The organism is Kitasatospora sp. NPDC048286 (genome assembly GCF_043201735.1).
Classification (GTDB): domain Bacteria; phylum Actinomycetota; class Actinomycetes; order Streptomycetales; family Streptomycetaceae; genus Kitasatospora.
Window position 1 is genome coordinate 1 of the sequence record NZ_JBICZE010000006.1, and the last position, 57,141, is coordinate 57,141.

General features: G+C 72.9%; 53 protein-coding genes and 1 tRNA gene (1 of these 54 only partly in view). 44 read left to right on the forward strand and 10 right to left on the reverse strand.

Annotated elements, in window-relative coordinates; translation table 11 throughout:
• The 4 genes from ACGF13_RS15450 to ACGF13_RS15465 form a co-directional block, all read left to right on the forward strand.
• Positions 1-270, forward strand: a 270-nt coding sequence (locus tag ACGF13_RS15450) for an acyl-CoA dehydrogenase family protein (protein ID WP_392874302.1), incomplete at its 5' end; no start/stop codon positions are given.
• Positions 271-358: 88 nt separating this feature from the next.
• On the forward strand, positions 359-1,099 hold the full coding sequence (locus ACGF13_RS15455; protein ID WP_392874305.1) for a TetR family transcriptional regulator: 741 nt from the start codon (positions 359-361) through the stop codon (positions 1,097-1,099).
• Between the two features lie 192 nt (positions 1,100-1,291).
• On the forward strand, positions 1,292-2,653 hold the full coding sequence (locus tag ACGF13_RS15460; RefSeq protein WP_392874308.1) for a chloride channel protein: 1,362 nt from the start codon (positions 1,292-1,294) through the stop codon (positions 2,651-2,653).
• 271 nt (positions 2,654-2,924) lie between these two features.
• On the forward strand, positions 2,925-3,194 hold the full coding sequence (locus ACGF13_RS15465; RefSeq protein ID WP_392874311.1) for a hypothetical protein: 270 nt from the start codon (positions 2,925-2,927) through the stop codon (positions 3,192-3,194).
• Between the two features lie 157 nt (positions 3,195-3,351).
• Here the strand turns inward: ACGF13_RS15465 and ACGF13_RS15470 are convergent.
• Positions 3,352-3,439: transfer RNA gene (locus ACGF13_RS15470), tRNA-Leu, on the reverse strand.
• A gap of 291 nt (positions 3,440-3,730) precedes the next feature.
• On the opposite strand from ACGF13_RS15470, the gene ACGF13_RS15475 reads away from it, so the two are divergent.
• The 3 genes from ACGF13_RS15475 (at position 3,731) to ACGF13_RS15485 (ending at position 6,801) form a co-directional block, all read left to right on the forward strand.
• Complete coding sequence (locus ACGF13_RS15475; RefSeq protein ID WP_392874314.1) at positions 3,731-5,062, forward strand: M20/M25/M40 family metallo-hydrolase; 1,332 nt, start codon at positions 3,731-3,733, stop codon at positions 5,060-5,062.
• Positions 5,063-5,352: 290 nt separating this feature from the next.
• The gene (locus ACGF13_RS15480; protein WP_392874317.1) at positions 5,353-5,592 is read left to right on the forward strand and encodes a chaplin; all 240 of its coding nucleotides are present in this window, start codon (positions 5,353-5,355) and stop codon (positions 5,590-5,592) included.
• A 282-nt stretch (positions 5,593-5,874) separates the two neighbouring features.
• Positions 5,875-6,801, forward strand: a complete 927-nt coding sequence (locus ACGF13_RS15485) for a chaplin family protein (protein WP_392874320.1) — start codon at positions 5,875-5,877, stop codon at positions 6,799-6,801.
• Between the two features lie 200 nt (positions 6,802-7,001).
• Here the strand turns inward: ACGF13_RS15485 and ACGF13_RS15490 are convergent, their stop codons facing one another.
• Complete coding sequence (locus tag ACGF13_RS15490; protein ID WP_360261758.1) at positions 7,002-7,208, reverse strand: DUF5703 family protein; 207 nt, start codon at positions 7,206-7,208, stop codon at positions 7,002-7,004.
• 359 nt (positions 7,209-7,567) lie between these two features.
• Here ACGF13_RS15490 and ACGF13_RS15495 point away from each other — a divergent pair, with 359 nt between their 5' ends.
• The gene (locus ACGF13_RS15495; protein WP_392874322.1) at positions 7,568-8,173 is read left to right on the forward strand and encodes a hypothetical protein; all 606 of its coding nucleotides are present in this window, start codon (positions 7,568-7,570) and stop codon (positions 8,171-8,173) included.
• Positions 8,174-8,241: 68 nt separating this feature from the next.
• On the opposite strand, the gene ACGF13_RS15500 is transcribed toward ACGF13_RS15495, so the two are convergent.
• Positions 8,242-10,407 (reverse strand): helix-hairpin-helix domain-containing protein, encoded by a 2,166-nt coding sequence (locus ACGF13_RS15500; RefSeq protein ID WP_392874325.1) that lies wholly within the window; start codon positions 10,405-10,407, stop codon positions 8,242-8,244.
• 59 nt (positions 10,408-10,466) lie between these two features.
• A complete protein-coding gene (locus ACGF13_RS15505) occupies positions 10,467-11,447 on the reverse strand; it encodes an aldo/keto reductase (protein ID WP_392874328.1) in 981 nt (326 codons plus the stop codon).
• Positions 11,448-11,698: 251 nt separating this feature from the next.
• Between ACGF13_RS15505 and ACGF13_RS15510 the strand changes: the two genes are divergently transcribed.
• Entirely contained in the window at positions 11,699-12,745 is a 1,047-nt protein-coding gene (locus tag ACGF13_RS15510) for an LLM class F420-dependent oxidoreductase (RefSeq protein WP_392874331.1), read from the forward strand.
• Positions 12,746-12,778: 33 nt separating this feature from the next.
• Here ACGF13_RS15510 and ACGF13_RS15515 read toward each other — a convergent pair whose 3' ends face one another.
• Positions 12,779-13,759 carry a magnesium and cobalt transport protein CorA gene (locus tag ACGF13_RS15515; protein WP_392874334.1) on the reverse strand — a complete coding sequence of 327 codons (981 nt, stop codon included), beginning with the start codon at positions 13,757-13,759 and terminating at the stop codon, positions 12,779-12,781.
• 179 nt (positions 13,760-13,938) lie between these two features.
• Here ACGF13_RS15515 and ACGF13_RS15520 point away from each other — a divergent pair, with 179 nt between their 5' ends.
• The 6 genes from ACGF13_RS15520 (at position 13,939) to mshC (ending at position 19,803) form a co-directional block, all read left to right on the forward strand.
• Positions 13,939-14,631: an MSMEG_4193 family putative phosphomutase gene (locus ACGF13_RS15520; RefSeq protein WP_392874337.1), complete on the forward strand. Its 693-nt coding sequence runs from the start codon at positions 13,939-13,941 to the stop codon at positions 14,629-14,631.
• 196 nt (positions 14,632-14,827) lie between these two features.
• Positions 14,828-15,394 (forward strand): DUF3090 domain-containing protein, encoded by a 567-nt coding sequence (locus ACGF13_RS15525; protein WP_392874340.1) that lies wholly within the window; start codon positions 14,828-14,830, stop codon positions 15,392-15,394.
• A gap of 44 nt (positions 15,395-15,438) precedes the next feature.
• Positions 15,439-16,236: an SCO1664 family protein gene (locus ACGF13_RS15530; RefSeq protein ID WP_392875751.1), complete on the forward strand. Its 798-nt coding sequence runs from the start codon at positions 15,439-15,441 to the stop codon at positions 16,234-16,236.
• Between the two features lie 212 nt (positions 16,237-16,448).
• Positions 16,449-17,378: an AraC family transcriptional regulator gene (locus tag ACGF13_RS15535; protein WP_392874343.1), complete on the forward strand. Its 930-nt coding sequence runs from the start codon at positions 16,449-16,451 to the stop codon at positions 17,376-17,378.
• 125 nt (positions 17,379-17,503) lie between these two features.
• A complete protein-coding gene (locus ACGF13_RS15540; RefSeq protein WP_392874346.1) occupies positions 17,504-18,331 on the forward strand; it encodes a carbohydrate-binding protein in 828 nt (275 codons plus the stop codon).
• A 242-nt stretch (positions 18,332-18,573) separates the two neighbouring features.
• Positions 18,574-19,803: a cysteine--1-D-myo-inosityl 2-amino-2-deoxy-alpha-D-glucopyranoside ligase gene (mshC, locus tag ACGF13_RS15545; RefSeq protein ID WP_392874349.1), complete on the forward strand. Its 1,230-nt coding sequence runs from the start codon at positions 18,574-18,576 to the stop codon at positions 19,801-19,803.
• Between the two features lie 71 nt (positions 19,804-19,874).
• Here mshC and ACGF13_RS15550 read toward each other — a convergent pair whose 3' ends face one another.
• Positions 19,875-20,831 (reverse strand): PAC2 family protein, encoded by a 957-nt coding sequence (locus ACGF13_RS15550; protein ID WP_392874352.1) that lies wholly within the window; start codon positions 20,829-20,831, stop codon positions 19,875-19,877.
• A gap of 321 nt (positions 20,832-21,152) precedes the next feature.
• Positions 21,153-22,256 carry a hypothetical protein gene (locus ACGF13_RS15555; RefSeq protein ID WP_392874355.1) on the reverse strand — a complete coding sequence of 368 codons (1,104 nt, stop codon included), beginning with the start codon at positions 22,254-22,256 and terminating at the stop codon, positions 21,153-21,155.
• A 142-nt stretch (positions 22,257-22,398) separates the two neighbouring features.
• On the opposite strand from ACGF13_RS15555, the gene metH reads away from it, so the two are divergent.
• The 3 genes from metH to ACGF13_RS15570 all read left to right on the forward strand — a co-directional run bounded on the left by metH (position 22,399) and on the right by ACGF13_RS15570 (position 28,581).
• Positions 22,399-25,911, forward strand: a complete 3,513-nt coding sequence (metH, locus tag ACGF13_RS15560; protein ID WP_392874358.1) for a methionine synthase — start codon at positions 22,399-22,401, stop codon at positions 25,909-25,911.
• 139 nt (positions 25,912-26,050) lie between these two features.
• Positions 26,051-26,755 (forward strand): HAD family hydrolase, encoded by a 705-nt coding sequence (locus tag ACGF13_RS15565; protein WP_392874361.1) that lies wholly within the window; start codon positions 26,051-26,053, stop codon positions 26,753-26,755.
• A gap of 221 nt (positions 26,756-26,976) precedes the next feature.
• Entirely contained in the window at positions 26,977-28,581 is a 1,605-nt protein-coding gene (locus tag ACGF13_RS15570; protein WP_392874364.1) for an ABC transporter substrate-binding protein, read from the forward strand.
• Positions 28,582-28,689: 108 nt separating this feature from the next.
• On the opposite strand, the gene ACGF13_RS15575 is transcribed toward ACGF13_RS15570, so the two are convergent.
• Positions 28,690-29,361, reverse strand: coding sequence for a response regulator transcription factor (locus ACGF13_RS15575; RefSeq protein ID WP_049650980.1), 672 nt, complete (start codon positions 29,359-29,361; stop codon positions 28,690-28,692).
• Complete coding sequence (locus ACGF13_RS15580) at positions 29,362-30,261, reverse strand: RecB family exonuclease (protein WP_392874367.1); 900 nt, start codon at positions 30,259-30,261, stop codon at positions 29,362-29,364. It abuts the gene before it with no gap.
• 165 nt (positions 30,262-30,426) lie between these two features.
• Between ACGF13_RS15580 and ACGF13_RS15585 the strand changes: the two genes are divergently transcribed.
• The 3 genes from ACGF13_RS15585 to ACGF13_RS15595 all read left to right on the forward strand — a co-directional run bounded on the left by ACGF13_RS15585 (position 30,427) and on the right by ACGF13_RS15595 (position 33,404).
• Positions 30,427-31,638 carry a site-2 protease family protein gene (locus ACGF13_RS15585; RefSeq protein WP_392874370.1) on the forward strand — a complete coding sequence of 404 codons (1,212 nt, stop codon included), beginning with the start codon at positions 30,427-30,429 and terminating at the stop codon, positions 31,636-31,638.
• Between the two features lie 61 nt (positions 31,639-31,699).
• The gene (locus ACGF13_RS15590) at positions 31,700-32,659 is read left to right on the forward strand and encodes a tRNA (adenine-N1)-methyltransferase (protein ID WP_392874373.1); all 960 of its coding nucleotides are present in this window, start codon (positions 31,700-31,702) and stop codon (positions 32,657-32,659) included.
• A gap of 82 nt (positions 32,660-32,741) precedes the next feature.
• Positions 32,742-33,404, forward strand: coding sequence for a hypothetical protein (locus ACGF13_RS15595; protein ID WP_392874375.1), 663 nt, complete (start codon positions 32,742-32,744; stop codon positions 33,402-33,404).
• Between the two features lie 20 nt (positions 33,405-33,424).
• Here the strand turns inward: ACGF13_RS15595 and ACGF13_RS15600 are convergent, their stop codons facing one another.
• Positions 33,425-33,730, reverse strand: a complete 306-nt coding sequence (locus ACGF13_RS15600) for a ferredoxin (protein WP_392874377.1) — start codon at positions 33,728-33,730, stop codon at positions 33,425-33,427.
• Between the two features lie 286 nt (positions 33,731-34,016).
• Between ACGF13_RS15600 and arc the strand changes: the two genes are divergently transcribed.
• From arc to ACGF13_RS15715, 23 genes are all read left to right on the forward strand, one after another.
• A complete protein-coding gene (arc, locus tag ACGF13_RS15605; RefSeq protein ID WP_392874380.1) occupies positions 34,017-35,783 on the forward strand; it encodes a proteasome ATPase in 1,767 nt (588 codons plus the stop codon).
• A 229-nt stretch (positions 35,784-36,012) separates the two neighbouring features.
• Positions 36,013-37,524 carry a depupylase/deamidase Dop gene (gene dop / locus ACGF13_RS15610; RefSeq protein WP_392874382.1) on the forward strand — a complete coding sequence of 504 codons (1,512 nt, stop codon included), beginning with the start codon at positions 36,013-36,015 and terminating at the stop codon, positions 37,522-37,524.
• A 174-nt stretch (positions 37,525-37,698) separates the two neighbouring features.
• Positions 37,699-37,917, forward strand: a complete 219-nt coding sequence (locus ACGF13_RS15615; protein WP_188299085.1) for a ubiquitin-like protein Pup — start codon at positions 37,699-37,701, stop codon at positions 37,915-37,917.
• Positions 37,918-38,079: 162 nt separating this feature from the next.
• Positions 38,080-38,922 carry a proteasome subunit beta gene (gene prcB, locus ACGF13_RS15620; RefSeq protein WP_392874385.1) on the forward strand — a complete coding sequence of 281 codons (843 nt, stop codon included), beginning with the start codon at positions 38,080-38,082 and terminating at the stop codon, positions 38,920-38,922.
• 31 nt (positions 38,923-38,953) lie between these two features.
• Entirely contained in the window at positions 38,954-39,709 is a 756-nt protein-coding gene (gene prcA, locus ACGF13_RS15625) for a proteasome subunit alpha (RefSeq protein ID WP_392874388.1), read from the forward strand.
• 119 nt (positions 39,710-39,828) lie between these two features.
• Positions 39,829-41,190: a Pup--protein ligase gene (pafA, locus tag ACGF13_RS15630; protein ID WP_392874391.1), complete on the forward strand. Its 1,362-nt coding sequence runs from the start codon at positions 39,829-39,831 to the stop codon at positions 41,188-41,190.
• Between the two features lie 153 nt (positions 41,191-41,343).
• Entirely contained in the window at positions 41,344-42,333 is a 990-nt protein-coding gene (locus tag ACGF13_RS15635; RefSeq protein WP_392874394.1) for an FKBP-type peptidyl-prolyl cis-trans isomerase, read from the forward strand.
• Positions 42,334-42,583: 250 nt separating this feature from the next.
• Positions 42,584-43,897, forward strand: coding sequence for an FKBP-type peptidyl-prolyl cis-trans isomerase (locus tag ACGF13_RS15640; protein ID WP_392874397.1), 1,314 nt, complete (start codon positions 42,584-42,586; stop codon positions 43,895-43,897).
• A 146-nt stretch (positions 43,898-44,043) separates the two neighbouring features.
• Positions 44,044-44,454, forward strand: a complete 411-nt coding sequence (locus ACGF13_RS15645; protein WP_392874400.1) for an FKBP-type peptidyl-prolyl cis-trans isomerase — start codon at positions 44,044-44,046, stop codon at positions 44,452-44,454.
• Positions 44,455-44,631: 177 nt separating this feature from the next.
• Complete coding sequence (locus tag ACGF13_RS15650; RefSeq protein ID WP_392874403.1) at positions 44,632-45,606, forward strand: helix-turn-helix transcriptional regulator; 975 nt, start codon at positions 44,632-44,634, stop codon at positions 45,604-45,606.
• A 26-nt stretch (positions 45,607-45,632) separates the two neighbouring features.
• On the forward strand, positions 45,633-46,559 hold the full coding sequence (locus tag ACGF13_RS15655; protein WP_359901265.1) for a WYL domain-containing protein: 927 nt from the start codon (positions 45,633-45,635) through the stop codon (positions 46,557-46,559).
• Between the two features lie 3 nt (positions 46,560-46,562).
• Positions 46,563-46,793, forward strand: coding sequence for a hypothetical protein (locus tag ACGF13_RS15660; protein ID WP_049652006.1), 231 nt, complete (start codon positions 46,563-46,565; stop codon positions 46,791-46,793).
• 21 nt (positions 46,794-46,814) lie between these two features.
• Positions 46,815-47,027, forward strand: a complete 213-nt coding sequence (locus tag ACGF13_RS15665) for a hypothetical protein (protein WP_392874406.1) — start codon at positions 46,815-46,817, stop codon at positions 47,025-47,027.
• Positions 47,028-47,402: 375 nt separating this feature from the next.
• Positions 47,403-47,702 carry a Sec-independent protein translocase subunit TatA gene (gene tatA / locus ACGF13_RS15670; protein WP_392874409.1) on the forward strand — a complete coding sequence of 100 codons (300 nt, stop codon included), beginning with the start codon at positions 47,403-47,405 and terminating at the stop codon, positions 47,700-47,702.
• Positions 47,703-47,778: 76 nt separating this feature from the next.
• Positions 47,779-48,723, forward strand: coding sequence for a twin-arginine translocase subunit TatC (gene tatC / locus ACGF13_RS15675; RefSeq protein ID WP_392874412.1), 945 nt, complete (start codon positions 47,779-47,781; stop codon positions 48,721-48,723).
• A 159-nt stretch (positions 48,724-48,882) separates the two neighbouring features.
• Complete coding sequence (locus tag ACGF13_RS15680; RefSeq protein WP_392874415.1) at positions 48,883-50,058, forward strand: NAD(P)/FAD-dependent oxidoreductase; 1,176 nt, start codon at positions 48,883-48,885, stop codon at positions 50,056-50,058.
• A gap of 103 nt (positions 50,059-50,161) precedes the next feature.
• The gene (locus ACGF13_RS15685) at positions 50,162-50,479 is read left to right on the forward strand and encodes a (2Fe-2S)-binding protein (protein ID WP_392874418.1); all 318 of its coding nucleotides are present in this window, start codon (positions 50,162-50,164) and stop codon (positions 50,477-50,479) included.
• Positions 50,460-51,860: an NAD(P)/FAD-dependent oxidoreductase gene (locus ACGF13_RS15690; protein WP_392874421.1), complete on the forward strand. Its 1,401-nt coding sequence runs from the start codon at positions 50,460-50,462 to the stop codon at positions 51,858-51,860. Before ACGF13_RS15685 ends, ACGF13_RS15690 begins: the two co-directional genes overlap by 20 nt.
• A 131-nt stretch (positions 51,861-51,991) precedes the next feature.
• A complete protein-coding gene (locus ACGF13_RS15695) occupies positions 51,992-52,855 on the forward strand; it encodes a dihydrodipicolinate synthase family protein (protein ID WP_392875753.1) in 864 nt (287 codons plus the stop codon).
• A 105-nt stretch (positions 52,856-52,960) separates the two neighbouring features.
• Entirely contained in the window at positions 52,961-53,965 is a 1,005-nt protein-coding gene (locus ACGF13_RS15700) for a proline racemase family protein (protein WP_392874424.1), read from the forward strand.
• A 49-nt stretch (positions 53,966-54,014) separates the two neighbouring features.
• Entirely contained in the window at positions 54,015-55,370 is a 1,356-nt protein-coding gene (locus ACGF13_RS15705; RefSeq protein ID WP_392874427.1) for an aldehyde dehydrogenase family protein, read from the forward strand.
• Complete coding sequence (locus tag ACGF13_RS15710) at positions 55,370-56,398, forward strand: proline racemase family protein (RefSeq protein ID WP_392874430.1); 1,029 nt, start codon at positions 55,370-55,372, stop codon at positions 56,396-56,398. The genes ACGF13_RS15705 and ACGF13_RS15710 overlap by 1 nt, the downstream gene beginning before the upstream one ends.
• Positions 56,395-57,141, forward strand: the 5' portion of a protein-coding gene (locus ACGF13_RS15715) for an ornithine cyclodeaminase family protein (protein WP_392874432.1). It continues 186 nt past the right edge of the window; the window shows 747 of its 933 coding nt (coding positions 1-747); its start codon is at positions 56,395-56,397; its stop codon lies off the right edge, out of view. Before ACGF13_RS15710 ends, ACGF13_RS15715 begins: the two co-directional genes overlap by 4 nt.

The window sequence follows — 57,141 nt, forward strand, 5'->3', positions numbered from 1 at the left end:
AAGCTGGAGGCGGCGCGTCAGATGACGTATGTCGCGGCGGCGAAGTCGCAGCGTGGGGACGCGGATCTGACGTTCTTCGGTGCGGCGGCGAAGTGTTACGCGTCGGACGCGGCGATGGAGATCGCGACGGACGCGGTGCAGTTGCTGGGTGGGTACGGGTACACCCGGGACTATCCGGTGGAGCGGATGATGCGGGACGCGAAGATCACGCAGATCTACGAGGGGACCAACCAGGTCCAGCGGATCGTGATGGCCCGCAACCTCCCGTAACCCGCGCCGACACACCCCCGACGGCCGGGCCGGTCAGCCGCCCGGCCGTCGGGGGCCGACGCATCCTCCCGATGCTAAGTTCCGGTGAATGAGCGAGAAGGAAGAGCAGGACCAGCCCATGAACGACGGGCCCTCGAAGCCGGCGATGCGCGAGGCGCTGGTGGCCGCGGCCTTCGAGCTCTTCCTGGAGCGCGGCTTCGAACAGACGACCGTCGACGACATCGTGTCGCTGGCCGGCGTCGGCCGGCGCTCCTTCTTCCGCTACTTCCCGGCCAAGGAGGACGTGGTCTTCCCCGACCACGAGCGCAGCCTCGCCGAGATGACGGAGTTCCTGGAGTCCGGCACCGGCGAGGAGGACCCGGTCAGGCACGCCTGCGACGCCGCCCGCCTGGTCCTGCGGATGTACGCCGAGCAGCCCTCCTTCTCCGTCCAGCGCTACCGGCTGACCCGCAGGGTGCCCGGCCTGCGGGCGTACGAGCTGTCCGTGGTCTGGCGCTACGAGCACACCCTCGCCGCGTACCTGCGCGGCCGCTTCGCCGACCGCCCGGACGGCCCGCTGCGGGCGGACGTGATCGCCGCCGCCGTCGTCGCCGCGCACAACCACGCCCTGCGCACCTGGCTGCGCTCGGGCGGGGAGAGCGACTGGGTGGTCGAGGTGGACGCGGCGATGGCCTTCGTCACCGGCACCTGGGGCGACCGCCCGGCCGAGGGCGCCGCCGAGGGCGAGTCCGAAGACGTTGTGGTCCTGGTCGCCAGCCGCCGGGCGCCGCTGTGGCGGATGGTCCAGGGCATCGAGAGCGCGCTGGGCACCGACGCCCGCCAGGTCTGACCCCCCACCCGGGCCGCCACCCTCGCCCCCACCCGTCCGTCACCCCCGCCCTCACCCGATCGGAGCAGCCGGGTCCGCCGCGGCCCCGCTGACGGCCCGTGCGCCGTGCGGGGCTCCCGGCTCCGGGCGAGACTCGGTCGCAGGACGCGGCCTCCCGGGCAGCGGGCGGCCCGGGAGCGCGAGGGAGCGGCGATGCCGACGACGTCCCGGCAGCCGGACGGCGGTCCGACCCTGCACGAAGTGCTGAGGCACCGGGGCTACCTCCGCCTGCTGCTGCTCTCCGGGCTGGTCGGCGTCCCGGTCTCGCTGGCCGCGTTCGGCTTCGTCAGCCTGGAGCACGAACTCCAGCACTGGGTCTGGGAGAGCCTGCCGACGGCGGCCGGCTACGGGCGCGCCCCCTGGTGGTGGCCGTTGCCCGCGCTGTTTCTGGCCGGCCTGCTGCTCGCCCCGATCGTGACCCGGCTGCCCGGGCGCGGCGGCCACGTCCCGGTGGACGGGCTCGGCGGCCCGCCCACCCCGCCGGTCGCCGTCCCCGGTGTGGTGCTGGCCGCGCTCGCCGGCCTGCCGCTCGGCGTGGTGCTTGGCCCGGAGGCGCCGCTGATGGCGCTCGGCGGCGGGCTCGCCCTGCTCACCGTCCGGTCCGCCAGGCGGGCCGAACATCCGCAGCTGTTCGCGGTGTTGGGCACGGCGGGTGCGGCGGCGGCGATCTCCACCATCTTCGGCAGCCCGCTGGTGGCCGCCGTGATGGTGATCGAGGCGGCCGGGCTGGGCGGCCCGCAGCTGATCGCGCTGATCCTGCCCAGCCTGCTGGCCAGCGGGGTCGGTGCGCTGATCTTCACCGGCTTCGGCCACTGGACCGGCCTGGCGATCGGCGCGCTGTCGCTGCCGCACGTGCCGAAGAGCGGGGTGCCGGACGTGGCGGACTTCCTCTGGGGCGTCCCGCTGGCCGTCGCGATCGCCCTGTTCTGCGTGGTCGGCCAGAACGTCGGCCACCGGGTGAAGGCCCTCACCACGACCGGCACCGCCCGGCAGACCGCCGTGCGCACCGTGCTGTGCGCGGTCGCGGTCGGAGGCTGCCTCGCCGCGTACGCCCTGCTCACCGGGCGCTCCCCGGAAGAGGCCGCGCTCTCCGGACAGGCCACCCTGGCCGCGCTCGCCGCCGACCCGGCCGCCTGGTCGATCGCCGCGCTGCTCGCCCTCGCGCTCTGCAAGGGGCTGGGCTGGTCGATCGCCCTCGGAAGCCTGCGCGGAGGCCCGATCTTCCCGGCGCTCCTGCTCGGGGCGGCCCTCGGCATGGCCTGCGCACCGCTGCCCGGCTTCGGCACCGCGCCGGCCCTGGCCGTCGGCCTGGCGGCCTCCGGCGCCGCCGTCACCGGCCTGCCAGTCACCAGCGCCGTCCTCGCCGAGGCCCTGCTCGGCGGTGAGGCGGCGAACTCGATGCCGCTGCTGATCGTGTCCACGGTGGCGGCCTTCATCACCGCGGAGTGGCTGCGCGGGCGGCCGAGGCAGCAGACCGACCCGACCGGCCGAACGGAGGCGGTGGAAGTCGGCTGACGCCCGGCCCCCGTCCCCGGCCCTGGCCCCGGCCGTCCACGTCCGAGCCGGAGCGGAGAGTGGCGAGGGTATGCTCCAGCCGACTGATCCTCAGAAATGGGCATACGAACTGTATTTCCGCTGGTAGGAGCGGCGATTCTGACGGGGCGTAAGGGCCGTACGGGTTCCGGCGTCGGTTGCGGCGGGATGCGGGGCGTGGCTCTCTGAAGTCGCGGGGGTGCGGAACGGCACCGCCGCCTTCGAACCCCGAAACTCCGTGGAGGAGATCTGCATGCGTGCTTTCAAGCGTGTCCTGGCCGTCAGCGCCCTCACCGTCCCGCTGGTGATCGGTTGCGCCGGCCTGGCCTCGGCCCAGGAGGGCCTGGACGCGTCCTTCGGCAAGGGTCAGTTCATCGCCAACGAGAACGGTGCCGGCGTCGCCAGCACCCAGTCCTCCGTCAGCCCCGACGGGCTCTCGCACGCAGACTTCTGGATCTGGGCCGACGAGACCGGCGTCTACGGTTCCTTCACGGGCGCGGGCGCCACCTGGACCAAGGAGTGACCTGACCCTCGGATCCCCCTCGGAGTCCCCTCGGATCCCCCTCGGAGTCCCCGCGGACCCCGAGGGGGATCCTCCCGTTCGCGGAGGAACGCTGAGGAACGCGGAGAAAGCCGGAGCCGAAAAGCAGAAAGGCCCCAGATCAACTGGGGCCTTTCGTTGGTGTCCGAGGGGGGACTTGAACCCCCACGCCCGATAAAGGGCACTAGCACCTCAAGCTAGCGCGTCTGCCATTCCGCCACCCGGACCGGGTGTCGTCCTCGCGGCTTCCGATCTCTCGTCCGTCGCGCTGACAGATGTAACTGTAGCAAAGATCGGCTTGGGGTCCCAAAACGGTTCCCGGAGGACCGGCGGGGCCGGTGGCGGGGGCAAGGGGCGGCGTGTGGCGGGGGCGTGACCAGGGGGTTTCGGGAGCGTGCGGGGGGTGGATCGGGATCGGGGGCTGGGGGAGGATGGGCGGACGTGCTCGTACGGCCCGGGTGCAGGTCCCGGGGGTGGCGCGCTGGTGCGTCGGTGCGGGCCCAAGACGAGGAGTGACCGTGAGCGAGCGGAGCGAGTCGGCGGCGCCGAAGGTGACGGCTGAGTCGGAGGTCGCCGAGATCTGTCGCGATCTGATCCGGATCGACACCAGCAACTACGGGGACGGCTCCGGGCCGGGCGAGCGGAAGGCCGCCGAGTACGTGGCCGAACAGCTCGCCGAGTTCGGGCTGGAGCCGAAGATCTTCGAGTCGGCCAAGGGGAGGGCCTCCACCGTGGTCCGGATCGAGGGCGAGGACCGCTCCCGCCCGGGCCTGCTGATCCACGGCCACACCGACGTGGTGCCGGCCAACGCCGTGGACTGGACGTACGACCCGTTCGGCGGCGAGATCGCGGACGGCTGCGTCTGGGGGCGCGGCGCGGTCGACATGAAGGACATGGACGCGATGACCCTGGCGGTCATCCGCGACCGGCTGCGCACCGGGCGCAAGCCCCCGCGCGACATCGTGCTGGCCTTCCTCGCCGACGAGGAGGCCGGCGGCACCTACGGGGCGCGCTTCCTGGTGGACAAGCACCCGGGGCTGTTCGAGGGCGTGACCGAGGCGATCGGCGAGGTCGGCGGCTTCTCCTTCACCGTCAACGACCAGGTCCGCCTCTACCTGGTGGAGACGGCCGAGAAGGGCATGCACTGGATGCGCCTGACGGTCGAGGGCCGGGCCGGCCACGGCTCGATGGAGAACGACGACAACGCGATCACCGAGCTGTGCGAGGCGGTCGCCCGGCTCGGCCGGCACCAGTTCCCGCTGCGGATCACCAAGACCGTCCGGGCCTTCCTGGACGAGCTGTCGGACGCGCTCGGGGTCGAGCTGGACCCGGAGAACATGGACGAGACGCTGCGCGTGCTCGGCGGCATCGCCAAGATGATCGGCACCACGCTGCGCAACACCGCCCAGCCGACCATGCTCGGCGCGGGCTACAAGGTGAACGTGATCCCCGGTCAGGCCACCGCGCACGTGGACGGGCGCTTCCTGCCCGGCTACGAGGAGGAGTTCCTGGCCGAGCTGGACAGCGTGCTCGGCCCGCGCGTGAAGCGCGAGAGCCTGCACTCGGACAAGGCGATCGAGACCGGCTTCGACGGTGCGCTCGTCGAGGCGATGCAGACCGCGCTGCGCGCCGAGGACCCGATCGCCCGCGCGGTGCCGTACTGCCTGTCGGGCGGGACGGACGCCAAGTCCTTCCAGGACCTGGGCATCCGCTGCTTCGGCTTCGCGCCGCTCCAGCTGCCGCCGGAGCTGGACTTCGCCGGGATGTTCCACGGGGTGGACGAGCGGGTGCCGGTGGACGGCCTGAAGTTCGGCGCCCGGGTGCTGGACCGCTTCATCGACGCCTGCTGAGCGCGTGCCGGGTGCCCAGCTGAGGGCACTGCCGGAGGCCTGATCAGGCGACTGGGTCGGCCCGTTCCCGGAGCTTCGGGAGCGGGCCGACCGCATTGTCCGAGCTGATGATTGTGGGATGGGAAACAGAAGATCGACAGAAGCGATTCTGCAGGAAATTCCAGGCTGATCATTTGTGCGAGGCCTCACCGCTGCGAGTGAATGGGAGATCCGTTCCGTACCCCGTTTGCCGCAGCGTCGTTCATCCCTGTGCAGCCCGCCGAACGGGTTGCGTTGTCCATACAGGAGGAATGATGAAGGTCAAGAAGATCGCCGCTGTCACCGCCGCCACCGGTGGCCTGGTGCTCGCCGCCGCCGGTGTCGCGTCGGCTTACGCCGGCGCCGAGGGTGTGGCCGCCGGTTCCCCGGGTGTCCTCTCCGGCAACCAGGTCCAGGTCCCGGTGCACATCCCGGTCAACGTCTGCGGCAACACCATCAGCGTCGTCGGCGTGCTGAACCCGGCGTTCGGCAACCACTGCGCCAACGTCTGAGTCGACCTCCGGGCCAGCGAGGCCTGTTGAGCCGATTCGACCCGGCCCCCGGGCGGCGGACGCGCCGTACCGGGGGCGTTCGCGTCCCCGACGGATACACGGGGTCCGACACAATCGCTCGATCGGGTGAAGCCGATTCGTTCGACTCAACCTCCCCGTTGGCCCCTCGTTAACTCGTGTGCAGTCGAAGCCCTTGCGTGATTTACGGATCTACCGAAATTCCGACTGTTTTGAAGGTTCACGTCAAGGTCGACACGTCGTCTCGAAATGTCAGGGGAAAACATGAGGAATGTAGCCAAGAAGGGGATCCTCACGGCCGTGGCCACCGGCAGTGTGCTGGCCTCGACCGCCGGCTACGCCTACGCGGGGGGAACCGAGGCACAGGGGGTCGCCGCCGGTTCGGCGGGCGTCGTCTCGGGCAACTCGGTGCAGGTGCCGATCGAGGTGCCGATCAACGCCTGCGGTAACACGCTCGACGTGGTCGGTCTGCTGAACCCGTCCTTCGGCAACCACTGCGCCAACGTCAACGGCGGCGGGGGTCACCACGCGTCCAAGCCCTCCCAGGGCAGCCAGCCCGGCGGCTCGGGCGCCACCGGCAGCGGCCAGGCCGGCAGCGGCACCGGCGGTTCCGGCGCCACCGGGATTCCGGGTACCAGCGGGATCCCGGGCACCAGCGGTATCCCGGGTACGAGTGGGATCCCCGGCACCGCCGGAGTCCCCGGCACCACGGGCATCCCGGGTACCGCGGGCATCCCGGACGCCGCCACGGTGCCGGGTGCGAGCGCCTCCGGTGTCGCCGCCAACTCGCCGGGCGTGCTCTCCGGCAACAGCGTCCAGGCGCCGGTCGACGTCCCGGTCAACGCCTGCGGCAACTCGGCGAACGTGGCCGGTGTCGGCAACCCGGCCTTCGGCAACGAGTGCGCCAACGTCGAGGAGGCCGTCCCGGTCACCCCGGCCCCGCCGGCCGAGGGCTGCGCCGAGGCCTGCCCGACCCCGCCGCAGGTCTCCGCCGAGGAGGTGCCGAACGTCGCGCGCACCGGCGCTCCGGACACCGCCGCCGAGACCGCCGTCGCGGCGCCCGCCGCGGCTCCGGCCGCTCAGCTGGCCTCCACCGGTGCCGGGAACGTCGAGCTGCTCGGGGCCGCCGGTCTCGCGCTGCTGCTCGGCGGTGGCGTGCTCTACCGCCGGGCCCGCGCCGGCGTCCGCTGACCCGCTCGGCCGGGGATCGGGGCCCGTCGTCGGACTCGCGCCCGCGGGGCGAGTCCGAGGACGGGCCCCGCGGTGCGAGCCGCGCCAGGGCGGTGCGCACCGGCCGTGGGAACGGCGCACCCGCGGCCGCCGGGCAACGGCGGCCGCGGGTGCGTGAAAGCTCGGTGTGGGTTCCGCCAGGGGGCACGGTGCCCCGCCCGTCACCAGCTCCGGACCTGCCGGATGATCCGCCGCTTCAGCCGGACCGTCCGGCTGCCGTCGGGGAACAGCCTGAGCCGGTCGAGCTCCCAGTGCCCGTACTCGGCGTGCTCGGTGAGTAGTTGGCGTGCCGCGTTGCGGGTGGTGCCGCGCGGCATGCGCAGGGACTGGTACTCGTACTCCGGCTGCCGGACCGGCTTCCGTGGGATCAAAACGCTCCTCCTGGAGATCACCTGAAGGGCAAGCCTACGGCCTGCCCCGGACGGGCGGCCCGGGTGTTTCCGGCCGTCCTCCCGCGGGGGAGCGGCGGCCCGAGGGGGTGCCACCCGGGCCCGTCGACTGACAGTGCATCAGCCCCGTTGCCACTGTGGAGGGGATACCCCGATCCCGGCGCGCGAAGCGGCACCCGGACGGCCCCGGTGCGCGCCCTCCGCGCCCGCTTCGCGCCGGTGCCACGCGAGGACGAAAGGGAATGGATCGGACATCAGGGGGGAAGTTGCGGTGAAATCGCGGGTGTAGATGACAACCGCTGTGCGTACCGGCGTCGCGGGGAGATAGCGTCTGCACCATGTCTGATGCCGCGCAGCCCACCATTGCCGAGGTACGCGCCGCCGCTGAGGCGGTCAAGGCCGCCATCGACCGTCATCTGGAAGCGGTGTCAAGCCCCAACGCAGCCGACGATCCGGCCGTTTCCGCCGCCTACGAGCAGCTCGCGACGGCGGCCATCGCCTACGACCAGCTCCTGTACGAGGCCTACGACGAGGTCACGCCCTTCGAGATCCCGGGGGACGAGGGGCCCGGCGGGTACCACGGCCCCGAACAGCCCGAGGCGATCAGCGTGTTGATCCGCCGCGACTACCACGTCGTCGATTCCAAGCGGCTGCGTGCCCAGGCCGAGCGGCTGGACGAGTCGCTGACCCCGGGCGGGGCCGGCGCGGGCGGGGTGAACGCCGCGATCGGCGTGCTGTTCGGCGAGTACGAGCCCGACGAGATCGCCGCCCGCAGCGAGGAGTTCGGCCTGGAGGAGGCCGACTCGACGCTCTGGGTCGCGGCCGCCGAGCCGACGGAGCCGGGCGAGTGGCTGCCGGAACCCTTCGAGCACGCCGATCCGCAGCTGCTGATCTGCCGGTTCGACGTGAGCGAGGTCTACGACGACGAGGACCCGGACGACTGACGCCGTCCGGAAGACGGCCGACGGGCGGGCCCGGGATCACCGGGGCCCGCCCGTCGTGCGTTTGCGCCTCAGTACTCCGAGGCCGCGGTGTTCTCGGCGAGGACCGCCCGCAGCCGGGTGGTGCGCGGCTGCGCCTGGCGCTCGGCGACGGCCTGGGCGAGCGCCGGGCCCGCCGCGTGCACCACGGACAGGTGCCGCTCGCCGCGGCCGAAGGCGGTGTAGACCCACTGCCGGGTCAGGGCGGGGGCGGCGTCCTCCGGAAGCACCACCACCGCGCCCGGCCAGCGCCGGCCGAGGGCCTGGTGGACGGTCAGCGCCCAGCCGTGCCGCAGCCGGGCGGCCTCGGCGGGCGGGACGGTCCGGCGCGAGCCGTCGGCGTACTCCAGGTGCAGACCGGTGGCGTCGCCGTCCAGCACCCGGGCCGGGCGGGTGACGCCGGGGGTGGGGGAGTCGACCACCCGGTCGCCCGGGTCGAAGCCGCCGAACCGGCCGGGGCCGGGGTTGAGCCTGGCCTTGGCGGCGGCGTTCAGCGCGCGGGTGCCGGCCGGGCCGCCGTGGCCCGGGGTGAGCAGCACCACCTGCTCGACCGGGATGCCCAGCGCGCGCGGGATGGAGTCGGTGAGCAGCTGGACGGCCCGGTGGACGGCCTCGCCGGCGTCCTTGGCGGTCAGGATGACCACCTCCTTGTCCGGCGCCTCGACCGGCTGGAGCTCGCCGATGCCGACACCGGAGACCAACTCGCCGATCGGGCCGAAGTCCGGGGTGCGGGAGGCGACCGCCGGGCAGGCCTTGGCGGCCAGCAGGTCGGCGAAGAACCGGCCGGGGCCGGCCGACCAGAGCTGGCCCGGGTCGCCGCTGAGCACCAGCCGGGTGCCGTCGGCCAGCGACTCCAGGACGGTGGCGGCCAGTTCGACGTCCAGCAGCGGGGCGTCCAGCACGACCAGCAGGTCGAGGGCGAGCGTGCCGTCCGGGGCGCGGCCGGGGCCGGCGGCGCCGGAGAGCAGGTCGGCGAGGGTGACCACGGGGGCCTCACCACCGGCGCCCGGGCCGGCGAGCGCGGCGAGCGAGTCCCGGCCCTGGTCGGTCCAGGTGGCGGCCCAGGCCCGCAGCCCGAGGCCGCGGGCGGCAGTGACCAGCGCGGCCGGCTCGGCGCGGGCCGCCTCGCCGCCGGTGTGCAGCACCAGGGCGTGCTCGGCGACGGCCTTGACCAGGGCGGTCGCGGAGGAGGACGGTGCGGCCCCGGCGGCGGCCGCCCAGGCGGTCGGGCCGGGGTCGACGGGGGTCTGCTCGGCGGAGCCCTCGGCGGGGGCGGCCGCTTCGCCGGCCCCGGCCCCGGCCCCGTCCTCGGCCTTGTCCTCGGCCCCGGTCCCGTCGGGGACCTCGGCCTCCTCGGAGCCCTCGGCCTCCTGCGGGTCCTCGCCCGGTACGAAGGTGGCCATCAGCTGGAGCAGCTTCTCGGCGAGGCTGTCCTCGGCCATCGCCAGCCCCTCCAGCGCGAGCAGCGTGCGGGTCGGCGCCTCGTCCTCGTCGCCGCCCGGCGTGTGCGCCTCGGCGCCGGTCAGCTCCTCCTGGAAGGGCAGCACCCGCCCGTCCGCGACGGCGGCCTGGATCGCGGTGGCCGGGTCGGGCATCCGGAGCCGGGTGAGCCCGGCCGCGACCTCGGGCAGTTCCAGGGCCGAGTGCCCGCGCAGCGCCGCCTGCTCCAGCAGCCACGGCACCAGCGCCCGGGCGCGGCGCTCGTCGCCCGGGGCGGCATCGGGGCCGAGCAGCTTCTGGGCGAAGCCGTCCGCGTGCTCGGGTCGGACGCCGGGCAGGCCCAGCACCGCCCACGGGTCGTCGCGCAGCCGCTCGGGGGCCTCCTCGCCGAGCGCGGCCACGGCGGCGGCCGCCAGCTCGGCCGGGGCGCCGCCGGCGGCCAGCACCTCGGCGGTGGCGTGCAGCGCGTCGCCGTGCTGCCGCTCGGGCACCGCGGCGGCGGGGGTGGCGGCGGCCGGGGCGGCCGCCGCAGGAGCCCGCGGTCCGGACGCGGCGGACTCTGCCCCCGCGGGCCCCGACGCCTGCGGCCCCGAGGCCTGCGGCGCGGGGATCCGTGCGGCCGGGGCCGCGGCCCCGGGCCCCTGGGCGGCGATCTCCCGCATCCGCCGTGCCAGCTCGGCGACCTTCGCGGCCTTCTCCTCCGGGGTCAGCTGGGCCCCGTCGGTCACCTCCGGAGCGCCGTTCCCCGTGTCAGTCATCGTCGTCCGCTCCAAAGGTCACTCCACTGCAGGTTCTGCTCGACAACCCGGGCCCGGGGTCACAGCTCGGTCCACCCCTGGTCCGGGTAGTGGTGCACCGGCGACGAGATGTCGTCCAGCGCGCCACGGATCTCATCCGGAAGCGTAAGCGCCTCCACCGACAGCGCCGCCTGCAGCTGGGCCACCGTCCGCGCCCCGACCAGGGCGCTCGCCACCCCGGGCCGGTCCCGGACCCAGGCCAGCGCGACCTCCAGCGGGGTGCTGGCGAGCCCGTCGGCGGCGGTGGCGAGGGCGTCCACGATCCGCCGCGAGCGCTCTCCGAGGTAGGGCTGGACGAACCCGGTCAGGTACGGCGAGGCGCCGCGCGAGTCCTGCGGGATGCCGTGCCGGTACTTGCCGGTGAGCACCCCGCGCCCGAGCGGCGAGCCGGCCAGCACCCCGACCCCGGCGTCCAGCGCGGCGGGCAGGGCCTCCCGCTCGATGCCGCGCTGGAGCAGCGAGTACTCCAGCTGCGCCCCGGCCAGCGGCACCCGTCCGTGGTGGGCGTGCTGCCAGGTGGCGGCCTTGGCGAGCTGCCAGCCGCTGAAGTCGCAGACCCCGACGTAGCGGGCGCGCCCGGAGGAGACGGCGATGTCGAGGGCGTTGAGCGTCTCCTCGACCGGGGTGGCCGGGTCGAAGGAGTGCACCTGCCACAGGTCGACGTGGTCCGTGCCGAGCCGGCGCAGCGAGGCGTCCAGGGCGGCGAGCAGGTGGCCGCGCGAGCCGTCGAAGCGGCGGGCGGACTCGGGGGCGCTGCCGGCCTTGGTGGCGATGACGAGTTCGGAGCGCGGGATCAGGTTGTCGGTGAGCCGGGAGATCAGGTACTCGGCGCCGCCGTCCGCGTACACGTCGGCGGTGTCGACCAGGTTGCCGCCGGCGTCGACGAACTCCTTGAGCTGCTCCGCGGCCTCCTGCTCGTCGGTGTCCCGGCCCCAGGTCATGGTGCCGAGGCCGAGCCGGGAGACCTGCAGGCCGGTACGGCCGAGGTGACGCTTGTCCATCGGACGGGCCCTTCACTGGCCGGTGGCCCCGGGAGCCCCGGAAGCCGTGTAAACGCGCAGGTGGGGAGAGTGCTCCCCGCCCCGGCCGAGCGTAGCGGTCGGGGCCCGGACAGGGGTGCAGACCCGCAGAACGATCACTGCGGCACGAACCCGCGCGACTGTGACCCAGACCACCCCTACCGGTCAGTAGCATGTCCGGCGCGGGCGCGGTTACCCTCGCCACAACCCCAACCCACTGGAAGGTGCGGCAGATGCGACTCGGGATCAACCTCGGCTACTGGGGACTCGGCATGGACGCCGACAACATCGCCGTGGCCCAGGAGGCGGACCGGCTCGGCTACTCCGTCTGCTGGGCGGCGGAGGCGTACGGCTCGGACGCCGCGACGGTGCTCAGCTTCGTCGCCGCGAAGACCGAGCGGATCGACGTCGGCTCGGCCATCTTCCAGATCCCGGCGCGTACCCCGGCGATGACCGCGATGACCGCCGCCACCCTGGACACCCTGTCCGGCGGCCGGTTCCGGCTCGGCCTCGGCGTCTCCGGCCCGCAGGTGTCCGAGGGCTGGTACGGCGTGAAGTTCGACAAGCCGCTCGCCCGCACCCGCGAGTACGTGGAGATCATCCGCAAGGCGATGTCCCGCGAGCGCCTGGTGCACGAGGGCGCCAACTGGACGCTGCCGCTGCCCGGCGGCCCCGGCAAGCCGATCAAGCTCACCGTGCACCCGGTGCGCGAGCACATCCCGCTGTACATCGCCGCGATCGGTCCGAAGAACCTGGAGCTGACCGGTGAGATCGCCGACGGCTGGCTCGGCATCTTCTTCTCGCCCGAGCACTCCGCGCTCTCCCTCGACCCGCTGACGGCGGGCCGCGCCAAGGCCGGGAAGACGCTGGAGGGCTTCGACCTCTGCCCGACGGTGAACCTCGCCGTCGGCGAGGACATCAAGGCCGGGGTCGACGGCCTGCGCTCCTACGCCGCGCTCTACATCGGCGGCATGGGCAGCAAGGAGAAGAACTTCTACAACCAGCTCGCCCGGCGGATGGGCTACGAGCAGGCCGCCGACGAGGTCCAGGAGAAGTACCTGGCCAGGGACTACGCGGGCGCCGCGGCCGCCGTCCCGCACGACCTGATCGACGCCACCTCGCTGATCGGCGACACCGCCCGGATCGCCGACCGGATGCAGGCCTACGCCGACGCCGGCGTCACCACGCTCACCCTGGCCCCGTCCGGCTTCACCCTGGACGAGCGGATCCGGGCGCTGCGCACCGGCGTCGAGGCGCTGGAGCGGGCCGGCCTGGCCTGACCGGCCCGCCCGGTGGCCGGTCGTCAAGCGGCACTACAGCCAGTCGTGCCGCTTGAACACCCGGTGCAGCACCAGGCAGACCACCAGCATCAGCACCAGCACCGCCGGGTACCCCCAGACCTGGCGCAGCTCGGGCATGTGCTCGAAGTTCATCCCGTAGATGCCCGCGATCATCGTCGGTACGGCGGCCAGCGCCGCCCAGGCCGAGATCTTCCGCATGTCGTTGTTCTGCTGGACGCTGACCTGCGCCAGGTTGGCGTTCAGGATGTCGGACAGCAGCCGGTCCATGCCCTCCACCTGGTCGTTCACCCGGGCCACGTGGTCGGCGACGTCCCGCAGGTAGGGCGCGGTCTCGGGGCGGACGAAGCGGGCGCCGCGCTCCAGGGCCAGCATCGGCTCCACCAGCGGGCCGACGGCCCGGCGTACGGACATCACCTGGCGCTTGTAGCCGTAGATCCGGCCGGCGGTGTCGCTGCCGACCCGGCCGGGGGAGAAGATGTCCGCCTCCAGCTCGTCCAGGTCGGACTGGAGCGCGGCCGCCACGTCCACGTAGCCGTCCACGATGGTGTCGCAGACCTGGTGCAGCACCGAGCTGGGCCCGTACCGCAGTTGCTCGGGATCCTGTTCCAGGGCGGCCCGCAGGCCGCTGAGCGGACTGTCCTCGCCGTGCCGGACGGTCATCACGAAGTCCGGGCCGAGGAAGACCATCACCTCGCCGACCGTGACGACGTGCCCGCCGGGGTGGTAGCCGAGGGTCTTCAGAGCGACGAACAGCGAGCCCTGGTAGGCCTCCACCTTGGGGCGCTGGTGGGCGCTGACGGCGTCCTCGACGGCCAGCGGGTGCAGTGCGAACTCCTTTCCGACGCGGCCGAGTTCCTCGGTGGTGGGCTCGAACAGGCCTATCCAGACGAAGCCGCCCGGACCGGCCGCGCGGGCGGCGGCGAGCGCGCCGGCGGGATCCTCGGGGGCCTCGATCCGGCGGCCGTCGTGGTAGGCGGCGCAGTGGACGATCATGGGGGCCATTGTCACCCGGGCGGGGCCGACCGGCACGGATCCGGGGCAACCAGGGTCTGTCTCCTGGATCCTTGCCTGATCCGACGAAACCCAGGAGACAGGCCCGAGGCCCACCGGGCGGGACGTCCGGCAGGGAGAGCGGGGCCCACCGCGGAGCCCGGAGGCCGTAGGCTGACCCCATGCCCACGCTGCTGCTCGTCCGTCACGGCCGCTCCACCGCGAACACCGCCGGAATCCTGGCCGGTTGGACGCCCGGCGTGGACCTCGACGACACCGGTCGGGCGCAGGCCGCCGCGCTCGCCGGTCGGCTGGCCGGCATCCCGCTGGTGCAGGCGGTCAGCAGCCCGTTGGAGCGCTGCCGGCAGACGCTGGAGCCGCTGCTGGCGGTCCGTCCCGAGCTGGGCCCGCCGACCGAGGACGAGCGGCTGGGGGAGTGCGACTACGGCGACTGGACCGGCCGGCCGCTGGCCGAGCTGGCCAAGGAGCCGCTCTGGCGCACGGTGCAGGACCACGCCGCGGCGGCCGCCTTCCCCGGCGGGGAGTCGCTGCGCGCGCTGAGCCACCGCACGGTGGACGCGGTGCGCGAGTGGAACCGGAAGATCGCCGCCGAGCACGGCGAGGACGCGGTCTGGGTCGCCTGCTCGCACGGGGACGTGATCAAGGCCGTGGTGGCCGACGCGCTCGGGCTGCACCTGGACCACTTCCAGCGGATCAGCGTCGAGCCCTGTTCGGTCACCGCGATCCGCTACACCGCCCAACGGCCCTTCGTGCTGAGGATGGGTGACACCGGCGACCTCGCCTCGCTCGCCCCCAGGCCCCGTCCGGCCGAGGCCACCCCGGCCGGCGACGCGGTGGTCGGCGGCACCGTCTGAGTCGCGCCGCCGACGGGCCGCCCGGGGAGGCACCGTCCGGGCGGCACCGTCCGCTTCCCCGGGTGCCACCCCGCCCGCGGCCGTCGGCTCGGCTCCCCGGCCGGAGCCCGAAGGTCGTAGGGTGACTGATGAGTCCATCCGGCCGCGATCCAGCCCCTGTGGAACCGCGCCGACCGACACGATCCGGAGCGAGAGCGTGCCCCGTCAGGTCTTCTTCTACGACCAGCCCGAGCGGTTCGTGGCCGGCACCGTCGGCCAGCCCGGTGCCCGGGCGTTCTACCTCCAGGCCAGCGCCCGGGGCCGGATCACCAGCGTGCTGCTGGAGAAGACCCAGGTCGCCGCGCTCGCCGAGCGCATCGAGGAGGTCCTGGACGAGGCGCTGCGGCGCAGCGGCGGCGACGCCGCCATCCCGGCCGCCGCCCCGAAGGACCTGCTCGACACCGCCCCGCTGGACCTCCCGCTGGAGCAGGAGTTCCGGGTCGGCACCATGGCCCTGGCCTGGGACAGCGTGGACGCCTGCCTGGTGGTCGAGGCGCAGGCGCTGGTCGAGGAGGACGAGGAGGAGGCCGCCGAGGCGGTCTTCACCGACGACGAGAACGGCCCGGACATGCTGCGGGTGCGGCTGTCCGGCGCGATGGCCAGGGTCTTCGCCAGGCGCGCGCTGGACCTGGTCGCGGCCGGCCGCAAGCCCTGCCCGTTCTGCAACCTTCCGCTCGACCCGGAGGGCCACCTGTGCCCGCGCGCGAACGGCTACCGGCGCTGAACACCGACACTCCGCCGCAGGCCGACCCGTCGGCCGCCGCCGCGCTGGCCGCCGACGTGCCCACGGCCCTCGCGCTGCTGCGCCAGGGCGAGCTGACCGTGCACGGCCGGCTCACCGACGCCTCCAACGCCGCGCTGTACTGCACGGTGGCGCACGGCTCGCTGAGCGCGCAGGCCGTCTACAAGCCGGTGGCCGGCGAGCGACCGCTGTGGGACTTCCCCGACGGCACGCTGGCCGGGCGCGAGGTCGCCGCGTACGAGCTGTCGGCCGCGACCGGCTGGGCGCTGATCCCGCCCACCGTGCTGCGCGAGGGCCCGCACGGGGTCGGCATGGTGCAGCTGTGGGTCGAGCCGGACCCGGGGGCCGAGCCGCTGCTGGCGCTGCAGGACCCGCGCGGCCCGGAGGCGGGCTGGCTGCCGATCGTCCGGGCCGAGGTCGAGGGCGGGCGGACGGCCCTGCTGGTGCACCACGACGACCGGCGGCTGCGCCGGCTCGCCGTCCTGGACGCGGTGCTGAACAACGCCGACCGCAAGGGCGGCCACCTGATCCCGGCCGCCGACGGCCGGGTGTACGGCATCGACCACGGCGTCACCTTCAACACCGAGGACAAGCTGCGCACCCTGCTCTGGGGTTGGGCCGGGGACCCGCTGTCCGTCGAGGCGCTGGAGGTGCTGGCCAGGCTGGCCGAGCAGTTGGACGGTGAGCTCGCCGAGCGGCTCGCCCCGCACCTGACGGCGGCCGAACTGGACGCCACCCGGGCCCGGGTGGCCGGATTGCGCGGTTCCGGCCGGCACCCGCTGCCGCCGGAGGACTGGCCCGCGATCCCCTGGCCGCCGGTGTAGCGAGTGCGGCCGGTGTAGCGAGTGCGGACGGTGTAGCCGGTGCGGCCGGGGCGCCTGCGGGCCCGCCCCGGCGCTCCGGTCCGGACCGGGGTCGCGGCCCGCCCGGGCATTCCGCTCCCGACCGCCCTGACCCACCAGTGGTCTGGACCGGTTCTCGAAAACGGCGACAGATGGTCTGGACCTGTCCCCGGAACAGGTCGCACACTGCTCCGATGGATGTGCGACGGACCACCCCCACCCCCCGAACCACGCCGGACCTGCCGTTGCACCGGTTACAGGTCCCGCTGCCCCACCTTCTCCCCTTCGCCGTCGGCAGTTTCGACGCGATCGGCCCGCTCTCCCGGGCGGGATTCCCGCACCGGCACTCGTTCTACGAGATCGTCCACGTCACCGGCGGCCATGGCGCCCACGTCCTGGACCTCGTCCACCGGCCGCTGGCGCCACCGCAGTTGTGCGTGATCACCCCCGGCCAGGTGCACTACTGGGCGGACGCCGAGGAACTGGCCGGCCGGGTCGTCCTGTTCAACGAGGACTTCCTGCTCGGCCACCCCCAGGACCTCGCCGCCCTGCGGGCCCTGGCCACCCGCCCCGCCCTCGCGCTCGGCGAGCAGGCCGACGCGATCGACGCGCTGCTCACCGACATGGAGCACGAGTACCGGACCAGGGCGCCCGGCTACCAGGGGGTGCTGCGGGCCAGTCTGCACATCCTGATCGTTCGGGCACTGCGCGCCTGTGCCCCGGCCGACCGCCCGGCGGTGCCCAGTCGCCCGGCCGAAGTGGCGGCCGCCTTCACCCGGTTGATCGCCCGGCCGGGCGGGGTGCGGCACTCGGTGGCCTCCAGCGCGCAGGAACTCGGCGTCTCCCCGGGGCACCTGCAGACCCTGGTGAAGCAGGCCACCGGCCGCACCCCCGGCGGGCTGATCCGCCACCAGCAGACCCTGGAGGCCAAACGGCTGCTCGCCTGCACGGATTTGACGATCCGTCAGGTCGCCAAGGAGGCGGGCTTCGTCGATCCGGCGTACTTCTGCCGGTTCTTCCGCCGGGAGACCGGGATGACCCCGGGGGAGTTCCGGGCCGGGGTCGACGGAAATCACCACGATCCCCGGATCATGTCCATCGCGGTCGCGCCGGACGGCCCGTAACTTTGCTGCTGGCCACCGGTGGCCGGTCCGGCGCGCGCGGACGGGCGGCCGGTCCGGCCCTTGTCATGCCCCCACCATGGCAAGGGCCGCCCCCACCTCCCCGCCTCACGAGAAGGAGACGGCGCATGCCCACGCCCGACGGCATGATCAGCCGCAAGACCGTCCTGAAGGCCGCCGCCGCGCTCGGGGCAGCCCCGCTGCTGGTCGGCGGCGGAGTGGCCCTGGCCCGGGACCAGATCCACAGCGGCGAACCGCTCGGCCTCACCCCCGAGTGCCACGACGGTGACGCCCCCACCGTCGAGCAGATCGAGGGTCCCTACTTCAAGCCCAACTCCCCGCTGCGCAGCTCGATGGTCAACGACGGGCCCGGCACCCACCTGGTCGTCAGCGGCTACGTCTTCGGCCGCGCCTGCCGGCCCGTCTCCGGGGTGCTGCTGGACTTCTGGCAGGCCGACAACGGCGGCAACTACGACAACGTCACCTACACCTTCCGCGGCCACCAGTTCACCGACGCCAACGGCGCGTACCGGCTGGACACCATCGTGCCCGGCCTCTACCCGGGCCGCACCCGGCACCTGCACGTCAAGCTCCAGGCCCCCGGCCGCTCGATCGTCACCACCCAGCTGTACTTCCCGGGCGAGCCGCGCAACAGCACGGACAGCATCTACGACCCCCGGCTGCTGATGAACGTCCGCCAGAACGGCCAGACCCGCGAGGCGAGCTTCGACTTCGTGCTGGACGTCCCGCAGACCCCCGGCACGCCGAGCCCCACCCCCACCCCGACCGGCGGGCCCAGCACACCGCCGCCGAGCGGGACCTGGGCAGCGGGCACCTCGTACAAGGCGGGCGACCGCGTCACCTACTCCGGCGTCTCCTACACCTGCCTCCAGGCGCACACCGCCATGGTGGGCTGGGAGCCGCCGAACGTGCCGGCCCTCTGGCAGCGGTCGTAGCGGCTCCGACCGCGTCCCCCGGGGCGCCGGGCGCCCGGTCGGCGGCAGGGCCGACCGGGCGCTCACCCGTGCCCGGCGCCGGGTCCCGTACGGCACGGCAGGTCCGGTACGGCACGGGCGTCACGCCGGCCGGTCCCGCGCACTACCAGTCGGGAAACTGTCGGGCAACGCCGGGAAGCGAATCCAGTCGATCTTTCGTACTGGTTAGGCTTTCAAATGTTCGCAAGGTTAAAGTTGTTTCCATGCATGCCTGGCCCGCCTCCGAGGTTCCCGCCCTGCCTGGTCAGGGGCTCCCCCTCCGTATCCACGACACCGCAGCGGGCACGGTCCGCGAGGTGGTGCCGCAGGACGGCACCGCCCGGATCTACGTCTGCGGCATCACGCCCTACGACGCGACCCACATGGGCCACGCCGCCACCTACAACGCGTTCGACCTGGTGCAGCGCGTCTGGAAGGACGCCGGCCACGACGTCCTGTACATCCAGAACGTCACCGACGTCGACGACCCGCTGCTCGCCCGCGCGGTCGAGACCGGCCAGGACTGGACGGCCCTGGCCGAGCGCGAGACGGCCCTGTTCCGCGAGGACATGACCGCGCTGCGGATGCTCCCGCCGGCCCACTACATCGGCGCCGTCGAGTCGATCCCGTGGATCGTCCCGATCGTCCAGAAGCTGCTGGCCTCCGGCGCCGCCTACAAGGTGGACGGCGACATCTACTTCTCGGTCGACGCCGACCCGCGCTTCGGCGAGGTCTCCGGCCTCACCCGTGAGGCCATGCGCCCGGTCTTCGCCGAGCGCGGCGGCGACCCGGAGCGCCCCGGCAAGCGCAACCCGCTGGACGCCCTGCTCTGGCTGGCCGCCCGCCCGGGCGAGCCCGCCTGGGACACCGAGCTCGGCCACGGCCGCCCCGGCTGGCACATCGAGTGCGTCGCCATCGCGCTGCAGTACCTCGGCATGTCCTTCGACATCCAGGGCGGCGGCAGCGACCTCTCCTTCCCGCACCACGAGATGGGCGCCGCGCACGCCCAGGTCGCCACCGGCACCCACCCGTACGCCAAGGCGTACGTGCACGCCGGCATGGTCGCCCTGGACGGCCACAAGATGTCCAAGTCCCGCGGCAACCTGGTCTTCGTCTCGGCGCTGCGCCGCGAGGGCGTCGACCCGGCGGCGATCCGCCTGGCGCTGCTCTCGCACCACTACCGCGCGGACTGGGAGTGGACCAAGAGCACCCTGGACGAGGCCGTCGAGCGTCTCGCCCGCTGGCGCGCCGCGGTCTCCCGCCCGGACGGCCCGTCGGCCGAGCAGCTGCTCGCCGAGGTGCGCGAGGCGCTCGCGAACGACCTGGACACGCCCGCCGCGCTGGCCGCGGTCGACCGCTGGGCGGCCGGCCAGGAGGCCGAGGGCGGCACCGACACCGGCGCTCCCGGCCTGGTGACCCGCACGGTGGACGCCCTGCTCGGCGTCGCGCTGTAACCCGCACCCGCACCACACGCCGAAGGGGCGTCAGGACACCTGGTCCTGACGCCCCTTCGGCCGTACGGAGGTCACTCCTCCTCGGCGCCGTCCTGGCTCTCCCGGGCGCCGCCGCCCGGTGTCTCCGGATCGGCCGGCCGCTCCGCCGTGGCGTGCCCGGCCACCGGCTTCTCGCCCGTCGGCCCCACGTTCTCCCGGCGGCGCAGGTAGCGCTCGAACTCGCGGGCGATGGCGTCGCCGGAGGCCTCCGGCAGCTCCGCGGTGTCCTGCGCCTCCTCCAGCTGCTGGACGTACTCGGCCACCTCGCTGTCCTCGGCGGCCAGCTGGTCCACGCCGATCTGCCAGGCCCGGGCGTCCTCGCCGAGCTCGCCCGGCGGGATGCGCAGGTCCAGCAGGTCCTCCAGCTTGTTGATCAGGGCCAGCGTGGCCTTGGGGTTCGGCGGCTGCGAGACGTAGTGCGGCACCGCCGCCCAGAGCGTCACGGCCGGCACCCCGGCGTGGGTGCAGGCCTCCTGGAGCACCCCGACGATGCCGGTCGGGCCCTCGTATCGGCTCTCCTCCAGGTCCAGCCGGCGGGCCAGCTCGGGGTCGGAGGTGACGCCGCTGACCGGCACCGGACGGCTGTGCGGGGTGTCGCCGAGCAGCGCGCCCAGGATCACCACCAGCTCGACGCCCAGCTCGTGCGCGAAGCCCAGCAGCTCGTTGCAGAACGAGCGCCAGCGCATGCTCGGCTCGATGCCGCGGACCAGCACGATGTCCCTGGTCGTCGGTTCCGTCACCCGGATCACCGAGAGCCGGGTGGTCGGCCAGGTGATCCGGCGGATGCCGCCGTCCAGCCAGACCGTGGGCCGGTTGACCTGGAAGTCGTAGTAGTCCTCCGCGTCCAGGGCGGCGAACACCTTGCCGCCCCAGGTCTCGTCCAGGTGCGCCAGAGCCGTGGACGCGGCGTCGCCCGCGTCGTTCCAGCCCTCGAACGCGCAGACCATCACCGGGTCGATCAACTCGGGAACATCTTCCAGCTCGATCACCCAGCGTCTCCCTCCGGTCGGCGGTCGGACCTGCGCCACCCCGGCTGGCCTGCCGGGGCGCCGACGGGCCGGCTGCCGACTGTCGAACCTCTCGTCTCCCATGGAACGCCTCGCCCCATGGTCCCTACCTGCCCAGCCTACGGGCTTTGATGCGCACCACGGCCGGGCACCGGGACAGTCTGGGGGAGCGGACCGCCGCGATCCACCGGATATCGGCGGGCTCCGGGCTGACGGTCCGTCAGGTGTCCGGCGGGGGCGAAGGGTGTTCGATCGGCGACGCGGCGTGACGGTCGCCCGACCGCACGGTCCGCCGGGCCGGCGCTACCCGCCCTGCCCCGCCGTCGCCCAGCCCTCGCGGTACGCCGCCCAGTGCTCGGGCAGCGCGGCGAAGTCCACGTACAGCGCGACGCCGAAGTCGGCCCGCCGCCGGTCCTCCCGGCCCAGGCCGAGCCGGACGCCCCGGACGGCGGCCCGGACGGTCTCGGCGTCACCCCAGTGGCCCCACTTGTCGTCCCAGTAGAACGGCAGGCCCATCAGCAGGTCCACGCCGGCCGGGGTCGACCGCAGGGCGAGCTCGGTCTGCCGGGCGACGTAGCCGCCGTACAGCGGCTCGGTGGGCATCGAGGTGTCGTAGCTCATCACCGCGATCTGGTCGACCCGGCGGGCGGTCTCGGTGAAGTACGCCCGGTCCCACCACTTGCCGTGGCCGGTGAGCAGGATGCCGGCCGTGTGCAGGCCGGGGACGGGGTCGATCTGCGGGGCCGCCACCGACAGCTTGGCGCCGCGGGCCGCGGTGACAGGGCGGACCTGGTCGAGCAGCGCCAGCCAGCCCGCCGAACCGGGGCGGATCGGCTCCATGTCGAAGTGCACGCCGTCGAAGCCGAGGTCCAGCACCTGGCGGGCGGAGGCGGTGACCCGGTCGCGGGTGGGGGCGTCCTCCAGGTCCAGGGCGTCCTTCTCCGGCTTGACCTCGTCGCCCAGCCAGCTCTGCACCCGGATGCCGGGCAGCTCCCGGTGCACGGTGTCGGTGAACCAGCGGGCCCGGGGGTGGACGGAGGGCGGCAGCGAGCCGTCGTGCTCCAGCGGGCCGGTGTGCACGTAGAGGTCCCGGATGCCGGTGCCGGCCAGCTGCCGGCCCAGCTCGGCCACGTCCGCCTCGGTCTTGCGGCCGTCCACCCAGGCGTGGCCGAGCCAGAGCGCGTCCCGGCCCCGGGTGCGGGCGTCGGCGGCGGGCGTGCCGGTGTAGTGCAGTCGGAACACCACGAACACCGATCCCAGCGCGGCGGCCGGCACGGCCGCCACCAGGGCCAGCACCAGCAGTGCCCGCCGCCACCGGGACCAGGCCCGCCAGTGGTCGCGCAGCGCGCGGAACGGGGCCGCCAGGCCCCGGCCGGTACGCCGCGCGGAGGTCCGGAATCCGGCCACGCGCTCGCTCCCCCTTGCGTTCGAGTGCTCAGGATACGGAATGGCCCGGCGGGCCGAGCCGTGGGCCGGATACCCTGGCCAGGTGCGTGCCCGACCAAGCGGGCGCGCAAAGCCGACAGCCGTCGCACCAGGGAGAAGCCCCATGGCCACAGCAGCCACCCCGTCCATCACTCAGCAGAGCCGCGCGAACGCACTGCGTGAGGCCCTCGCCACCCGGGTGGTGGTCGCCGACGGTGCCATGGGCACCATGCTCCAGGCGCAGGATCCGACGCTGGAGGACTTCCAGAACCTCGAAGGCTGCAACGAGGTCCTCAACATCACCCGCCCGGACATCGTCCGGTCCGTCCACGAGGCCTACTTCGGGGTCGGCGTGGACTGCGTGGAGACCAACACCTTCGGCGCCAACTTCAGCGCCCTCGGCGAGTACGAGATCGCGGAGCGGATCTTCGAGCTGTCCGAGTCCGGCGCCCGGATCGCCCGCGAGGTGGCCGACGCCCACGCCGCCGCCGACGGCCGCACCCGCTGGGTGCTCGGCTCGATCGGCCCCGGCACCAAGCTGCCGACCCTCGGCCACGCCCCGTACGAGACGTTGCGCGACGGCTTCCGGCAGAACGCGGCCGGCCTGATCGCCGGCGGCGCCGACGCGCTGCTGGTCGAGACCAGCCAGGACCTGCTGCAGACCAAGGCCGCCATCCTGGGCTCCAAGCGGGCGCTGGCCGAGGCCGGGCTGGACCTGCCGGTGCTGGTGCAGGTCACGGTGGAGACCACCGGCACCATGCTGCTCGGCTCGGAGATCGGCGCCGCGCTCACCGCGCTGGAGCCGCTGGGCGTGGACTACATCGGCCTCAACTGCGCGACCGGCCCGGCCGAGATGAGCGAGCACCTGCGCTACCTGGCCAAGAACGCCCGGATCGGCCTGTCCTGCATGCCGAACGCGGGCCTGCCGGTGCTCGGCAAGGACGGCGCCCACTACCCGCTGTCCCCGGCCGAACTGGCCGACGCCCACGACGTGTTCACCCGCGAGTACGGCCTCTCGCTGGTCGGCGGCTGCTGCGGCACCACCCCCGAGCACCTGCGCCAGGTGGTCGAGCGGGTCCAGGGCCGCCCGATCGCCCCGCGCGACCCGAGGCCCGAGCCCTCGGCGGCCTCGCTGTACCAGGCGGTGCCGTTCCGTCAGGACACCTCGTACCTGGCGATCGGCGAGCGCACCAACGCCAACGGCTCGAAGAAGTTCCGCGAGTCGATGCTGGCCGGCGACTGGCAGGCCTGCGTGGAGATCGCCCGCGACCAGATCCGGGACGGCTCCCACCTGCTGGACCTCTGCGTGGACTACGTCGGCCGCGACGGCGTCGCCGACATGAAGGAGATCGCCGGCCGGCTGGCCACCGCCTCCACCCTGCCGATCGTGCTGGACTCCACCGAGCCGCCGGTGCTGCAGGCCGGTCTGGAGGCGCTCGGCGGCCGCGCGGTGCTCAACTCGGTCAACTACGAGGACGGCAACGCCCCCGACTCGCGCTTCGGGAAGATCGCCTCGCTGGCCCGCGAGCACGGCGCCGGCCTGATCGCGCTGACCATCGACGAGCAGGGCCAGGCCCGTACCGCCGACACCAAGGTCGCGATCGCCGAGCGGCTGATCGCCGAACTCACCGCCGACTACGGCATCGACGAGGGCTCGATCCTGGTCGACTGCCTCACCTTCACCCTGGCCACCGGCCAGGAGGAGTCCCGCCGGGACGGCATCGAGACCATCGAGGCGATCCGCGAGCTCAAGCGCCGCCGCCCGAAGGTGCAGACCACCCTGGGCCTGTCCAACATCTCCTTCGGCCTCAACCCGGCCGCCCGGGTGGTGCTCAACTCCGTCTTCCTGCACGAGTGCGTGGAGGCCGGACTGGACTCGGCGATCGTGCACGCCTCCAAGATCCTGCCGATCTCCCGCATCCCCGAGGACCAGCGCGAGGCCGCGCTCGACCTGGTCTACGACCGCCGCCGGGACGGCTACGACCCGCTGCAGCGCCTGCTGGAGCTGTTCGAGGGCGTCTCCGCCGCCTCGGTGAAGGCCTCCAAGACCGAGGAGCTGGCCGCGCTCCCGCTGGAGGAGCGGCTGCAGCGCCGGATCATCGACGGTGAGCGCAATGGCCTGGAGGCCGACCTGGACGAGGCGCTGACCGTCCGCCCGGCGCTGGAGATCATCAACGACACCCTGCTGGCCGGTATGAAGGTGGTCGGCGAGCTCTTCGGCTCCGGCCAGATGCAGCTGCCGTTCGTGCTCCAGTCCGCCGAGGTGATGAAGACCGCGGTGGCCCACCTGGAGCCGTACATGGAGAAGTCCGACAGCGAGGGCAAGGGCACCATCGTGCTCGCCACCGTCAAGGGCGACGTCCACGACATCGGCAAGAACCTGGTCGACATCATCCTGTCCAACAACGGCTACAACGTGGTCAACCTGGGCATCAAGCAGCCGGTCTCGGCGATCCTGGACGCCGCGCAGGAGCACAACGCGGACGTCATCGGGATGTCCGGCCTGCTGGTGAAGTCCACCGTGATCATGAAGGAGAACCTGGAGGAGCTGAACCAGCGCAAGCTGGCCGCCAGCTTCCCGGTGATCCTCGGCGGCGCCGCGCTCACCCGCGCCTACGTCGAGCAGGACCTGCACGAGATCTACGAGGGCGAGGTCCGCTACGCCCGGGACGCCTTCGAGGGCCTGCGGCTGATGGACGCGCTGATCGCGGTCAAGCGCGGCGTGCCCGGCGCGGCCCTGCCGGAGCTCAAGCAGCGCCGGCACGCCCGGGTCGAGGTGGAGGAGCCGGAGCCCGAGGTCAACCTCGGCCAGATCCGCTCCGACGTCGCCGTTGACAACACCGTGCCGGTGCCGCCGTTCTGGGGCGACCGGATCGTCAAGGGCATCCCGTTCGCGGACTACGCCTCCTGGCTGGACGAGGACGCGCTGTTCAAGGGGCAGTGGGGCCTGAAGGCCGCGCGCTCCGGCGAAGGGCCGTCCTACGAGGAGCTGGTGGAGACCGAGGGCCGGCCGCGGCTGCGGGCCTGGCTGGACCGCCTGCAGACCGAGGGCTGGCTGGAGGCCGCCGTGGTCTACGGCTACTACCCGGCCAACTCCAAGGGCGACGACCTGATCGTCTTCCACGAGGACGGCACCGAGCGCACCCGCTTCACCTTCCCGCGCCAGCGGCGCGGCCGCCGGCTCTGCCTGGCCGACTTCTTCCGCCCGGAGGAGTCCGGGGTGCGGGACGTCGTGGGCCTCCAGGTGGTCACCATGGGCAACCGGATCTCGGAGGCGGCCAACGAGCTGTTCGCCGGCAACTCCTACCGGGACTACCTGGAGCTGCACGGGCTCTCGGTGCAGCTGGCCGAGGCGCTGGCCGAGTTCTGGCACGCGCGGGTCCGCTACGAGCTGGGCTTCTCCGGCGAGGACCCGCAGGACGTCAAGGACATGTTCGCGCTCAAGTACCGCGGCGCCCGCTTCTCGCTCGGCTACGGGGCCTGCCCCGAGCTGGAGGACCGGGCCAAGATTGCCGAGCTGCTGAAGCCGGAGCGGATCGGCGTGGTGCTCTCCGAGGAGTTCCAGCTCCACCCGGAGCAGTCCACCGACGCGATCGTGATCCACCACCCGGAGGCGAAGTACTTCAACGCCCGGTAACTCCCGGTTTCCGTTGCGTTCGCTCTTTCCGGACGAAGCGGGCGTATCCTTGATGATCCTGAACGGGCCGGTCCGCTCACCTGCGGGCCGGCCCGCGCCTTCCCCGGAGACGCTCCGGGCCTGCCGGAAGGACCCCGCCATGACGACCAGCTCCACCGCCACGCGCATCCTCGAGCACGGGGACGACCGCGGGCTCCAGGCGGTGCTGCTGGACATGGACGGGACGCTGGTGGACACCGAGGACTTCTGGTGGCAGGCCGAGGCCTCGCTCTTCGCCGAGCTGGGCCACGAGCTGGACGAGGCCGACCGCGCCCACGTGGTCGGCGGCCCGATGACCAGGGTGATGGAGTACCTGGTCGCCAGGACCGGCGCGGACATCGCGCCGGCGGACCTGGGCGTGCTGGTCAACCAGCGCTTCGTCGATCTGCTGGCCGGCGGCGTGCCGCTCATGCCGGGCGCCGAGCGGCTGCTCAACACCCTTGCCGCGCACGGGATTCCGGCCGCCATGGTGTCCGCCTCGCACCGGCACGTGATCGACATCGTGCTGCGCTCGCTGGGCGCCCACCACTTCGCCTTCACCATCGGCGGGGACGAGGTGCCGCGCACCAAGCCCTTCCCCGACCCGTACCTGGAGGCCGCCCGGCGGCTCGGCGCGGAGCCGGTCCGCTGCGTGGTGATCGAGGACACCCCGACCGGGGTGCGGGCGGGCGAGGCGGCCGGCTGCCCGGTGATCGCGGTGCCCTCGGTGGCGCCGATCGAGCCGGCTCCGGGGCGGCTGGTACTGCCGTCGCTGGAGCAGGTCGACCTCGATCTGCTGCGCTCCCTGGTCGCCTCTCGGGTGTGATTGTCGTCTCATTGCGACCCGGCCTTACCGGCCGGTAAACGGCCCTGTGGGCCTCCGGAGCGAAGTCGCCGGGGGAGAAAACGGGCAATGGCTGACAACTCGTCGGGCGCGCCGTGATGCCCTGAACCGCCGTGTCCCAAACGTCATCAGCGCGGGTATCGGTCGTACGTGTTCGATGTGGCACGCTACTCCAGTTCGTGCCACCCAAAAGGACGCGCCTCGTGAAGACTTCAGCTGAACGCCTGGCAGTACTCGGTTGCGCCGGCCTGGTCGCCGTGTCGGTGGCGGGCTGCGGATCGGTGACCGACGTGGTCAAGGGGGACGGCGGCAAGTCGATCACCATGGGCACCAGTCAGCTGACCGGTGTCCTGGACCCGGCGGCCGCCTACGACGCCGGCTCCTGGCTGCTGCTGCGCAACACCTTCCAGTCACTGCTCACCTTCCAGGCCGCGGCCAGCTCGCCGTCCCCGGACGCCGCGCAGTCCTGCGAGTTCACCAGCGCCGAGGCCACCGAGTACCACTGCACCCTGAAGCCCGGCCAGAAGTTCTCCAACGGTCACCCGCTGACCGCCCAGGACGTGGTCTTCTCGATCGAGCGCACCAAGAAGATCAACGACCAGACCGGTCCGGTCGAGCTGCTGGACTCGATCAAGTCCGTCGAGGCCAAGGGTGACAACGAGGTGATCTTCCACCTCTCCACGCCCGACGCCACCCTGCCGGCCAAGCTGGCGAGCCCGGTCGGCGCCATCGTGGACCACCAGGTCTACCCCGCGGACAAGGTCGTCCCGAACGACAAGCTGATCGGCTCCGGCCCGTACCGCTTCGACGCGGTCGAGAACCTGAGCGGCGGCAAGCAGCTGGGCAAGGTCGTGCTGTCGGCCAACGACAAGTACGGCGGCGAGGCCAAGCTGCGGAACAACAAGTTCACCGTGCGGTTCTTCGACAAGTCGGAGGACCTCAAGGCGGCGCTGGACAAGGGCGAGATCGACCTCACCGACAACAGCCTGGAGCCGAACACCGCCGCCCAGGTCCGCTCCGACCAGCAGGGCGGCAAGACCGACCTCCAGGTGACCGAGGGCGACAGCAACGACACCCGTTCGCTGGTCCTCAACACCAAGGACCCGCTGATGAGCAACGTCGCCGTCCGCCAGGCCGCCGCCCAGATGATGGACCGCAAGGCACTGGCCCGCGACGTCTTCGCCCGCACCGTCCAGGCGCTCTACTCCATGGTCCCGGCCGGCCTGCCCGGCCACACCACGGCCTTCTTCGACCGCTACGGCGACCAGGACGTGAACAAGGCCAAGAAGATCCTGGCCGACGCCAAGATCCAGACCCCGGTCAAGTTCACCCTCACCTGGTCCCGTTCGCGGGCCGGCAGCAACGAGGCCGAGACGCTGAAGAAGCAGTTGGAGACCGGCGGCCTCTTCCAGGTGACGCTCGTCCAGGAGCCGGACTGGGACTCGTACCGCAAGGGCTGGACCGAGGGCAAGTACCAGGCGTACGTCATCGGTTGGTTCGCCGACTACCCGGACCCGGACAACTACCTCGCCCCGCTGCTGATCAACGGCGGTGCGTACCACCACGGTTGGGACGACCCGCGGATCAGCGGGCGGCTGGTGCCGGAGGGCCTCAAGCAGACCGACCGCAGCGCCGCGGCCTCCACCTACGCGCAGATCCAGGCGATCGAGGCCGAGAACGTGCCGCTGATCCCGCTGTACCAGAACAAGTCCTTCTTCGCGGCCCGCTCGTACGTCACCGGCGTCGAGTCCACCGTCGACACCACCGGCTACTTCCGCTTCTGGGAGATCAGCCGGACCAGCAAGTAGCGCCCGCAGGACGGCGGCCCGCCCGCATCCCCGTCGGTACACGGGGAGCGGACGGGCCGCCGTGACGTTTCCGCGGCCCCCAGGAGGTCCCAGGGGCCGCCGGAACCGCTACAGGGCGCCGGGGCGCACCAGCCCGCTCTCGTAGGCGTACACGGCCGCCTGCACCCGGTCGCGCAGCTGAAGCTTGGTCAGCACGTGGCCCACGTGCGTCTTCACGGTCGTCTCGCTGACGAACAGCTCGGCCGCGATCTCCGCGTTCGACAGCCCGCGCGCCACCAGCTTCAGCACCTCCAGCTCGCGCTCCGTCAGCGCGCCCAGCGCCTGCGGCGGCGCCTCGTCGCCCGAGGGCAGCTTGGTGGCGTACATGTCCAGCAGCCGGCGGGTGATGCTCGGCGCCAGCATCGCCGCGCCGTCCGCGACCACCCGGATCGCCTGCACCAGCTCCTCGGCCGGGACGTCCTTCAGCAGGAAGCCGCTGGCGCCCGCGCGCAGCGCCTCCACCACGTACTCGTCCAGGTCGAAGGTGGTCAGCACCAGCACCTTGGCCGGGCCGTCCCGCCCCGGACCGGCGATCCGGCGGGTCGCCTCGACGCCGTCCATCCTGGGCATCCGGATGTCCATCAGCACCACGTCGGGCTGCAGCGCCCGCACCTGGTCCAGCGCCTGCTGGCCGTCGCCGGCCTCGCCGACCACCACCAGGTCGGACTCGGCCTCCAGGATCATCCGGAAACCGGTGCGCAGCAGCGGCTGGTCGTCGACCAGCAGCACTCGGATCGTCACCTAGGACTCCTTGCTCATCGGATCCCCCGTGGGATCGCTCTCGTCCGACGTACGGGCTACCGGCAGCGGGTACGGCGGCGGGGTGCCGCCGAACTCCGGGCAGCTGGCCTGGTGGTCGCACCAGTCGCAGAGGCGGTTGCGGGTGGCCGGGAAGTCCCCGGTGGCCACCGCGTGGCCGATCCGCTCCCACAGCGCCAGGAGCTTGCGCTCCACCGCCAGCAGGTCCGCCTGGTCCGGGTCGTAGCTGACCACGTCCCCGCCGCCACCGAGGTAGACCAGCTGGAGGCGCTTGGGGATCACGCCCTTCCAGCGCCACACCACCAGGGCGTAGAACTTCATCTGGAACATCGCCTTGCCCTCGAAGTCCCGCGAGGGTGCCCGGCCGGTCTTGTAGTCCACCAGCCGGACCTCGCCGGTCGGGGCGACGTCCACCCGGTCGATGTAGCCGCGCAGCAGCAGGCCCGAATCCAGGGCCGTCTCCACGTAGAGCTCCCGCTCCACCGGGTGCAGCCGGGTCGGGTCCTCCAGCCGGAACCACTGGCCGACCAGCTTCTCGGCGTCCGACAGCCAGCGGGTCAGCGCCGCGCCGTCCGGGTCGTCCGGGAACAGCGTGCCCAGCTCCGGGCGCTCGCCCAGCAGCCGCTCCCACTGCGGGCGCAGCAGACCCAGCGCCCGCTCCGGCGTCCGCTCGGCCGCCGGGCTGTCGAAGAGCCGCTCCAGCACCGCGTGCACCAGCGTGCCCCGGGTCGCCGCCGAGCTCGGCGGCTCGGGCAGCCGGTCGATCACCCGCAGCCGGTACAGCAGGGGACAGGTGAGGAAGTCCCCCGCTCGGGACGGGGAGAGCCCGGTCGGGGGTGCCGCCGGTCGCGCGGTGGCACTACTGGTCTCGGTGTGCTGCATGGCTACGACCCTATTGCCCTTCGCCGTCATCCCGCTGCCACGGTGCTGCCACGGCCGCCGTGAGTGGGTAGGAAGCTGGAAGCAGGGCCGTGCGGCGCCGGAGGGCCACGATCACGTAGCGTGGGCGCACCGGGCACGACGGGGGAGACGACCGAAGGGATCACGGTGAGCGACAGCAGGGGGCAGCAGTCCTCCGACCAGCCACCGCAGGCGGGCGAAGGGCGCCCGGCCGGGCCGCCGCCCGAGCGCCGCGGCGGCATCCTGATGGGCCGGCCCTTCGGCGTGCCCGTCTACGTCACACCCTCCTGGTTCGTCATCGCCGCGCTGATCACCTGGGTGTTCGGCGGACAGCTGGGCGACGTGCTGCCCGACCTCGGCGGTGCCCGCTACCTGGTCGCGTTCTTCTTCGCGGTGGCCTTCTACGCCTCCGTCCTGGTGCACGAGCTCGCCCACACCCTGGTCGCGCTGCGCTACAAGCTGGGGGTACGGCGGATCCAGCTCCAGTTCTTCGGCGGGGTGTCCGAGATCGAGAACGAGGCGGAGCGCCCCTGGCGGGAGTTCTGGCTGGCCTTCGTCGGCCCGCTGCTCTCGCTGATGCTCGGCGGCGTGTTCTACCTCGCCGTGCGGGCGGTGGAGCCGTCCACCGTGCCCGGGGTGCTGCTCACCGGCCTGATGGTCTCCAACCTGGTGGTCGCCGCCTTCAACCTGCTGCCCGGCCTGCCGCTGGACGGCGGCCGGATGCTGCGCGCGCTCGTCTGGGCGGTCACCGGCAAGCCGATGACCGGCACGGTGGCCGCCGCCTGGGTCGGCCGCGGGCTGGCCGTCGCCGTGCTGATCGGCCTGCCGCTGCTCAGCGCCTCCCGCGGGGTCGAGCGCACCACCACCGACACCCTGGTGGACGCGGTGCTGGCCGCGGTGCTCGCCGCGATCATCTGGAACGGCGCCACCGGCAGCCTGCGCAACGCCCGGCTCAAGGAGGTGCTGCCCGGCCTGCGGCTGCGCGAGCTGGCCCGGCGGGCCGTCGAGGTCACCGCCGACACCCCGCTCGGCGAGGCGCTGCGGCGCGCCCGCGAGGCCCAGGCCGGCGCGGTGATCGTGGTCGACGGCCGGGGAGAACCCATCGCCCTGGTGCGCGAGTCCGCCGTCCGCTCGGTGCCCGAGCACCGCCGCCCCTGGGTGGCCGTCGGACCGCTCGCCCGCGACCTCGAACCCGGCATGCGACTGGACGCCGACCTCGGCGGTGAGGACCTGCTGCGGGCCGTCCAGGCCACCCCGGCGGGGGAGTACCTGGTGGTCGAGTCGGACGGCCGGGTGTACGGCGTCGCCGCGCTCAGCGACATCGAGCAGCGGCTGACCGCCGCCCTCACCGGCCGCTGACCGGACGGCCGACGATCACCCGCGTCCCGCGGGCCGGTCCGCTTCCCTTAGGATTGTCGGCATGTCCGAACCGACCGGTGCCGCCCGCCGACGCGGGCCCTTCCAGGTCGGGGACCAGGTCCAGCTGACCGACCCCAAGGGTCGCCACTACACGTTCACGCTCCAGGCCGGGAACCAGTTCCACACCCACAAGGGTGCGTTCCCGCACGACGAGCTGATCGGCGCTCCCGAGGGCACGGTCGTGCGCACCACGGGGAACGTTCCGTACCTCGCGCTGCGCCCCCTGCTCCCCGACTACGTCCTGTCCATGCCGCGCGGCGCTGCCGTGATCTACCCCAAGGACGCGGGGCAGATCCTGGCGATGGCCGATATCTTCGCGGGTGCCCGCGTGGTCGAGGCCGGAGTCGGCTCGGGCGCGCTCAGCACGTACCTGCTGCGCGCCGTCGGCGAGCAGGGCATGCTGGCCTCCTACGAGCGTCGGCAGGACTTCGCCGACATCGCCCAGGGGAACGTCGAGCGCTACTTCGGCGGCCCGCACCCGGCGTGGAAGCTCACCGTCGGCGACCTCCAGGACAACCTGGTCGAGACCGACGTCGACCGCGTCATCCTCGACATGCTGGCCCCCTGGGAGTGCCTGGACGTCGCCTCCAAGGCGCTCGTCCCCGGCGGCCTCATCTGCTGCTACGTGGCCACCACCACGCAGATGTCCAAGACCGTCGAGGCGCTGCGCGACCACGGCACCTTCACCGAGCCGCAGGCCTGGGAGACCATGGTCCGCACCTGGCACCTGGAGGGCCTGGCCGTCCGCCCGGACCACCGGATGATCGGCCACACCGGCTTCCTGCTCACCGCCCGCCGCCTGGCGGACGGCGTGGAGCCGCCGCTGCGCCGCCGCCGCCCGGCCAAGGGCGCGTACGGCGAGGACTACGACAACGGGGCGACCGAGCCCACCCTCCAGGAGCGCGCCGCGGCCCGCAAGGCCGCCCGCGCCACGGACGCGGACCAGCCCGACCTGGGCTGAACCCGGACCCTCCGAGAAGGGGTGGTGCGAGCACGGCGCTCGTACCACCCCTTTCGCATGCCGCCGAGCACGGTGTGGGACGATGCTCGCTCACGCAGAGCGGCTTGTGGAGCCCTGGAGGGGACGCCTGGTGGAGACCGCGGTCGGGACGACGACGGCGACGACTGGACAGCGGACACCGCGGGGCCGTTCCGGGCCCGGACAAGCGCGCACCGCCCCCTGGCACTGGGCCGTCGCCCTGGCCGGCTGCGGCGCGGTGGTGGGGGCCGCGCTGGCCGCCTCCCCGGCGACCGGTACCCCGGTGCCCGCCCACGAGACCCCCAAGGCCCTCGCCGCGACCGCTGCCCCCGACCCGGCCCGGGCTCAACTCCCGCTGGACTGCGGTCCGTTCCCGGTCAAGACGACGCTGGCCGTGCCCGCGCGGCTCGGTGACGGGCACCCCGGCACGGTGGTCACCGCGCACTGCGCCACCGAGACCGGCACCCCGCCGGACGCCGTCTTCCTGCTCGGCTTCGGCCCGGGCGAGCGCCCCGAGGTGGTGGCCACCCTGCTCGCCGAACGCGAGAACCTCACCGTGAGCCGGATCGCGGTGCGGTCGGACGGCGTCATCACCGGCCACGCGCAGGGGTATTCGAGCGAGGACGTGCCGCGGTTCCGGCCGGACATCTCGGTCGACCTCACCTGGACGCACAGGGGCGGCGGCTGGGAACGCTCCCAGACCGCCGCCCCGGTCTCCGCCGTGTGACGGACCGACTACGGACCCGACTACTCCGCGTCCGGCCCGTACACCTCGACCCGGTCGGCGACCCGGCGCACGTGGATGCAGTCGCCGGGGCACTCCTTCGCCGAGTCCACCACGTCCTGAAGGATCGTCAGCGGCACCGGGGCGGTCTCCCCGGGCTGCTGGCGCAGCTCGTCGTCAGGCCCCTTCACGTAGGCCAGCCCGTCGATGTCGAGCTCGAAGACCTCGGGTGCGTACTGCGCACAGATGCCGTCGCCGGTGCACAGATCCTGGTCGATCCACACCTCCAGCTCCTCGGCCGCTGCCGCCGTCTGCTCGGTCACCGACATGGTCCCCTGCCGTTTCTGTCCCGGGTCGCCCCTATTCCTGGAGCAATCCCGCCATTCGTACAACGATCGGACCTCGAGTTGTGGTCGCGATCGGATATCACTTCGCCCGACGATACATCTGGCCCGCTTTGGGTGGTGCGCGGTGGGTATCCCCCTTAGCAGAGGGGAAGCACGCTGGGGCGAAGATCGGACACGCCCGTTCCATCTTTCTTGATCTAGGGGTTTACGGACCCCTGGTCCCAGGTAGGGTCTGGAAGCGTCCAGCTCCCCGGAGGAGGTGAGGACCGTGGCAGCCCACGATGACGACTACAACCGCAGCACCGGCAGGCCCGCTCGTGGTTCCGACGAGGCCGCTCAGGTCTCGTACCTTGAGCAGGAAATCGCCGTGTTGCGCCGCAAGCTCGCCGACTCGCCGCGCAATTCGAGGATCCTCGAAGAGCGGATCGTCGAGCTCCAGACCAACCTGGCGGGCGTGACCGCCCAGAACGAACGGCTCGCCTCCACCCTGCGCGAGGCCCGCGACCAGATCGTGGCCCTCAAGGAGGAAGTGGACCGGCTCGCACAGCCCCCGGCCGGCTTCGGCACCTTCCTCGACGCGAACGAGGACGGCACCGCGGACATCTTCACCGGGGGGCGCAAGCTCCGCGTGAACGTCAGCCCCAACGTCGCCCTCGACGAGGTGCGGCGCGGCCAGGAAGTGATGCTCAACGAGGCCCTCAACATCGTGGACGCGATGGCCTTCGAGAACATCGGCGAGATCGTCACCCTCAAGGAGCTCCTGGAGGACGGCGAGCGCGCCCTGGTCCTCGGTCACACCGACGAGGAGCGCGTGGTGCGCCTCGCCGAGCCGCTGCGCGGGATGACCATCCGGGCCGGGGACGCCCTGCTGCTGGAGCCCCGCTCCGGCTACGTGTTCGAGGTCGTGCCGAAGTCCGAGGTCGAGGAGCTGGTCCTCGAGGAGGTCCCGGACATCGACTACCGCCAGATCGGCGGTCTGAGCAACCAGATCGAGCTGATCCGCGACGCGGTCGAGCTGCCCTACCTGCACGCCGACCTCTTCAAGGAGTACGAGCTGCGCCCGCCCAAGGGCGTGCTGCTCTACGGCCCGCCCGGCTGCGGCAAGACGCTGATCGCCAAGGCGGTCGCCAACTCGCTGGCGAAGAAGGTCGCCGAGGTCACCGGCCGCCCCCAGGGGAAGAGCTACTTCCTCAACATCAAGGGCCCCGAGCTGCTCAACAAGTACGTGGGCGAGACCGAACGGCAGATCCGGCTGGTCTTCCAGCGCGCCCGGGAGAAGGCGGGCGAGGGCACGCCCGTCATCGTCTTCTTCGACGAGATGGAGTCCCTGTTCCGCACCCGCGGCTCCGGGGTCAGCTCGGACGTGGAGAACACCATCGTCCCGCAGCTGCTCGCCGAGATCGACGGCGTGGAGGGCCTGGAGAACGTCATCGTCATCGGCGCCTCGAACCGCGAGGACATGATCGACCCGGCGATCCTGCGGCCCGGCCGCCTGGACGTCAAGATCAAGATCGAGCGCCCGGACGCCGAGGCCGCGAAGGACATCTTCTCCAAGTACCTCAAGGACTCGCTGCCGTTCCACCCGGACGACCTCAAGGAGCACGACGGCTCCGTCGAGACCACGGTGGCCGCGATGATCCAGTCGGTCGTGGAGCGGATGTACTCCGAGACGGAGGAGAACCGCTTCCTGGAGGTCACCTACGCCAACGGTGACAAGGAGGTCCTGTACTTCAAGGACTTCAACTCCGGCGCGATGATCCAGAACATCGTCGACCGGGCGAAGAAGATGGCCATCAAGGACTTCCTCGACCACGGTCAGCGCGGTCTGCGCGTCTCCCACCTGCTCGCCGCCTGCGTGGACGAGTTCAAGGAGAACGAGGACCTCCCGAACACCACCAACCCGGACGACTGGGCCCGCATCTCCGGCAAGAAGGGCGAGCGGATCGTCTTCATCCGCACGCTGGTCACCGGCAAGCAGGGCGCCGAGTCCGGCCGCTCGATCGACACTGTCGCCAACACGGGGCAGTACCTGTAAAGCACGCGCTTGTCCGGGCCGGCAGCGGTCCCCGGAGCTGTACGCACCCCGTCCGGCTGTGGCGCCTCGCGGCCCCGCAGCCGGACGGCGCGTCTCCGGGCCCGCCGCTCGGCGCCGGGTTCTAGGCTCGACCCACCGTCCGCGGGCAGAGGCCCGGCGTCGGTGTTGTTCGGCGGTACGTCAGAGTGCTCCGCCCGTCGGGGGCGGTGCACCGGGCAAGGAGGGCCGCATGACCGTACGGCGCGTGATGGGCATCGAGACCGAGTACGGGATCTCCGTGCCCGGGCACCCCAACGCCAACGCCATGCTCACCTCGTCCCAGATCGTCAACGCGTACGCGGCGGCGATGCACCGGGCACGGCGGGCCCGCTGGGACTTCGAGGAGGAGAATCCGCTGCGCGACGCACGGGGGTTCGACCTGGCCCGCGAGGTCGCGGACGCCAGCCAGCTGACCGACGAGGACATCGGCCTCGCCAACGTCATCCTCACCAACGGGGCCCGGTTCTACGTGGACCACGCGCACCCCGAGTACAGCTCGCCCGAGGTGACCAACCCGCGTGACGCCGTGCTCTGGGACAAGGCCGGCGAGCGGATCATGGCGGCGGCCGCGCAGCGCGCGCTGGAGCTGCCCAACGGGCAGAACATCCACCTGTACAAGAACAACACCGACAACAAGGGCGCCTCCTACGGCACCCACGAGAACTACCTGATGAAGCGGGCGACACCGTTCGCCGACATCGTCCGCCACCTCACCCCGTTCTTCGTCTCCCGCCAGGTGGTCACCGGCGCCGGCCGGGTCGGCATCGGCCAGGACGGCTCGTCGCACGGCTTCCAGATCAGCCAGCGGGCGGACTACTTCGAGGTCGAGGTGGGCCTGGAGACGACGCTCAAGCGCCCGATCATCAACACCAGGGACGAGCCGCACGCCGACGCCGAGAAGTACCGCCGGCTGCACGTGATCATCGGGGACGCCAACCTCTCCGAGATCTCCACCTACCTCAAGCTGGGCACCACCTCACTGGTCCTGTCGATGATCGAGGACTCGTTCATCGCCGCCGACCTCGCCGTCGACCAGCCGGTGCGCACCCTGCACCGGGTCTCCCACGACCCGACGCTCAAGCACCTGATCACCCTGCGCAACGGGCGCAAGCTCACCGCGGTCCAGCTCCAGCTGGAGTACTTCGAGCTGGCCCGCAAGTACGTCGAGGACCGCTTCGGCACCGACGCGGACGAGCAGACGGTGGACGTGCTGGCGCGCTGGGAGGACGTCCTGGGCCGGCTGGAGCGCGACCCGATGTCGCTCTCCCGGCAGCTGGACTGGATCGCCAAGCGGGAGATCCTGGAGGGCTACCGCAGCCGGGACGCCCTGCAGTGGGACAACCCGCGGCTGCACCTGGTCGACCTCCAGTACAGCGACGTACGGCCCGAGAAGGGCCTCTACAACCGTCTGGTGGCGCGCGGCAGGTTCGAGCGGCTGCTCACCGAGGACGAGGTCGAGCGGGCCGTCTCCAAGCCACCGGAGGACACCAGGGCGTACTTCCGCGGGCGCTGCCTGGAGCAGTACGCGGAGCACGTCGCGGCCGCCTCCTGGGACTCGGTGATCTTCGACCTGCCCGGCCGGGACTCCCTGCAGCGGGTCCCCACCCTGGAGCCGCTGCGCGGCACCCGCAACCACGTCAAGGAGCTGCTGGACCGCTGCCGCACGGCCGAGGACCTGCTCCGGGTGCTGTCCGGCGGGTAACTTTTCGATCACCATGGGTGAACGTCCGCCGAATGGGAATCATCCGGGGTGGCAGCGGGTGTTGGACAGGAAGCGCCACCGGCAAACCGGGAGCGGCAGTCGCACCTTGTGTATAGGGTCGGTGCAGCAAGCAACGACCGAACCGTGCCAGACGAATCGAGCGGGGTGAGGGAAATGGCGAGCAAGGACACCGGCGGCGGCCAGCAGCGGGCGAACCGTTCCTCCGAGGAGGTCGAGGAGCAGGCCGCGGAAAGCCAGAATTCCGACGACCTCAAGGAGCGCCAGGAAAAGCTGAGCGACGACGTCGACGCGGTGCTGGACGAAATCGACGAGGTCCTCGAATCCAATGCCGAGGATTTCGTCCGAGGATTCGTCCAGAAGGGCGGGCAATAGTCCGGCCCGGGCATTCCGGAATTCACGGTCGCGATCGTCCCCGGCGGCCGGGCGGAGAACACCGCCCGGCCGTCCGGCACCGGCCCCTCCACGCGTTCACGGTGATCGTCGGACGGGTAGGGTGCGGGCAGCGCGCGCTTCAAGCTACCTGGAAGGAATCGTGTGGAAGCCAACACTCGCGGCACCGGGCGTCTGCCGGCCGCCTTCCTGACCCCGGGGTCGTCGTCCTTCATCGACTTCCTCGCCGACCACCAGCCGGAACTGCTCCCCGGCCGCCGCGGGCTCCCCGAGGGCGTCATGGTCGAGGCCCCGCACGGGACCACGATCGTGGCCGCGGTGTTCGACGGCGGCGTGGTGATCGCGGGTGACCGGCGGGCGACCATGGGCAACGTGATCGCCCAGCGCGACATGGAGAAGGTCTTCCCGGCCGACGAGTTCAGCGCGGTCGGCATCGCCGGCACCGCGGGCCTCGCGATCGAGATGGTCCGGCTGTTCCAGCTGGAGCTGGAGCACTACGAGAAGATCGAGGGCACCACGCTCTCCCTGGAGGGCAAGGCCAACCGGCTCACCACCATGATCCGGGGCAACCTGGGCATGGCGATGCAGGGCCTCGCGGTGGTGCCGCTGTTCGCCGGCTACGACCTGGACCGCGGCCGCGGCCGGATCTTCAACTACGACGTCACCGGCGGGCGCTCCGAGGAGCGCGGCTTCACGGCCACCGGCTCGGGCTCGGTCTTCGCCCGCGGCTCGATGAAGAAGCTCTTCCGCGAGGACCTGACGGCCGACCAGGCCGTCACCATGGTCGTCCAGGCGCTGTACGACGCCGCGGACGACGACTCCGCCACCGGCGGTCCCGACCTCGCCCGCAAGATCTTCCCGATCGTCTCGCTGATCACCGAGGACGGCTTCCGCCGGCTCACCGAGGCGGAGGTCACGGAGGTCGCCGTCGCCATCACCGACGAGCGCCTGGCCCGGCCCAACGGCCCGCAGGCCCCGCTGATCTAGCCACCCCCTCACAGGAAAGGGACGACCGCCGGTGTCGACACCGTTCTACGTCTCACCCCAGCAGGCCATGGCGGACCGCGCGGAGTACGCCCGCAAGGGCATCGCCCGCGGCCGCAGCGTGGTCGTGCTCACCTACGCCGACGGCATCGTCTTCGTCGCGGAGAACACCTCCAGGGCGCTCCACAAGGTCTCCGAGATCTACGACAAGATCGCCTTCGCGGCGGTCGGCCGCTACAACGAGTTCGAGAACCTGCGCATCGGCGGCGTCCGCTACGCCGACCTGCGCGGCTACTCCTACGACCGGGCCGACGTCACCGCCCGCGGCCTGGCCAACGTGTACGCCCAGACCCTGGGCACCATCTTCTCCTCGGTCGGCGAGAAGCCGTACGAGGTCGAGCTGATCGTGGCCGAGGTCGGCCGCACCTCCGACAACGACCAGATCTACCGGCTCACGCCGGACGGCTCGGTCGTGGACGAGAAGAACTACGTGGTGGTCGGCGGCAACGCCGACTCGATCGGCAACTACCTGGGCCAGCGCCACCGGGCCGGTATGAGCCTCACCGAGGCGGTGAAGCTCGCCGTGGACTCGCTCGCCCGGGACCCCAACGGCGGCAGCCCGCGCAGCCTCACGCCGGAGCAGCTGGAGGTCGCGGTCCTCGACCGCCAGCGGTTCCAGCAGCGCAAGTTCAAGCGGATCCTGGGCAACCAGCTGGGCCGGCTGCTCGACGGGGACCAGTCCGCCGAGGCGGACGACGAGGACAACCCGGCGGACGGCACGCCGGTGTAGCAGTTCCTGCGGAGTCCCGTACGGGCGGCCTGCCGCCCGTACGGGACTCCGGTGCCCCTGCGGCGGCCCAGTCGTCGTGGAGGCGGTTTCGGACAGCTCCGACAGAGAATGGAGTGCTCATGGACCGCCGGATTTTCGGGCTGGAGAACGAGTACGGCGTGACCTGCACGTTCCGCGGGCAGCGGCGGCTGTCGCCGGACGAGGTGGCGCGGTACCTGTTCCGCCGGGTCGTCTCCTGGGGGCGCAGCAGCAACGTCTTCCTGCGCAACGGCGCCCGCCTGTACCTCGACGTGGGCTCCCACCCCGAGTACGCCACCCCCGAGTGCGACGACGTCGTCGAGCTGGTGACGCACGACAAGGCCGGCGAGCGCATCCTCGAGGGGCTCCTGGTGGACGCCGAGCGGCGGCTGCACGAGGAGGGCATCGCGGGGGACGTCTACCTCTTCAAGAACAACACCGACTCGGCCGGCAACTCCTACGGCTGCCACGAGAACTACCTGGTGGCCCGGCACGGCGAGTTCTCCCGGCTGGCCGACGTGCTGATCCCGTTCCTGGTCACCCGGCAGCTGATCTGCGGCGCGGGCAAGGTACTCCAGACCCCGCGCGGCGCGGTGTACTGCGTCAGCCAGCGGGCCGAGCACATCTGGGAGGGCGTCAGCTCCGCCACCACCCGCTCGCGACCGATCATCAACACCCGGGACGAGCCGCACGCGGACGCCGAGCGCTACCGCCGGCTGCACGTGATCGTCGGCGACTCCAACATGTCCGAGACCACCACGCTGCTCAAGGTCGGCTCCACCGACCTGGTGCTGCGGCTGATCGAGGCCGGCGTGGTGATGCGCGACCTCACCCTGGAGAACCCGATCCGGGCGATCCGCGAGGTCAGCCACGACCTCACCGGCACCCACCAGGTGCGCCTCGCCAACGGCCGGGAGGCCAGCGCGCTGGACATCCAGGAGGAGTACTACACCAAGGCCCTGGAGTTCGCCGAGCGCAAGGGCATCAACACCGGGACGGTCGCCCGGGTGCTCGACCTGTGGGGCCGCACCCTGGAGGCCGTCCGCACCGAGCGGCTGGACGGGGTGGCCCAGGAGATCGACTGGATCATGAAGTACAAGCTCATCGAGCGCTACCGCGAGAAGCACCAGATGAGCATGTCCAACCCGCGGGTGGCGCAGATCGACCTCGCGTACCACGACATCCACCGCCGCCGCGGCCTGTTCTACCTGCTCCAGGGCAAGGGCCAGGCGCAGCGGGTGACCACCGACCTCAGGACCTTCGAGGCCAAGTCGATCCCGCCGCAGACCACCCGGGCCCGGCTGCGCGGGGACTTCATCCGCCGGGCGCAGGAGCAGCGCCGGGACTTCACGGTGGACTGGGTGCACCTGAAGCTGAACGACCAGGCCCAGCGCACGGTGCTGTGCAAGGACCCGTTCCGTTCGGTGGACGAGCGGGTGGAGAAGCTGATCGCGGGGATGTAGCCCGCCGAAGCCATGTGATCACCCGGTGTGACCGCAGTGATGTGATCAAGGAGGCGTCCGGCCCCGGTGGTGTCTACCGGGGCCGGACGCGTGCCGGGCATACGCTGTCCGTCGAGTCAGGAGAGCCGACTTCGACCGACAGTTAGGACCACCGTGCGCCGCACCGCCGGTTTGCTTCTCACCCTGCCGCTGCTGCTCGCGGTCGCCTGCAGCAGTTCCCCCCCGGCGGCCGGCCCGGCGACGCCGACCACGGCGAGCGCCGCCCCGACGGTGCCGGCGCCGGTCGGCGAGGCGTCACCGATGCCCACCCTTTCGGGTGGCGGGTACGGCAGCAAGGCCACCATCACCATCCCCGAGGGCCAGCAGCCCAGCGGCCAGTTCGTGGTGAACACGGTCACCGAGGGCGAGCGGGCCACCGTCAACAAGGGCGACTGGGTGACGGTCAACTACACCGCCAAGAACTGGACCACCGGCAAGGACCTGCCCAGCTCGTACGACGCCAACGGCAAGCCGCAGCTCTACCAGGCCGGCAGCGGGCAGCTGGTGCCGGCGCTGGACCAGAGCGTGATCGGCAAGAAGGTGGGCTCCCGGCTGCTGGTGGTGGCCCCGCCGGCGGCGGCCTTCGGCGAGCAGGGCTCCGGCCAGCTGGGTGTCAACAAGGGCGACACGGTGGTGTTCGTGCTGGACATCATGGAGAGCCTGCCGCCGGACTCCACGCTGAGCGGGACGATGACCGAGCCGCCCGCGACGATGCCGCAGGTCAAGGACAACGGCAAGGCCCCGGTGACGATCACGATCCCGGCCGGGCAGGCCCCGCCGGCCGAGCTCCAGCAGGCCGTGCTGATCAAGGGCGAGGGCAAGCAGGTCAAGAGCGGGCAGACCCTGGTGGTGCAGTACACCGGGGTGCTGTGGGCCAACGGCCAGCAGTTCGACTCCTCCTGGACGCACGGCGGAGCCCAGGCGGTGCAGATCGGCACCGGCAGTGTGATCGAGGGCTGGGACAAGAGCCTGGTCGGGCAGAACGTCGGCAGCCGGGTCCTGCTGGTGGTGCCCCCGGCGCTCGGCTACCAGGACAAGGCGCAGGGCTCGGTGCCCGCGAACTCGACCCTGGTCTTCGTGATCGACATCCTCGAAGCGGTCTAGCGACTGGTGGGGCCGTGCCTGGTGGGATCCACCGGGCACAGCCCCTCGAACTCACCCCGGGGATTCCGTACGCTTGGGCGGACGCTCGTACAACGAAGCGTCCGCCCTCATCCTGAGCTGTCATACTGCCCACGCACTGTGGCAGGCGCCGCCCGGCGCCGAGGCCTGGGGCGGGCGGTGCGACCGCAGGCCGGCGTGCCCACGCCGGGCGCAGACCTGGAAGACCTCGTGGCGAGATGGATGGGGAGTCATGACTGAGAAGACGCCGAGCCCGGGCGGGGCCGGCACCGCGGCGAACGACGGCTCTGCGGACCCGGCCGCCTCCCGTCCCGGCGGCCCGGTCGGCGGGGACCGCGAGTCGATCGTCGTCCCCCCGGCGATCCTGGCGCAGCAGGCCGGCTGGGCGCAGCCCGGCGAGGCGCCGCGCGCCCCGGGCGGCGGGACCAAGACGGACGACGCCCCGCAGATCTTCGCCTCCAACGTGCGCAAGTCGGACACCTCGGAGGCCGGGTACGACGAGAACCCGCCCGGAGTCGGCAAGCTGGGTGTGATCCTCGGCACGGTGATCGCCCTGCTGCTGGTCGGCAGCGGCGTCACGCTCTACATGGTGAACAAGGACGGCTCCAAGGACAGCGCCGCGGCCAAGCCGGACGCGACCAAGAGCGCGCCGCCCACGCCGACCGCCGACCCGGTCCCGCCGATCAAGGACAGCGCCAAGGTGCTGCCGACGGTCGCCGGCGACTTCGGCAAGAAGGCCGAGATCCAGGTGCCGGGCGAGGCCTCCGACGGCTCCTTCGTGGTCAAGGTGCTCACCGAGGGCACCGGCGCCAAGGTCGAGAAGAACTCCTGGACCTCGGTGGACTACACCGCCAAGGACTGGAACACCGGCAAGGACATCCCGAGCTCGTACGACGCCAACGGGAAGCCGCAGATCTTCCAGGCCGGCACCGATTCGCTGATCCCGGCCCTGGACCAGGCCGTGATCGGCAAGAAGGCAGGCAGCCGACTGCTGGTGGTGGCCCCGCCGGCCGCCGCGTTCGGCGCCCAGGGCAAGGCCGACATGTCGATCGGCCCCAAGGACGACCTGATCTTCGTGATCGACGTCCGCAACGCCAACGCGCCCGACTCCGTGGTGAGCGGGACGGTCACCCCGCCGCCGGCGGACTTCCCGCAGGTCAAGGACAACGGCAAGAAGCCGGCCGAGATCACCCCGGTGGCCGGGGCGAAGGACCCGACCGAGCTGAAGTCGCACGTCCTGATCAAGGGCACCGGACCGGCGGTGGAGAAGGGCGAGAAGGTCGTCGTCCAGTACACCGGCGCGCTGTTCAAGGACGGCAAGGTGTTCGACTCCTCGCTCAGCAAGGGCCAGGCGTTCACCTTCCCGGTCGGCGGCGGCCAGGTCATCCAGGGCTGGGACCAGGGCCTGGAGGGGCAGACCGTCGGCAGCCGGGTCGAGCTGGTGATCCCCGCCTCGCTGGGCTACGGCGACAAGGGCCAGGGCGACATCCCGCCCGGCGCGACGCTGGTCTTCGTGGTGGACATCCTCGACGCCGGTCAGGGCTGATCCACTTTCGGGTGACAATGGTGCACGTGTGACCTTCGGGTCCGGCCGTGTGGCCGGACCCGGACGGGCGGCGGGTGCGCGTACGGTGGTTTGCCGAGACTTCGGTCGGGGCGGACCCGGTACGGGTGCCCGCCGCTTGGTCGTGAATGCAAGCGAATGTGAGAAGAGGGACTGTGAGCGTCAACCTCAACGAGAAGCCCGAGATCGACTTCCCGATCGGCGACGCCCCGACGGAGCTGCAGATCCGCGACATCGTCGTCGGTGACGGCGAGGAGGCCAAGTCGGGCCAGGTCGTCAGCGTCCGCTACGTCGGCGTGACCTTCGAGACCGGCGAGGAGTTCGACGCGAGCTGGAACCGGGGCACCGCTCCGTTCCAGTTCCCGCTGGGCAAGGGCCGCGTCATCAAGGGCTGGGACCAGGGCGTCGCCGGCATGAAGGTCGGCGGCCGCCGCGAGCTGACCATCCCGTCGCACCTGGCGTACGGTGCCCAGTCGCCGACCCCGGCCATCCCGCCGTACTCGACCCTGATCTTCGTGGTCGACCTGCTGGGCGTCTGAGCCTGCCGTGACCGTGGGCCGGACCCCTCCGGGGGCCCGGCCCACGGGCGTGTCCGGGGGCGTTCGCGGAGGCGGCTTTTGCAGTGCGTACCGCTACCGGTACGGTCGGTCCCGCCGGGTGGAGATCGCCCGGTTGGCGCACCCCGCGCGCGGCGCGGCACACCGGAAGGGTCAGCGATGGCGATCGCCAAGGCAGAGCGGCTGATGAATCTCGCCCTGTGCCTGATGAACACCAGACGTCCGCTCTCCAAGAAGGAGCTGCGGGAATCCATCGAGGCGTACCGCGAGGCCTGGCAGACCAGCAGCGAGGACGCCTTCAACCGGATGTTCGAGCGGGACAAGGACGACCTGCGCGAGCTCGGCCTGGTGATCGACGTCGACGAGAGCACCCTGGACGGCGAGCTCGGCTACCTGGCCCGGGCCGACCGCAACCGGCTGCCCGAGATCGCCCTGGACGCCGAGGAGGCGGCCGCGCTGACCCTGGCCGCCCGGGTCTGGCAGCAGGCCAAGATGTCCGGCGCGGCCAGCGGCGCCCTGCAGAAGCTGCGCGCGGCCGGGGTGCCGTTCACCGAGGCCGAGGGCCGTACCGCCCTGGAGCCGCGCATCCCCGCCCGGGAGGCCGCGTTCGAGCCGCTGCTCACCGCCGCCCGGGACCGCCGTCCGGTCACCTTCGAGTACCGCAAGGCCGGCGCCGCCGCCGTCGAGCAGCGCAGCGTCGAGCCGTGGGCGCTGGAGTGCTGGCGCGGCCACTGGTACCTGGCCGGGTACGACCGCGACCGGGGCGACGCCCGGGTGTTCCGGCTCAGCCGGATCACCGGCCGGGTGAAGGCGCGGTCCGGGGCCTTCCTCGGCACCGTGCCCGAGCACGTGGACGTCCGGGCCACCGTGGCGAAGTTCGCGGGGGAGGGGGCCACCGCCACCGCGACCGTCCGGGTCCGCCGGGGCGCCGGCTTCCCGCTGCGCACCAAGGCGCTGAGCAGCACCCGGGTGGACGAGGCCTGGGACGAGCTGGAGATCCCGTACGGCAACGGGCTGGGCGCGGACCTGGCCGAGTTCGGGCCGGACGTGCTGGTGCTCGGGCCGGAGGAGCTGCGGGCGGATGTGGTCGACCGGCTGCGGGCGGTCGCGGGTATCGAGGGAGAGCAGGCGTGAGTAACGCGATCGACCAGACGCGACGGATGCTGTCGCTGGTCACCTACCTGCGCGAGCGGCCCGGGGCCGAGGTCGCCGAGGTGGCCCGGGCGTTCGGGATCAGCGAGCGCGAGCTGATCGCGGACCTCAACGTGCTGCCGATGTGCGGCACCAGCTTCCGCGGCGGTGACCTGCTCGACATCGACACCGACGGCGAGCGGATCTGGTGGCACAACGTCGACGACGTGGCCCAGCCGCTGCGGCTGGCCGCCGACGAGGCCACCGCGCTGCTGGTGGCCGCCCGCGCGGTGGCCGGGCTGCCGGGCCTGCGGGCCGGGGACCGCGAGGCGCTCACCCGGGCCGTCGCCAAGATCGAGAACGCGGCGGGGGAGAGCGCCGAGGGCAGCGCCAGGGTCGGCGTGACCTTCGAGGCGGAGAGCCACGTCTTCGCCGACATCGACCGCGCGCTCAGCGAGGGCCGCCGGCTCTGGCTGCGCTACTACTCGCACGGGCGCGGCGGGATGACCGAGCGGGAGGTCGACCCGATCCGGCTGCTCACCGAGGGCCACACCTACCTCGAGGCCTGGTGCCGCACCTCCGAGGACCACCGGATGTTCCGGCTCGACCGGGTCGCCGAGATCCGCGTCCTGGACGTCCCGGCCGACCCGCCCCGGCGCGAGCCGCGCGACCTCAGCGGCGGGCTGGTCAACCCGGCGGCGGACGACCCGGAGGTGGTCGTCGAGGTCTCCTCCGGCGGGCGCTGGGTGGCCGAGTACTACACCCACGACCGGGCCGAGGAACTGCCCGACGGCGGGCTGCGGATCACCCTGCGCAGCGCCGACCCCTCCCAGCTGCGCCCGCTGGCGCTGCGGCTGGGCCGGGACGGCCGGATCGTCTCGCCGCCCGAGCTGGCCGAGCAGGCGCGCTCGGCCGCGCGGGAGGCGCTGGCCGCCTACGGGGAGGGGCGGGCCTGAGCGGTGGAACCCGGGACCAGATTCAAGGTGTACTGCTCCGAGTGCCGGGAGAAGGTGGAGCTCCCGGCCGAGGACTTCCGCCTGACCCTCGGTCGCACCCCGGCCCAGGCGCACTACAGCTTCGGCTGCCCGCGGTGCGGGGCGGCGGTGCGCAAGCCGGCCGGGGAGAAGATCGTCGAGGCGCTCACCGGGGCCGGGGTGCGCACCATGCGGCTCGTCCCGGCGGAGGGGTGACCCCCGTATAGGGTGGGGCGCATGTCCTGGATGCTCGTCGCCGCCGTCCTGCTCGCCACCGTGGGCCTGCTGGTCCTCGGGGTCCTCGCGATCCGGCTCTGGCTGGACGTGCGGGCGCTGGCCAAGGGCGTGGACCGGGCCTCGCGGGCGCTGGCCGCGGCGGCCGAGGACCTGGCGGAGGCGATGCCGGCGGCGAACGCCCCGGTCGAGGAGCGGGCCGTCCCGGTCGCCTAGGGCCTGTCTTCAAACTCCCGTCGTCCGCCCGGAGGGCGGGCGGGGCGGCGTTGGGGTGCGTGCATCGCAAGGCGGAGGAGGGAGCCACTGCGGAGCATTGGCGACCGACGACAACGCGGCGAGGTGCGTGCCCCGGCGTCGCCCCGCAGACGCGAGTTTGACGACAGGCCCTAGTTCCGCGTAGCACGGTTGGGCCGGTGGTGGTACGGGGGCTGCTGCGCGCGGGTGGGGTCGGGTTACGCTCTGAGGTGGCTCCTGAACCGCGTTCCGGGGGCCGCTGTCCTGTTCGGGCGGCCGTCGTCGTGGCGTCATCCGCAGCGGTTACCATCCGCAGCGGACGGCCCGTCGGGCCGCCATGACTGAAGGTGGTCGCGCATGCGCATCTCGATGACCGCGATCGTGGTGATCGTGGTTCTCGCCATCGTGCTGTTCGGAGCCAAGCGGCTGCCGGACCTGGCGCGCTCGCTGGGCAAGTCGATGCGGATCCTGAAGAGCGAGGCGCAGGCGATGCGTTCGGACGGCGAGTCCGAGCAGCCGGCCCGGCCCGCTCCGGCTCCGGTCGACGGTGGTGCGGGCAAGACCATCCAGTCCGCCCCGGGCGCGGCGGCCACGGCCCGTCCGGTGAACGAGTCCGCCGCCGGGGCCTCCGCGCCCGACGGCGACCGCCCGCACTGAGCGCGGCGCACGTGACGTACGCGACTTCGGAGGCCCGTCGACCGGCGGGCCCCCACGCACGAGTTGAGGACCGGGGTTGAGCAAGCTCTCCAAGGCGCCGAAGGCGTCAAAGGATCCTGAGGGGCGGATGGCCCTCGCCGACCACCTGCGGGAACTGCGCAACCGCGTGGTCAAGTCGGTCCTGGCGATCGTGGTGATCACCATCGTGGCGGCGATCTACCACAAGCAGCTCGAGGACCTGCTGCTGAAGCCGCTGCCGCAGTGCAACACCCCGGAGCTGGCCAAGCACTACCACGGCAAGTGCGCCCAGGTATCCAACATCGGCCTGACCGCCGGTTTCACCTGGATGCTGAAGGTGGCCCTGACGGCCGGTGTGGTCGCGACCGTGCCGATCTGGCTCTACCAGGTCTGGGCCTTCGTGGCGCCCGGCCTGCACAAGCACGAGAAGAAGTACACGGTCGTCTTCCTGCTCTGCGGGACGCCGCTCTTCCTGGCCGGTGTGGCCGTGGCCATCCTGGTGCTGCCGACCACGATCGACGTGCTGATCTCGTTCACCCCGAACAACACCACGCCGATCCTGCCGCCCGAGGACTACTTCGACATCGCCACCAGGATGGTGCTGGTCTTCGGCCTGGCCTTCGAGTTCCCGCTGCTGCTGGTGATGCTGAACGTCATCGGCATGGTCACCGGCAAGCGGCTGCTGGGCTGGTGGCGCGGCATGGTCATGGGCATCACGGTGTTCGCGGCCTTCGCCACGCCGAGCGCCGACCCGCTGAGCATGCTGGCGCTGGCCGCGCCGATCTGGGCGCTGTACTTCATCGCGGTGGGGATCGCGCTCTTCAACGACAAGCGGAAGGCGCGCCGCAACCCGGACGCGGGGCTGGACGACGAGGAGGCCTCGCGCCTGGACCTCTCGGTGCGGCCGGTGGCCGGTGCGGAGTCCGTCGAGGCCTCGGCGGCCCCGGCGGCCGACGCGGCGGTGCCGGCGTCCCGCCGCGAGGAGATGGACGACATCACCTGAGTCGCCCGAGCCGATAGGCCCTGAGGGAGCCCCGGTCCGCCGCTCTGCCGAGCGGTGGGCCGGGGCTCCTCGGCGTTCGGGCCTTTCCGCTGGTCGGGGGTGCTCCCGGTTTCGGGTGGCGGGCTTGGCAGCTTCCATGGCATGTGACATATTACTGAGGTGCTGAAGACCGAGAGACCTCCCCTGGACGTCGTCGTGGTCGGCGCCGGTGTGGTCGGCGCCGCCTGCGCCTACTACGCCGCCCGCGCCGGGCTCGCCGTCGCCGTCGTGGACCGCGGCCCGGTGGCCGGCGGCACCACCGGCGCGGGCGAGGGCAACCTGCTGGTCTCCGACAAGGAACCCGGCCCCGAACTCGACCTCGCCCTGCTCAGCACCCGGCTCTGGCGCGAACTCGCCGAGCGGCTCGGCCCGGCCGTCGAGTACGAGCCCAAGGGCGGCGTGGTGGTCGCCTCCACCGCCGCCGGACAGGACGCGCTGCGGGCCTTCGCCGCCGGGCAGCGGGCCGTCGGGGTCGAGGCCGAGGAGGTGCCCGGCGAGCGGCTGCGCGAGCTGGAGCCGCACCTGGCCGAGGGCCTGGCCGGCGGCTTCCACTACCCGCAGGACGCCCAGGTCCAGCCCGCCCTCGCCGCCGCCCACCTGCTGCGCGAGGCCCGCCGGATGGGCGCCCGGCTGATCACCGGGGAGAGCGTCACCGCCATCGACCGGGGCCCGGACGGCGCCGTGCGCGGCGTGCGGACCGACCGGCGCGGCCTGGCCGCCGGCGCCGTGGTGAACGCGGCCGGCACCTGGGGCGGCGAGGTGGCCGCACTGGCCGGGGTGCACCTGCCGGTGCTGCCCCGGCGCGGCTTCGTACTGGTCACTGAGCCGCTGCCGCGGGTCGTGCGGCACAAGGTCTACGCGGCCGACTACGTCGCCAACGTGGCCAGCGGATCCGCCGGGCTGGAGACCTCCGCCGTGATCGAGGGCACCCCGGGCGGGCCGGTGCTGATCGGCGCCAGCCGGGAGCGGGTCGGCTTCGACCGCACCCTCTCCCAGGAGGTGCTGCAGCGGCTCGCCGCCCAGGCCGCCGCGCTGTTCCCGGTGCTCGCCGGAGTCACTGTGATGCGCACCTACCGGGGCTTCCGCCCGTACCTGCCGGACCACCTGCCGGCCATCGGGGCGGACCCCCGGGTGCCCGGGCTGTACCACGCCTGCGGGCACGAGGGGGCCGGCATCGGGCTGGCCCCGGCGACCGGACTGCTGATCAGCGAGCAGCTCACCGGCAAGCGGCCGGAGCTCGACCTCGCGCCGTTCCGGGCGGACCGGTTCCCCGTCGAGGAGAGTTCCGCCGAGTGACGCCCGGCCGAGTGACGCCCGGCCGGGTGACGGCCCGGCCGGGCGACCACCGGCCCCACGACCGCCAGACATGAGATTCCGTCCAGGATTGGAGAAGCCGCCGATGCGCCGCCGCACCCCCGCCGGGCTGGTCGAGGCCGAGCCAGGGCCCGCCCACCACATCGAGTTCGACGGGCGGCCCGTCCCCGCGCTGCCCGGGCAGTCGATCGCCGCCGCGCTCTGGGCCGACGGCGTGCTCGCCTGGCGCACCACCCGGGTCGGCGGCACGCCGCGCGGGGCGTTCTGCGGGATCGGCGCCTGCTTCGACTGCCTGGCCACCGTCGACGGCCGCCCCAACCAGCGCACCTGCCTGCTCCCCGCCGAGCCCGGCACCACCGTCACCACCCAGGAGGGCCACGGCCGTGCTGACCTCGCCGTCTGAGACCTTCGACCTCGTCGTGGTGGGCGCCGGCCCGGCCGGGCTGGCCGCCGCCGTCACCGCCGCCGACCTCGGGCTGCGCTGCGCCCTGCTGGACGGCGGGCAGAGCACCGGCGGGCAGTACTACCGCCACCCGGCGCCCGGCCTCGGCGCGGCCCGCCCCGACCGGCTGCACCACCACTGGTCCGCCTACACCGGTCTGGCCGGCCGGCTCGACGCGCACGAGCGCGCCGGGCGGGCCGCCTTCCTGGCCGGCCACCACGTCTGGGCGCTGGAGCGCACCGGCGACGGCTTCGCGGTGCACGTCACCCGCGGACCGGAGAGCACCGACCGGGCCACCGTCCGGTCCCGGTCGGTGCTGCTCGCCACCGGCGCGTACGAGCGGCAGCTGCCCTTCCCCGGCTGGACCCTGCCCGGGGTGGTCACCGCGGGCGGCGCCCAGGCCATGCTCAAGGCCGGACTGGTGCTGCCCGGGAAGCGGATCGTGGTGGCCGGCAGCGGCCCGCTGCTGCTCGCGGCCGCCTCCTCGCTGGTCACCGCCGGGGCCGAGGTGCCCGCGGTGGTCGAGGCCACCGCCTACCTCGGGTACGTACGGCGCCCCGGCGTACTGGCGGGCGTCCCCGGCAAGCTGGTCGAGGGTGCCGGGCACGGTGGCGCGCTGCTGCGGCACGGGGTGCGGCTGCGCCCGCGCAGCGCGGTGGTCGAGGCGCACGGGACGGACCGGGTCACCGGCGTCACGGTGGCCCGGCTGGACGCGGACTGGCGGCCGGTGCCCGGCACCGAGCGGCGGATCGACTGCGACGCGCTCGCCGTCGGCCACGGCCTGCTGCCGCAGATCGACCTGGCCACCGAGCTGGGTGCGCGGACCGTGACCGGGCCGGACGGCGCCGTCGCGCTGGAGGTCGACGCCCGGCTGCGCACCAGCGTGCCCGGCCTCTGGTCGGCGGGGGAGACCAACGGCGTCGGCGGCGCGGACCTCGCGCTCGCCGAGGGCGAGCTGGCCGCCCACGCGGTGGCCGGCGAGCTGCCCGCGGCCGCGCTGCTGCGCCGCCGCTCGCGGCTGCGGGCCTTCGCCGGGCTGATGGCCGCCGCCCACCGGCCGGGGCCCGGCTGGACCGGCTGGCTGCGCCCGGACACCGACGTGTGCCGGTGCGAGGAGGTGCCTGTCGCGGCGATCCGGGAGGCCGTCGACGAGCTGGGCGCGGGCGATCCGCGCACCGTCAAGCTGCTCACCCGGGCCGGGATGGGCTGGTGCCAGGGCCGGATGTGCGGTCCGGCCGTGGCCTGCCTGGCCGGTTCGGGTGAGCCGGGGCCGGACCGGCGGCCACTGGGTTGCCCGGTGCCGCTCTCCCAGTTGGCCGCCGGGCCCGAGCCCGAGGCGTAGCCGGTCCGCCGTCGAACGGTGGGCCGGGGACCTTGTCTCCGGCCTGCCCGCTCTTGTAAAATGTCACACCTCATCAAGGAGTTCACGTGTCCATCACCCAGCACGACACCACCCGTCCGTGGCGCGGCATCATGGTCGCCACCACGCTGCCGCTGCGCCCGGACCACTCCGTCGACTACGACGCCTACGCCGAGCACGTCCGCTGGCTGATCGACTCCGGCTGCGAGGGCGTCGTCCCCAACGGCTCGCTGGGCGAGTACCAGACGCTCACCGCCGAGGAGCGCGCCAAGGTCGTCGAGGTCGCCGTCGAGGCGGCCGGCGACGGCTCCCGGGTCATGCCCGGCGTGGCCGCCTACGGCAGCGCCGAGTCCCGCCGCTGGGCCGAGCAGGCCGCCGAGGCCGGTGCCGGCTCCGTCCTGCTGCTGCCGCCGAACGCCTACCGGGCCGACCACGCCTCGGTGCGGGCCCACTACGCCGAGGTCGCCAAGGCCGGCCTGCCGATCGTGGCGTACAACAACCCGATCGACACCAAGGTCGACCTCGTCCCCCCGCTGCTCGCCCAGCTGCACGCCGAGGGCTCGATCGTCGCCGTCAAGGAGTTCAGCGGCGACGTCCGTCGGGCCTACGAGATCGCCGAGCTGGCCCCCGGGCTGGACCTGCTGATCGGCGCCGACGACGTGCTGCTGGAGCTGGCGCTCGCGGGCGCGGTCGGCTGGATCGCCGGCTACCCGAACGCCCTGCCGGCCGCGTCGGTGGCGCTCTACGACGCCGCCGTCTCCAAGGACCTGGAGAACGCGCTGCCGCTCTACAAGTCGCTGCACTCGCTGCTGCGCTGGGACTCCAAGACCGAGTTCGTCCAGGCCATCAAGCTCTCCATGGACATCGCCGGGCGCCCCGGCGGCCCGGTCCGCGCCCCGCGCCAGCCGCTCACCCCGGAGATCGAGACGGCCGTCCGCGCGGCCACCGAGAAGGCGCTGGCCGACGGCCTGGTCTGATCCCCCCTGCCCGGATGATTCCGGGCCCCGGGCCTCCGGGCCGGCTGCGGCGGCAGCCGGCCCGGCCCACCCCCACCATCCGAACCTGTACGGGAGTTGTGACCCATGCGGAGCCGTCATGTGTTCCACGCCGTCGACTCGCACACCGAGGGCATGCCGACCCGGGTGATCACCGGCGGCTTCGGCGTCATCCCCGGCGCCACCATGGCCGAGCGCCGGGTGCACTTCCAGCAGCACCTGGACCACTTCCGCACCCTGCTGATGTACGAGCCGCGCGGCCACGCGGCGATGAGCGGCGCGATCCTCCAGCCGCCGACCCGCCCGGACGCCGACTTCGGGGTGCTCTACATCGAGGTCTCCGGGCTGCTGCCGATGTGCGGGCACGGCACCATCGGGGTCGCCACCGTGCTGGTCGAGACCGGGATGGTCCCGGTGGTCGAGCCGGTCACCACCGTGCGGCTGGACACCCCGGCCGGGCTGGTGGTCGCCGAGGTGCACGTCGAGGACGGCGCCGCCAAGGCGGTGACCATCCGCAACGTGCCCTCGTACTCCGTCGCCCTGGACCGCAAGATCGAGGTGCCCGGCTACGGCACGGTGAACTACGACCTCGCGTACGGCGGCAACTTCTACGCCATCCTGCCGCTCGCCGAGTTCGGGCTGCCCTTCGAGCGCGAGCGCAAGCAGGAGATCCTGGACGCCGGCCTGGCGATGATGGACGCGATCAACGCGAGCCCGGACAAGCCGGTGCACCCGGAGAACCCGTCCATCCACAGCTGCCACCACGTCCAGCTGCTCGCCCCCGGCTCCACCGCCGAGCACTCCCGGCACGCGATGGCCATCCACCCCGGCTGGTTCGACCGCTCGCCCTGCGGCACCGGCACCTCGGCGCGGATGGCCCAGCTGCACGCGCGCGGCGAACTGCCGCTCGGGCGGGACTTCCGCAACGACTCCTTCATCGGGACCACCTTCACCGGGCGGCTGGTCGAGGAGACCGAGGTGGCCGGGCGGCCCGCCGTGGTGCCCACCGTCACCGGGCGGGCCTGGGTCACCGGCACCGCCCAGTACTTCCTCGACCCGAGCGACCCGTTCCCGGCGGGCTTCCTGCTCTGACCCCACCTACCTCCTTCGTCCCCGTACCTCCCTCGAAGGGCTGCTGGCTGTGACCATCACCTCGTACAACCCCGCCGACCCGGACGACCTCGTCGTCGCCGTCGAGGAGCCCGGCGCCGAGGCCGTGCGGGCCGCCGTCGGGCGGGCCCGGGCGGCGCAGGGCGACTGGCTCGCCGCCGGGGCGGGCGCCCGGTCGGCGGCGCTCGGCCGGATCGCGGACGCCGTGGAGGCGCACGCCCACGAGCTGGCCGCGCTGATCGTGCGCGAGGTCGGCAAGCCGTCGGCCGAGGCGCTCGGCGAGGTCGCCCGCACCGCGGCGATCTGGCGCTACTACGCGCAGGCCCCGTACGCGCCCTCCGGGGCCGTGCACGAGCCCGCCGCCGGGCCCGGGCTGCTGCTCACCCGGCGCCGCCCGTACGGGGTGGCCGGGCTGATCGCGCCGTGGAACTTCCCGCTGGCGATCCCGACCTGGAAGGCCGCGCCGGCCCTCGCCGTCGGCAACGCGGTGGTGCTCAAGCCGGCGCCCGAGGCGACCGCCTGCGCGCTGCGGCTGGCGGAGCTGGCCGGGCTGCCCGAGGACGTGTTCACCGTGCTGCCCGGCGGGGCGGAGGAGGGCGCGGCGCTGGTCGACGCCGTGGACGTGGTCTCCTTCACCGGTTCGACCGGCGTCGGCCGGGCCGTGGTGCGGGCCGCGACCGAGCGCGGGGTGCCGGTGCAGGCCGAACTCGGCGGGCTGAACGCCGCGCTGGTGCTGCCGGACGCCGACATCGCGCAGGCCGCCGGGCACATCGCCGCGGCCATCGCCGGGTACGCCGGGCAGAAGTGCACCGCCACCAGCCGGGTGATCGCGGTCGGCGCCGCGTACGAGCCGCTGCGCGAGGCGCTGGTCAAGGCGCTCGCGGCGGTCGACGACGCGGTCTGCGGGCCGGTGATCAACGCCGCGGCCCGGGAGCGGCTGACCGGCGCCGTCGCCTCGGCGGTCGAGTCCGGGGCCGTCGTCCTGGCGGGCGGCGGGGTGCCCGAGCGGGCCGGCTGGTACGTCGAGCCGACCCTGCTCACCGAGGTGCCGGCCGAACACCCGCTGGCGCGCGAGGAGTTCTTCGGCCCGATCGCGGTGCTGCACGCCGCGGCCGACCTGGACGAGGCCATCACGCTGGCCAACGACACCCCGCACAGCCTCTCCACCTCCGTGCACACCCGCAGCCTGGACGTGGCGCTGGCCGCCGCCGACCGGCTGGACGCGGGCATGATCCGGGTCAACGCCCCGTCCAGCGGCGTCGACTTCCACCTGCCCTTCGGCGGGGCCAAGGGCGCGAGCCACGGCGACCGCGAGCAGGGCCAGGCGGCCCTGGACTTCTACACCGTCAGCCGGACCGTCAGCGTGCTGCCGGGCGGTGGCGCCTGATGTTCGTCCGCACCGTCGACTACCACACGGCCGGCGAGCCGTTCCGGATCGTGCTGGACGGCGTGCCGCCGATCCCCGGCGACAGCGTCGCCGAACGCCGCGCCATCGCGATCGGCTCGGGCGGCAGCGCGACCTCGCCCCGGTCGAGCGCGCTGGACGACGTCCGGCAGCTGCTCAGCCGGGAGCCCCGCGGCCACGCCGGGATGTACGGCGGCTTCCTGGTGGCGCCGGACGACGACGAGGCGCACCTGGGCGTGCTGTTCTGGCACAAGGACGGCTACTCCACCGCCTGCGGGCACGGCACCATCGCGCTCGGCGCCTGGGCGGTGGACTCCGGGCTCGTCCCGGCCCCCGCCGACGGCGTGGCGCGGGTGCGGATCGACGTGCCGTCCGGCCGGGTCACCGCCCTGGTGCACCGGACCGGTGGGCGGACCACCGGGGTGACCTTCCGCAACGTGCCCAGCCGGGTGACCGCGCTGAAGCTGCCGGTGGAGACCTCGCGCGGCACCGTGGAGGTCGCCGTCGCGCACTCCGGCGCCTGCTACGCCTCGGTGCCGGCCGCCGCCCTCGGGCTCGCCGTGGAACCGGCGCAGCTGCCCGAACTCACCGCCGTCGGACGGGAGATCAGGGCGGCGCTGGCCGACGCGGAGGCGGTCGCGCACCCGACGGACGCCCGGCTCTCGGGCGTGTACGGGGTGGTGCTGTACGACGAACTCCCCACGGCGGACGGCGGGTTGAACCAGCGGAACGTCACCGTCTTCGCCGACGGCCAGATCGACCGCTCGCCCTGCGGCTCCGGCACCTCCGCCCGGCTCGCGGTGCTCGCCGCCGAGGGTCGGCTGGCCCCCGGCGAGCCGCTGCGGCACGAGTCGATCATCGGCACGGTCTTCACCGGCCGCTTCCTCGCGGGCGGCGACCCGTACGGCGAGGGCGTGGTCACCGAGGTCGGCGGGACGGCCCACCGCACCGGCGAGCACGGCTTCGTCCTGGAGCCGGGCGACGAACTGGGAGCGGGGTTCCTGCTGTGAGCCCGACCGCACCGCCCGGTACGGCCGTCGTGCCGCTCCGGTACGCCGTCGCGGGCACCGGCGGGGTCGGGCCCGCCGACGCGGTGGAGGCGATCGAGCGGGTGCTGTTGGACGGGTTCGACCCGGAGGCGGCACCCGCCCGGTCGGCCGTACCCGTCCCCGCCGGGGAACTGCTGCTGATGCCGGCCGCCGCCGGGCCGTACGCCGGGGTGAAGATCGCCGGGGTTGCGCCCGCCAACCCCGAACAGGGGCTGCCCCGGATCACCGGCAGCTACCTGCTGCTCGACGGGCCCACCCTGCAGCCGCTCGCCCTGCTGGACGGCGCCGCGCTCACCGCGCTGCGCACGCCCGCCGTCACCGCGGCCGCACTGCGCCGGCTGGCCGTGCCGGAGGCCGAGCACCTGGTGCTGTTCGGCTCCGGACCGCAGGCGTACGGACACCTGGACGCCCTGCTCGCCGTCCGCCCGCTGCGCCGGCTCACCGTGGTGGCGCGCAACGCCGAACGGGCGCAGGCCCTGGTCGCGTACGGGCGGGAGCTCGGACTGGCGGCCGAGGTCGGCGGCCCGCGGGCGGTCCGCGACGCGGACCTGGTGGTCTGCTGCACCACCGCGCGCACCCCGCTGTTCGACGGTGCGCTGGTGCCGGCGCACGCGGCGGTGGCGGCGGTCGGCTCGCACGAGCCGGACGCCCGGGAGGTGGACGAGCTGCTGGTCCGGCGGGCCGAGCTGTACGTGGAGGCGCGC

Coding starts and splice junctions, on each gene's coding strand:
- ACGF13_RS15455 (WP_392874305.1), top strand. CDS start 359: ATGAGCGAGAAGGAAGAGCAGGACCAGCCCATGAACGACGGGCCCTCG.
- ACGF13_RS15460 (WP_392874308.1), top strand. CDS start 1,292: ATGCCGACGACGTCCCGGCAGCCGGACGGCGGTCCGACCCTGCACGAA.
- ACGF13_RS15465 (WP_392874311.1), top strand. CDS start 2,925: ATGCGTGCTTTCAAGCGTGTCCTGGCCGTCAGCGCCCTCACCGTCCCG.
- ACGF13_RS15480 (WP_392874317.1), top strand. CDS start 5,353: ATGATGAAGGTCAAGAAGATCGCCGCTGTCACCGCCGCCACCGGTGGC.
- ACGF13_RS15485 (WP_392874320.1), top strand. CDS start 5,875: ATGAGGAATGTAGCCAAGAAGGGGATCCTCACGGCCGTGGCCACCGGC.
- ACGF13_RS15495 (WP_392874322.1), top strand. CDS start 7,568: ATGTCTGATGCCGCGCAGCCCACCATTGCCGAGGTACGCGCCGCCGCT.
- ACGF13_RS15500 (WP_392874325.1), bottom strand. CDS start 10,407: ATGACTGACACGGGGAACGGCGCTCCGGAGGTGACCGACGGGGCCCAG.
- ACGF13_RS15505 (WP_392874328.1), bottom strand. CDS start 11,447: ATGGACAAGCGTCACCTCGGCCGTACCGGCCTGCAGGTCTCCCGGCTC.
- ACGF13_RS15510 (WP_392874331.1), top strand. CDS start 11,699: ATGCGACTCGGGATCAACCTCGGCTACTGGGGACTCGGCATGGACGCC.
- ACGF13_RS15515 (WP_392874334.1), bottom strand. CDS start 13,759: ATGATCGTCCACTGCGCCGCCTACCACGACGGCCGCCGGATCGAGGCC.
- ACGF13_RS15520 (WP_392874337.1), top strand. CDS start 13,939: ATGCCCACGCTGCTGCTCGTCCGTCACGGCCGCTCCACCGCGAACACC.
- ACGF13_RS15535 (WP_392874343.1), top strand. CDS start 16,449: ATGGATGTGCGACGGACCACCCCCACCCCCCGAACCACGCCGGACCTG.
- ACGF13_RS15540 (WP_392874346.1), top strand. CDS start 17,504: ATGCCCACGCCCGACGGCATGATCAGCCGCAAGACCGTCCTGAAGGCC.
- mshC (WP_392874349.1), top strand. CDS start 18,574: ATGCATGCCTGGCCCGCCTCCGAGGTTCCCGCCCTGCCTGGTCAGGGG.
- metH (WP_392874358.1), top strand. CDS start 22,399: ATGGCCACAGCAGCCACCCCGTCCATCACTCAGCAGAGCCGCGCGAAC.
- ACGF13_RS15565 (WP_392874361.1), top strand. CDS start 26,051: ATGACGACCAGCTCCACCGCCACGCGCATCCTCGAGCACGGGGACGAC.
- ACGF13_RS15580 (WP_392874367.1), bottom strand. CDS start 30,261: ATGCAGCACACCGAGACCAGTAGTGCCACCGCGCGACCGGCGGCACCC.
- ACGF13_RS15590 (WP_392874373.1), top strand. CDS start 31,700: ATGTCCGAACCGACCGGTGCCGCCCGCCGACGCGGGCCCTTCCAGGTC.
- ACGF13_RS15595 (WP_392874375.1), top strand. CDS start 32,742: ATGCTCGCTCACGCAGAGCGGCTTGTGGAGCCCTGGAGGGGACGCCTG.
- ACGF13_RS15600 (WP_392874377.1), bottom strand. CDS start 33,730: ATGTCGGTGACCGAGCAGACGGCGGCAGCGGCCGAGGAGCTGGAGGTG.
- dop (WP_392874382.1), top strand. CDS start 36,013: ATGACCGTACGGCGCGTGATGGGCATCGAGACCGAGTACGGGATCTCC.
- ACGF13_RS15615 (WP_188299085.1), top strand. CDS start 37,699: ATGGCGAGCAAGGACACCGGCGGCGGCCAGCAGCGGGCGAACCGTTCC.
- pafA (WP_392874391.1), top strand. CDS start 39,829: ATGGACCGCCGGATTTTCGGGCTGGAGAACGAGTACGGCGTGACCTGC.
- ACGF13_RS15640 (WP_392874397.1), top strand. CDS start 42,584: ATGACTGAGAAGACGCCGAGCCCGGGCGGGGCCGGCACCGCGGCGAAC.
- ACGF13_RS15645 (WP_392874400.1), top strand. CDS start 44,044: ATGCAAGCGAATGTGAGAAGAGGGACTGTGAGCGTCAACCTCAACGAG.
- ACGF13_RS15650 (WP_392874403.1), top strand. CDS start 44,632: ATGGCGATCGCCAAGGCAGAGCGGCTGATGAATCTCGCCCTGTGCCTG.
- ACGF13_RS15655 (WP_359901265.1), top strand. CDS start 45,633: ATGCTGTCGCTGGTCACCTACCTGCGCGAGCGGCCCGGGGCCGAGGTC.
- ACGF13_RS15665 (WP_392874406.1), top strand. CDS start 46,815: ATGTCCTGGATGCTCGTCGCCGCCGTCCTGCTCGCCACCGTGGGCCTG.
- tatA (WP_392874409.1), top strand. CDS start 47,403: ATGCGCATCTCGATGACCGCGATCGTGGTGATCGTGGTTCTCGCCATC.
- ACGF13_RS15685 (WP_392874418.1), top strand. CDS start 50,162: ATGCGCCGCCGCACCCCCGCCGGGCTGGTCGAGGCCGAGCCAGGGCCC.
- ACGF13_RS15695 (WP_392875753.1), top strand. CDS start 51,992: ATGGTCGCCACCACGCTGCCGCTGCGCCCGGACCACTCCGTCGACTAC.
- ACGF13_RS15700 (WP_392874424.1), top strand. CDS start 52,961: ATGCGGAGCCGTCATGTGTTCCACGCCGTCGACTCGCACACCGAGGGC.
- ACGF13_RS15710 (WP_392874430.1), top strand. CDS start 55,370: ATGTTCGTCCGCACCGTCGACTACCACACGGCCGGCGAGCCGTTCCGG.